Source organism: Hafnia paralvei ATCC 29927 (assembly GCF_001655005.1).
Taxonomy (GTDB): Bacteria; Pseudomonadota; Gammaproteobacteria; order Enterobacterales; family Enterobacteriaceae; genus Hafnia; species Hafnia paralvei.
The window spans coordinates 57,672-102,243 of the sequence record NZ_LXET01000004.1; the positions used below are offsets into that span (position 1 = coordinate 57,672).

At 48.4% G+C, this 44,572-nt stretch carries 33 protein-coding genes (1 of these 33 running past the window's edge); 20 read left to right on the plus strand and 13 right to left on the minus strand.

Annotated elements, in window-relative coordinates:
• From bcsA to M988_RS00740, 7 genes are all read left to right on the plus strand, one after another.
• Nucleotides 1–1,999: the 3' portion of a UDP-forming cellulose synthase catalytic subunit gene (bcsA, locus tag M988_RS00710; RefSeq protein ID WP_064572481.1), read on the plus strand. 569 nt of this gene lie to the left of the window's left edge; only the last 1,999 of its 2,568 coding nucleotides appear in the window; its start codon lies off the left edge, out of view; its stop codon occupies nt 1,997–1,999.
• A 112-nt stretch (nt 2,000–2,111) separates the two neighbouring features.
• A complete protein-coding gene (gene bcsB / locus M988_RS00715) occupies nt 2,112–4,406 on the plus strand; it encodes a cellulose biosynthesis cyclic di-GMP-binding regulatory protein BcsB (RefSeq protein WP_064572502.1) in 2,295 nt (764 codons plus the stop codon).
• A 2-nt stretch (nt 4,407–4,408) separates the two neighbouring features.
• Nucleotides 4,409–5,614: a cellulose synthase complex periplasmic endoglucanase BcsZ gene (bcsZ, locus tag M988_RS00720; RefSeq protein WP_064572483.1), complete on the plus strand. Its 1,206-nt coding sequence runs from the start codon at nt 4,409–4,411 to the stop codon at nt 5,612–5,614.
• Nucleotides 5,587–9,093 (plus strand): cellulose synthase complex outer membrane protein BcsC, encoded by a 3,507-nt coding sequence (gene bcsC / locus M988_RS00725; RefSeq protein ID WP_064572484.1) that lies wholly within the window; start codon nt 5,587–5,589, stop codon nt 9,091–9,093. The genes bcsZ and bcsC overlap by 28 nt, the downstream gene beginning before the upstream one ends.
• A gap of 299 nt (nt 9,094–9,392) precedes the next feature.
• The gene (gene hmsP, locus M988_RS00730; protein ID WP_074388420.1) at nt 9,393–11,402 is read left to right on the plus strand and encodes a biofilm formation regulator HmsP; all 2,010 of its coding nucleotides are present in this window, start codon (nt 9,393–9,395) and stop codon (nt 11,400–11,402) included.
• Between the two features lie 291 nt (nt 11,403–11,693).
• Nucleotides 11,694–12,977, plus strand: coding sequence for a dicarboxylate/amino acid:cation symporter (locus M988_RS00735; RefSeq protein WP_004091112.1), 1,284 nt, complete (start codon nt 11,694–11,696; stop codon nt 12,975–12,977).
• Nucleotides 12,978–13,330: 353 nt separating this feature from the next.
• Nucleotides 13,331–14,866 carry a M16 family metallopeptidase gene (locus M988_RS00740; RefSeq protein WP_008815574.1) on the plus strand — a complete coding sequence of 512 codons (1,536 nt, stop codon included), beginning with the start codon at nt 13,331–13,333 and terminating at the stop codon, nt 14,864–14,866.
• Between the two features lie 62 nt (nt 14,867–14,928).
• Here M988_RS00740 and kdgK read toward each other — a convergent pair whose 3' ends face one another.
• Nucleotides 14,929–15,873: a 2-dehydro-3-deoxygluconokinase gene (gene kdgK / locus M988_RS00745; protein ID WP_064572485.1), complete on the minus strand. Its 945-nt coding sequence runs from the start codon at nt 15,871–15,873 to the stop codon at nt 14,929–14,931.
• Between the two features lie 191 nt (nt 15,874–16,064).
• Nucleotides 16,065–16,265 (minus strand): 2-hydroxymuconate tautomerase family protein, encoded by a 201-nt coding sequence (locus M988_RS00750; protein WP_008815572.1) that lies wholly within the window; start codon nt 16,263–16,265, stop codon nt 16,065–16,067.
• A 367-nt stretch (nt 16,266–16,632) separates the two neighbouring features.
• Between M988_RS00750 and pdeH the strand changes: the two genes are divergently transcribed.
• The 4 genes from pdeH (at nt 16,633) to M988_RS00770 (ending at nt 20,492) form a co-directional block, all read left to right on the plus strand.
• The gene (gene pdeH, locus M988_RS00755) at nt 16,633–17,415 is read left to right on the plus strand and encodes a cyclic-guanylate-specific phosphodiesterase (protein WP_039189190.1); all 783 of its coding nucleotides are present in this window, start codon (nt 16,633–16,635) and stop codon (nt 17,413–17,415) included.
• 102 nt (nt 17,416–17,517) lie between these two features.
• On the plus strand, nt 17,518–19,569 hold the full coding sequence (locus M988_RS00760) for an AsmA family protein (protein ID WP_064572486.1): 2,052 nt from the start codon (nt 17,518–17,520) through the stop codon (nt 19,567–19,569).
• Between the two features lie 113 nt (nt 19,570–19,682).
• On the plus strand, nt 19,683–20,177 hold the full coding sequence (locus M988_RS00765; RefSeq protein WP_020303553.1) for a hypothetical protein: 495 nt from the start codon (nt 19,683–19,685) through the stop codon (nt 20,175–20,177).
• A 66-nt stretch (nt 20,178–20,243) separates the two neighbouring features.
• A complete protein-coding gene (locus tag M988_RS00770) occupies nt 20,244–20,492 on the plus strand; it encodes a GlsB/YeaQ/YmgE family stress response membrane protein (protein ID WP_008815568.1) in 249 nt (82 codons plus the stop codon).
• Between the two features lie 42 nt (nt 20,493–20,534).
• Here the strand turns inward: M988_RS00770 and M988_RS00775 are convergent, their stop codons facing one another.
• The 3 genes from M988_RS00775 to M988_RS00785 form a co-directional block, all read right to left on the minus strand.
• A complete protein-coding gene (locus M988_RS00775) occupies nt 20,535–21,185 on the minus strand; it encodes a DUF421 domain-containing protein (RefSeq protein ID WP_064572488.1) in 651 nt (216 codons plus the stop codon).
• Between the two features lie 117 nt (nt 21,186–21,302).
• Complete coding sequence (locus M988_RS00780) at nt 21,303–22,070, minus strand: CDP-diacylglycerol diphosphatase (RefSeq protein ID WP_423749971.1); 768 nt, start codon at nt 22,068–22,070, stop codon at nt 21,303–21,305.
• A gap of 40 nt (nt 22,071–22,110) precedes the next feature.
• A complete protein-coding gene (locus M988_RS00785; RefSeq protein ID WP_039189197.1) occupies nt 22,111–23,280 on the minus strand; it encodes an MFS transporter in 1,170 nt (389 codons plus the stop codon).
• Nucleotides 23,281–23,434: 154 nt separating this feature from the next.
• Here M988_RS00785 and M988_RS00790 point away from each other — a divergent pair, with 154 nt between their 5' ends.
• Nucleotides 23,435–24,328, plus strand: coding sequence for a LysR family transcriptional regulator (locus tag M988_RS00790; RefSeq protein WP_008815564.1), 894 nt, complete (start codon nt 23,435–23,437; stop codon nt 24,326–24,328).
• A 54-nt stretch (nt 24,329–24,382) separates the two neighbouring features.
• On the opposite strand, the gene yhjD is transcribed toward M988_RS00790, so the two are convergent.
• Nucleotides 24,383–25,366: an inner membrane protein YhjD gene (gene yhjD / locus M988_RS00795; protein ID WP_008815563.1), complete on the minus strand. Its 984-nt coding sequence runs from the start codon at nt 25,364–25,366 to the stop codon at nt 24,383–24,385.
• A 461-nt stretch (nt 25,367–25,827) separates the two neighbouring features.
• Here yhjD and M988_RS00800 point away from each other — a divergent pair, with 461 nt between their 5' ends.
• Nucleotides 25,828–26,739, plus strand: coding sequence for a LysR family transcriptional regulator (locus M988_RS00800; RefSeq protein ID WP_039189203.1), 912 nt, complete (start codon nt 25,828–25,830; stop codon nt 26,737–26,739).
• Between the two features lie 676 nt (nt 26,740–27,415).
• Nucleotides 27,416–28,045, plus strand: coding sequence for a response regulator transcription factor (locus M988_RS00805; protein ID WP_008815561.1), 630 nt, complete (start codon nt 27,416–27,418; stop codon nt 28,043–28,045).
• 85 nt (nt 28,046–28,130) lie between these two features.
• On the opposite strand, the gene M988_RS00810 is transcribed toward M988_RS00805, so the two are convergent.
• The 3 genes from M988_RS00810 to hdeA all read right to left on the minus strand — a co-directional run bounded on the left by M988_RS00810 (nt 28,131) and on the right by hdeA (nt 30,427).
• Entirely contained in the window at nt 28,131–28,454 is a 324-nt protein-coding gene (locus tag M988_RS00810; protein WP_008815560.1) for an HdeA/HdeB family chaperone, read from the minus strand.
• 180 nt (nt 28,455–28,634) lie between these two features.
• Entirely contained in the window at nt 28,635–29,885 is a 1,251-nt protein-coding gene (locus M988_RS00815) for an ammonium transporter (RefSeq protein ID WP_039189207.1), read from the minus strand.
• A 224-nt stretch (nt 29,886–30,109) separates the two neighbouring features.
• A complete protein-coding gene (hdeA, locus tag M988_RS00820; protein WP_008815558.1) occupies nt 30,110–30,427 on the minus strand; it encodes an acid-activated periplasmic chaperone HdeA in 318 nt (105 codons plus the stop codon).
• A gap of 312 nt (nt 30,428–30,739) precedes the next feature.
• Here hdeA and gad point away from each other — a divergent pair, with 312 nt between their 5' ends.
• From gad to M988_RS00845, 5 genes are all read left to right on the plus strand, one after another.
• On the plus strand, nt 30,740–32,140 hold the full coding sequence (gene gad / locus M988_RS00825) for a glutamate decarboxylase (protein ID WP_064572492.1): 1,401 nt from the start codon (nt 30,740–30,742) through the stop codon (nt 32,138–32,140).
• A 113-nt stretch (nt 32,141–32,253) separates the two neighbouring features.
• Entirely contained in the window at nt 32,254–33,843 is a 1,590-nt protein-coding gene (gadC, locus tag M988_RS00830) for a glutamine/gamma-aminobutyrate antiporter GadC (RefSeq protein WP_039189216.1), read from the plus strand.
• A 207-nt stretch (nt 33,844–34,050) separates the two neighbouring features.
• Nucleotides 34,051–34,989 (plus strand): glutaminase A, encoded by a 939-nt coding sequence (glsA, locus tag M988_RS00835; RefSeq protein ID WP_061059430.1) that lies wholly within the window; start codon nt 34,051–34,053, stop codon nt 34,987–34,989.
• Nucleotides 34,989–36,296: an APC family permease gene (locus M988_RS00840; protein WP_039189222.1), complete on the plus strand. Its 1,308-nt coding sequence runs from the start codon at nt 34,989–34,991 to the stop codon at nt 36,294–36,296. The genes glsA and M988_RS00840 overlap by 1 nt, the downstream gene beginning before the upstream one ends.
• Nucleotide 36,297: 1 nt before the next feature.
• On the plus strand, nt 36,298–36,948 hold the full coding sequence (locus M988_RS00845) for a MarC family protein (RefSeq protein ID WP_064572494.1): 651 nt from the start codon (nt 36,298–36,300) through the stop codon (nt 36,946–36,948).
• Nucleotides 36,949–37,012: 64 nt separating this feature from the next.
• Here the strand turns inward: M988_RS00845 and gorA are convergent, their stop codons facing one another.
• Together gorA and M988_RS00855 are read right to left on the minus strand one after the other, a co-directional pair.
• Entirely contained in the window at nt 37,013–38,365 is a 1,353-nt protein-coding gene (gorA, locus tag M988_RS00850; protein ID WP_008815552.1) for a glutathione-disulfide reductase, read from the minus strand.
• 308 nt (nt 38,366–38,673) lie between these two features.
• Nucleotides 38,674–39,540 (minus strand): LysR family transcriptional regulator, encoded by an 867-nt coding sequence (locus tag M988_RS00855; RefSeq protein WP_064572496.1) that lies wholly within the window; start codon nt 39,538–39,540, stop codon nt 38,674–38,676.
• A gap of 214 nt (nt 39,541–39,754) precedes the next feature.
• Between M988_RS00855 and M988_RS00860 the strand changes: the two genes are divergently transcribed.
• Nucleotides 39,755–40,927, plus strand: coding sequence for a cephalosporin-hydrolyzing class C beta-lactamase ACC-1b (locus M988_RS00860; protein ID WP_063857697.1), 1,173 nt, complete (start codon nt 39,755–39,757; stop codon nt 40,925–40,927).
• A gap of 65 nt (nt 40,928–40,992) precedes the next feature.
• On the opposite strand, the gene gdhA is transcribed toward M988_RS00860, so the two are convergent.
• Both gdhA and dtpB read right to left on the minus strand, forming a co-directional pair.
• On the minus strand, nt 40,993–42,336 hold the full coding sequence (gdhA, locus tag M988_RS00865) for an NADP-specific glutamate dehydrogenase (protein ID WP_064572497.1): 1,344 nt from the start codon (nt 42,334–42,336) through the stop codon (nt 40,993–40,995).
• 183 nt (nt 42,337–42,519) lie between these two features.
• On the minus strand, nt 42,520–43,998 hold the full coding sequence (dtpB, locus tag M988_RS00870; RefSeq protein ID WP_004091080.1) for a dipeptide/tripeptide permease DtpB: 1,479 nt from the start codon (nt 43,996–43,998) through the stop codon (nt 42,520–42,522).
• Nucleotides 43,999–44,572: the final 574 nt, after the last annotated feature.

The window sequence follows — 44,572 nt, forward strand, 5'->3', positions numbered from 1 at the left end:
AGGCCGTTTTTCGTCGCTGATGATGATTGTTTTGTCGCTAACGGTCTCTTGCCGTTATATCTGGTGGCGCTATACCTCAACGCTTAACTGGGATGATCCGGTTAGTTTAATCTGTGGATTGCTGCTGCTTGCTGCTGAAACCTATGCGTGGGTCGTTTTAGTTCTGGGGTACTTCCAAACCATTTGGCCGCTGAATCGTCAGCCAGCGCCTATGCCGGAAGACATTAAGTCATGGCCGACCATTGATATTATGGTGCCGACTTATAACGAAGATATGAGCGTGGTGAAGCCCACCATTTACGCAGCTCTCGGTATTGATTGGCCAAAAGAAAAACTGAATATCTGGCTGTTAGACGATGGTGGACGTGAAGAGTTTCGGGAGTTTGCTGAGCAGGTTGGGGTGAAATATGTCGCCCGTACGACCCATGAGCATGCCAAGGCCGGTAACATTAATAACGCGTTGAAACAGGCGACTGGTGAGTTTGTCGCGATTTTTGACTGTGATCATGTCCCCACTCGCTCATTTCTACAGCTAACTTTGGGGTGGTTCTTCAAAGATAAAAAGCTAGGCATGATGCAGACACCGCATCATTTTTTCTCCCCTGATCCTTTTGAACGTAACTTGGGTCGTTTCCGTCGGACGCCAAACGAAGGCACCTTATTTTACGGGTTGCTACAGGATGGTAACGACATGTGGGACGCCACTTTCTTCTGTGGTTCGTGTGCCGTATTGCGTCGTAGCGCGTTGGACGAAGTCGGCGGTATCGCCGTTGAAACCGTTACCGAAGATGCTCACACTTCTTTACGTCTACACCGTCGTGGGTGGACATCAGCGTATATCCGCATCCCACAGGCTGCGGGGTTAGCCACCGAAAGTCTTTCGGCCCATATTGGCCAGCGTATTCGATGGGCTCGCGGTATGGTGCAGATTTTCCGTTTGGATAATCCATTGCTTGGCAAAGGTCTGAAGCTGGCACAGCGTATCTGTTACGCCAATGCGATGTTGCACTTTCTGTCCGGCATCCCACGGCTCATTTTCCTCACCGCGCCTCTGGCGTTTTTGCTGATGCACGCCTATATCATTTTTGCTCCCGCGCTGGCGATTGCGTTGTATGTGATCCCACATATCGTTCACTCCAGTCTGACTAACTCCAAAATTCAGGGCAAATATCGCCATTCATTTTGGAGTGAAATCTATGAAACCGTGTTGGCATGGTACATCGCTCGGCCGACCACGGTGGCGCTGCTTAACCCGCATAAAGGGAAGTTCAACGTTACGGCGAAAGGTGGATTGGTTGAACATCAGCACGTTGATTGGGTTATTACCCGTCCGTACCTGATTTTGGTATTGCTCAATTTTGCCGGTTTGATTTTGGGGATTTGGCGGATGTCGTTTGGTCCACAAGATGAAATCTGGACGGTAGCAATGAGTATGGCGTGGGTGTTCTACAACATGATCATTCTGGGGGGCGCTGTGGCTGTGTCGGTTGAAACGAAACAGGTTCGCCAATCTCACCGCGTAGAAATTGCTATGCCCGCGGCAATTGCACGCAAAGACGGCCATATCTTCCCTTGCACGCTACGCGATTATTCCGACGGAGGCGTGGGCGTCGAACTGCGAGAAGGCAGCGTGCTCAATGATGGGGAAAACATCACGCTGATGCTGAAACGTGGTCAACAGGAGTATTCGTTCCCCGCGAAGGTGACACGCGTCTTCGGTCAGAAAGCGGGCTTGCGCATGGACAACATGAGTGTGGCCCAGCATATCGAATTTATTCAGTGTACGTTTGCGCGCGCCGACACTTGGGCGCTATGGCAGGACAGCTTTGCCCAAGACAAACCGGTAGAGAGTTTGCTGGATATTTTGAAACTTGGCTTCCGTGGATATCAAAGCCTTGCTGATTACGCTCCCCCTATTTTGCGCAGTGTGTTTATTGGATTCACTACGCTGGTTACGTGGACGGTGTCGTTTATCCCACGTGGGGTGAGCAAGGCTTAGCAGGAAGGAACAATAAACGCCCCGGCACCGCAAAACGATGTTTGGAATTGATAGACCCAAAACAATCGAAGAACGGTGGTTCAGACATTGGCTCAACATTGATGATAATGCGATGAATAAAAAAATATTTTGGCTAACAGCAGTGGCATTAGGTATTAGCACATTAGTGCATGCTGAGCCCGTGTCTCCTGTTATAGGAACGGAAAACACGGATGCTAACGTGGCAACGAGTGAAACGGCTGCAACGCAACCTCAGGTTGTCGCGGTTCCGACTCGTGACGTGAATTTAACCTTTGCCAAGATTGCGCCAGCGCCTGGTAGCATGCACTTGCGCGGTGTCGATCCTACCGGCCAGTTTGAGTTTGGCGTACGCAGCGATGAAGTTGTTTCGAATGCGATGCTCAATCTTGAATTTACACCGTCACCGGCGCTGTTACCCGTCGAGTCACAGGTTAAGGTTTTTCTTAACGATCAACTGATGGGTGTTTTACCGATATCTAAAGAGCAACTAGGTAAGAAAAACAGTGCTCAGGTACCGATCGATCCACGCTATATAACTGACTTTAACCGAGTACGCCTTGAGTTTGTGGGTAATCATCGGGAGATCTGTGGAAACCCAGCCAGTAACGCTGTGTGGCTGGATGTGAGTAACGCGAGTTCGGTTGATTTAACCTATCAGGGGCTGCCGCTTAAAAACGATCTTTCTTATTTCCCTGAGCCATTCTTCGACGCGCGCGACTACAGCGCTCTGACGTTGCCAATCGTGTTTGCAGGTCAACCTGATCTGGCGGAACAACGAGCCGCGGGCGTATTAGCCTCTTGGTTTGGTTCGAAGGCACAGTGGCGCGGACAAAATTTCCCTGTTTTGTTTAATCAGTTGCCAGAAAAACACGCCGTCGTGTTTGCTACCAATGATAAACGCCCAGATTTCCTGCGCGACTATCCTGCGGTGGATGGCCCTGTCGTGGAGATGATCAGCCACCCAGATAATCCTTATGTGAAACTGCTGCTCGTGTTGGGTCGTGATGATAAAGACCTGATGACGGCGGTACGCGGTATTGCACAGGGGAATATCCTGTTCCGAGGCGCTAGCGTTGAGGTTGAAGGGGTGAAAACCCTCGCACCACGCATACCATACGATGCGCCAAACTGGGTGCGTACCGATCGCCCAATGACCTTCTCTGAACTGCAAACTTATGCAGAGCAATTGCAATCCAGTGGCCTTGAGCCGTCACCGATTAGCGTCACTCTTAATCTACCACCAGACCTATTCCTGATCCGCAGTACCGGCATTGATATGCGGATGAAGTATCGCTATACGTCGCCGCTGACCGCCGACGGGTCTCGCATGGGTATTTATCTGAATAACCAGTTTATTGAGGCCTATAACTTGGTGCCTGAGAAGGAGAAAGGCGCTCTGCTAATGCGCTTGCCTCTGTTCCAAGGTCTTATTGATAAAAATACCGATGTCTCTATTCCGGCACTGAAGCTGGGGGCGAGTAATCAGTTACGTTTTGATTTCGATTATGCGAATCCGATTTCCGGTGGTTCACTCAATAACTGTGTAACGTCACAGCCGATACCTAATACCGTTGCGATTGACGGTAATTCGACCATCGACTTCTCTGGCTATCGTCACTTTATGGCGATGCCGGATCTGCGTTCGTTTGTTAACGCTGGATTCCCATTTAGCCGTCTGGCTGATTTGTCCGAGACTGAAGTGGTTGTGGGTAAACAACCCACGCCGTCACAGGTAACGGCCATGCTGAATGCTCTGGGGAGCATTGGTGCCCAGACGGGTTTCCCTGCGCTGAATGTATCGTTAACCGACGATTGGGCGCAGGTCAAAGATAAAGATAGCGATGTGTTGCTAATTGGAACGATCCCTGAGGCGTTGAAAAACGACGATAAAATCGATCTTCTGGTGGATGCGACCCAAAGCTGGATCAAGATGCCGATGCGTAAACCAAATCTGGATACCATCATGCCAGAGGCGTCTTCGATGAAACCTGATTCGCGCACTACGATTCGCTCCGATGGCGCAATGGCTGCGGTGATTGGATTCCAATCGCCATACCATGATCAGCGCAGCGTAGTTGCGCTGCTCGCAGATAGCCCACGTGGCTACGGCTTACTCAATGAGGCCATGATTGATAGCGGCAAGAAAGCGGCAATGTCAGGCTCGGTGGTGGTTATCCGCGAATCAGGTGTAAATAGTATGCGCGTGGGTGATATCTACTACGTAGGCCATCTGCCATGGTGGGAACGTTTGTGGCATATGTTTGCTACCCATCCGATTCTGGTTGCCGTGATGTCTGCGGTGAGCGTTGTGCTGATAGCGATTGTGCTGTGGCGTTTGCTACGCATTTTACGCCGTCGCCGCTTGTCCCCGGATGAGCGAGACTAATCATGTTTGGGTGGATAAAAGCCCGAATTCTATCAGCCTCTCCTCTGGCGGGGAGAGGCGCTGAATCAGGCGGGTGGCAGATCGGTGCCATTGGTGGACTGTTACTGCTATCCAGTCTTGCAACTCATGCCGTTGCAGCCTGCGATTGGCCGGAATGGCAGCAGTTCAAACAGAATTACATCAGCGAGCAAGGGCGAGTGATTGACCCCAGCAGCCCGAAGAAAATCACGACCTCGGAAGGACAAAGCTATGGACTCTTCTTTGCGTTAGTGGCCAACGATAGGGCTGCGTTCGACAATATCCTGCAGTGGACACAGAACAATCTGGCGCAGGGCGATCTCAGTGCAAGACTTCCTGCTTGGCTATGGGGAAGGAAAGATAAGAATCAAGAAGGCAAAGAAGAGTGGGGCGTTTTGGATACCAACTCAGCGTCTGATTCTGATTTATGGATTGCCTATTCGCTGATGGAAGCGGGGCGGCTATGGAAGGTGCGTAGCTATCAATCGCTCGGTGTCTTATTGCTTCAGCGCATCGCACGTGAAGAAGTGGTTCATTTGCCGGGATTCGGCGTCATGTTACTGCCCGGTCGTGTTGGCTTCGCGCATCCTCCGGTGTGGACCATAAACCCGAGCTATTTGCCCCCACAGTTGATGGCGCGTATGGCTCATTTTCATGGCCCATGGGCGGCGCTGCATAATAATAACCAACGTCTGCTGCTGGCAAGCTCACCGAAGGGTTTTGTTCCCGATTGGATTGATTGGCGTAAAGGTAAGGGCTGGGAAGCAACGCCGGATAAGCCAAATGTTAGCGGGTATGACGCGATTCGTGTTTATCTCTGGGCAGGCATGATGGCCGATGAAGATCCCAACAAAGCCGTATTAATTAAACAGTGGCAACCCATGGCCACCATAACCGCTGAGCTAGGTTATCCGCCAGAAAGAGTTAATGTGGCGACCGGTAAAGCGACCGGATATGGCAATTCGGGATTCTCGGCGGCGTTATTGCCGTTTCTCGCTGGCTCACAGGCACAAGCCGTTCAGCGACAGCGGGTAAAAGATAATCCACTCAGTGACGACGCCTATTACAGCTATGTACTAACGCTATTTGGCCAAGGATGGGACCAACAACGTTATCGTTTTAATTTAAAAGGTGAGCTATTACCTCATTGGGACAGCAGCACATGCGTAAGTATCGCAACTTCTCATTAAGCGGGTTGAGTCTCTCGATCGGCCTATCTCTCGCGTCTATGACCGGTGTTTCTGTGGCCGCAGATACCGTCGTTTCTCCACAACAATGGTTGCTGGAGCAAATCCGTGTGGGTGAGGCCAGCCATCGCGATGATTTGGTGAAGCAGTCGCTGTATCGCTTGGAGTTGATTGACCCGAACAATCCTGATGTTATCGCTGCGCGTATGCGCCTAGCGTTGCGTCAGGGAGATCAGCAGCTTGCGCAACAGCAGTTGGATAAATTAAAGACGCTGGCACCGAATTCTGAGGCTTACAAACAAGCCAAGATGAATATGGCACTAACCACACCGGAAGGCCGTCAGCAGCTACAGCAGGCACGTTTATTAGCTACCGCGGGGCATGTTCCGGAGGCTATTAAGGCTTATCAGAAATTGTTCGATGGTACGCCTCCCTCGGTGGATTTAGCGGTGGAGTATCTGCGGGTGGTGGCGCGCCAGCCAGGGCAAGAAGCCAACGTGATTAATCAGCTCGAAACGTTGCGCAAAAGTAATCCCGGTAACGGTGAATTGCAACGAACGTTGGCCAGCATGCTGTTAGGCACCAATCAAACGCAGAAAGCGTATGCGGTGCTGGAGAAAATGGCCGCTAACGACAGTACGCGCGGCGATGCTGCGGATTTGTGGATGGGAAGCATTAATCAGCAGCCTGTGAGCGCACAAAGCGTAGCCGCGTTGCAGCGTTATCTGACGGTGTTTGGGCAAGATCCATCTGCTGCCGATGCACGTAAAAAACTGGCTGACCAACAGAAATTGCTAACGGATCCCGCGTATGTTGCTCGTTCCCGTGGTTTGGCGATGGTGGATTCTGGCAAAGGGGGCGTTGCCATCCCTGACTTGCAGAAAGCGCTGGTGGCGAAACCTAATGATGCGGATGTATTAGGCGCTTTAGGTCAAGCCTATGCACGACAGGATAATCGACCGAAGGCATTGGAGTATTTCCAACGCGCGCTAAAAGCGGATTCTACGGGTTATGACCGTGATAAATGGCTCAGCTTAATCAAGAGTAACCAGTATTGGCTGGCGATTCAGTCCGGCGATAAAGCGTTAAAGGCCAACCAGCTCGATAGTGCTCAGCAAAAATATCAGCAGGCCCGCGGTATCGATAATACGGATAGCTACGCGCCATTAGGGTTGGGCGATGTTGCCGTTGCTCGCAAAGATGACGCCAGCGCGGAACGCTATTATCAGCAAGCACTTCGTCTGGATTCAACCAACAGCAGCGCGGTTCGTGGGTTAGTGGGTATTTACCAACGACAGTCGCCAGAGAAGGCGCTCGCTTATCTGGATAGCCTATCGCGTGGGCAGCGAAATGCGATGCAGGGCGCGATAAATAGTATCCAAAGCGATGTGTTGCAGCAGCAGGCACAGGCGCTGGAACAACAGCAACAGTGGGCGGGGGCGGCCAGCAAGCTACAGCAGGCTTTGAAACTGTCGCCCAACGATGTGTGGTTAACCTATCGCTTGGCTAAAGATCTGCATGCGGCTGGCCGCACAGATGATGCTGACCGCGCTTTTAGCACCCTGGCGCAGCAGCTACCGGGCGATCCGCAGCAGGTTTATGCTCATGCGCTGTATCTTTCCAGTACCGATCGCGATCGTGCCGCGTTAGCTTTGGTGGACTCTTTGCCGAAAAGCAAATGGGATGCGGATATACACGAGCTTTCAGATCGTTTGCACTTTGGCGAGACGTTACAGAAAGCCCAAGATCTACGCGATGCGGGGCATGAAGACGAAGCGATTACTTACCTACGTCAGCAGCCGGCGAATACACAGGTGGATCTCACCCTTGCGGATTGGGCCATGGAGCGTGAAGATTACACCGTCGCCTTGGCGGGCTATCGAGATGTGCTTTTGCGTGAGCCCAACAATGCATCTGCTCATCTGGGAGAGATTGAAGCCTTTATTGCGCAAGGAGAGTTAGAACAAGCTCGCTCTCAGTTGCAGGCATTACAGCAGGAGAAACCGGCTGACGCACCGAGTATGAATACCGAACGCCGCGTGGCTGACGCGTGGGCATCGGTGGGAGATATGTCCAAGGCACAGGAAATTTTTGATCGCATTACACCGCAGGCGGCTAAATCGTCAGGTCAGGCCGGTGCGTTAGTGATGCGTGATGCGGCGCGGTTTGAGCAAAAACAGGGTCATCCCGATAAAGCTCTCGATTATTATCGCGATGCCATGGTGACTTCGGGTATTGCGCCAAGCAAACCACAGGACAACGATACCTTCACGCGTCTAACGCGTAATGATGAGAAAGATGATTGGCTCAAACGCGGCGTGCGCTCTGATGCCGCCGATCTTTATCGTCAACAGGATGTGAACGTTACGCTGGATCACGATTACGCTCGCTCAAGTGGCACAGGGGGTTATTCAGACCTCACCGCTAATACCACCATGTTGCAGATGGACGCACCGTTATATGACGGGCGCATGTTCCTCCGCACGGACATCGTGGATATGCAGGCCGGTTCGTTTAAAGGTGGCACCTATAAAGAGAAATTTGGCACCTGCTATGTGAACGGTTGTAAACCAGGCAATAGCCAAAACTCTACAGGCGCGAGCTTGGCTGCGGGCTGGAAAAAAGCCAATTGGGAAGGGGACTTCGGCACGACCCCGATGGGGTTTGATGTGGTCGATTGGGCCGGTGGACTCAGTTATAGCAGCGATTGGAATCATATTGGTTGGACGGTGAACGCGCATCGTCGCCCGATTTCTAGCTCATTATTGGCATTTGGCGGGCAGAAGGACGATCAGACAGGAACCACATGGGGAGGCGTGCGTCGTACTGGGGTCGGGATCAGTGGTAGCTATGATCGCGGCGAAGCAAACGGGGTTTGGGCCGATCTGAGTGCGGATCAGTTGACGGGGAAAAACGTCGAGGACAACAGCAGTATTCGCTGGATGGCGGGTTATTACTACAAGCTGATCAACGAAAATAACCGCCGTTTCACCGTCGGGCTCAGCAACATGATTTGGCATTATGACAAAGATTTGAGCGGCTATACGCTGGGGCAAGGTGGTTACTATAGTCCACAGCAATATGTTTCCTTTGGTGTGCCGGTGAATTACCGTCAGCGTACGGAGAATTGGTCGTGGGAGCTTGGTGGTTCAGTATCTTGGTCACATTCAAAAACGAGCACGACCGATCGTTATCCGATTAAGAACCTGCTCCCTGAGCCGGATAAAAAGAATAACAAGTATACGGATAAATATGATACGGATAGCGGCAGTAGCAGTAGCGGGGTAGGTTATACGCTGCGGGCGATTATCGAACGCCGAGTGACCTCTAACTGGTTTATTGGCGCCGGTGTAGATATTCAGCAGGCGAAAGATTACACCCCAAGCCATGGTCTAATCTATATCCGATACTCGGCCGCCGGTTGGCAGGGAGATATGGATCTGCCACCAACGCCGCTTACGCCTTATGCTGATTTCAAATAATTAACTCAGCAGAAGGCTCTCAATGAGCCATTTGCGCATAAAAAGACCCGCTGTATTCTAATATGGCGGGTCTTTTTATTTTTTGGCTGTTCAGAAATTGGCTGAATTTGCGGTTAAAAATGGTGTAAAACACATCGGTTTAACACGATTACGCTTAAATCAGTGTAATTGTTTGTTAAAGAGTTCGGCTTTAGGGTTAAAAACCGATGTGATCAAGTATACTCTGGCGGGGAAATGGGCAGTTTTATTACTAGCCAACCAAACATGTCGCAATTTTTTAATGTTATCGGAGAGACAGTTTGCGAGTCAGTCGTTCCTTAACGATCAAACAAATGGCAATGGTGTCTATTGTGGCACTTATTACGATTTGTATTTTTGTCGTGATTCAGTTGTTCCACTTTGTGGACCAACGCAAGGAGGACTACGTCCAGCAACTGGAGAATTTGGCGCATTCGGTTCGTGAGCCTCTATCGGAGGCGATGCTGAATATGGACGCAGTGAGAGCACAGAAAATTCTCGATAGCCTCGTCCCTATCGGTATTCTCAGCCGTGCCGACGTCATGCTACCTAATGAGCTTCAAGCGCTTAAAGGGCGTTTTCCTCAGGCACGGGCAGTTCCTGAAACCGTCATGCAGATCTTTGATCTGCCCGTTCAGGTTTCTATGCCGCTCTACGGAACTGAACGAAATATTGCCGCACGCCAGCCATCGTCTTATCTGGTGCTACAGGCCGATTCATTCCGTATTTACCAATTTATTCTCTCGACGCTGTCAACCATGGTGTCGACGTATCTTCTGCTGGCCCTGATTTTAACGGTCGCGATTAGTTGGTGTATGAACCGACTGCTGGTGTATCCACTGAGGGCGCTGGCGCAAGAGTTGCGCAGCATGCCGTTGGATGCGCCTAATTTTCATCAGCTAACGCCACCTCCGCTACACGGTGATGATGAGCTGGGATTGCTGGTGCGCAACTATAACCGCAACCAGCAGGCCTTGGAAAAAGCGCATCAGGCGATGAGCCGCATGTCGACGCGCAATCCAGTGACGAATTTGCCGAACATGACGCTGTTCGTTCCTTTATTAGAGCAACATTTACTGGTTTGTCGGAAAGAAAACTCAGGCATTGTTGTGATTAATATTTGTACTCTGCAAGAGGCCATGGGCGTTCTTGATGCCGCTCAGCGTGACATGCTGTTGAATTCGCTAATTTGTCGGCTGAAAGCCTGTGTCAGTGACTCTGATATGTTGGCTCAGATTAATCAGGATCGCTTTGTGGTCTTGGTGCGCAACGTTGAGATGCCACATTCGCTGACGTTATTTGCTAAAAACGTGATGGATATTATCACCCAGCCGCTCGACTTAGGCGCAATTGCGATCAGGCCAACCGCCTGTATTGGAATTTCGCTTTATCAGCCAGATCCTAAGCAGCCGATTGATGCCAAGAGGGACGCAGAACAGCTGCTGAGCCAGGCAAGTTCGGCAATGAATGTCGCGGCGCGTGAAGGAAAAAATCAAATTTTATTCTTTGAACCGACGCTGGCTCAAAAGGCCAAAGATCGGCTAACCAAAGAGACGGAGATTATGTCTGCCCTGACCCAAGGGGACTTTTCTCTCTACCTTCAACCGCAGATCGACCTTCGCACAGGACGTTTAGCTGGGGCAGAAGCACTAATCCGCTGGAACCGCCAAGACGGCGAACTGATGCTGCCTTCTGAGTTTATTCCTCTTGCCGAAGAGGTCGGTGGTATAGAAGCCTTAGGCGAGTGGGTGATCACCGAGTCGATGGAAATCTTATCGACATGGCAGAAACAGAATATCGGTGTGCCTATTTCTCTGAATGTTTCTGGTGTTCAAATTGCCAATCTTGGCTACGTTGAGCTACTCGAGAGAATGCTGCTTGAGTATCAACTTGATCCGCATATGCTTCATCTTGAAGTGACGGAAACCGCTTATATCAGCAACATAACTCAGGCTGCCGAAATGCTAGCACGGCTGCGAAAAATCGGTATTAAGATTGCGTTGGACGATTTTGGTATGGGCTACGCGGGCTTAAACTATTTGCAGCATTTGCCTGTGGATATTATCAAAATTGATAAAAACTTCGTCGATCAGATCCCTCATGATGATGCTCTTGTGCGAATTGTCGCGTCCATTGCGGAGGTTCTCGCTTTAGACGTCGTGGCGGAAGGCGTGGAATCACATACTCAATGTGAGTGGCTGCTTAAGCACGGGATCTACTATGCGCAGGGCTATTGGTTCTCACCGGCGTTGCCACAAGATGAGTTTGAACGAAAATATTTCCTAATCTGATTATTCTCTTTTCGAAACAAATGATTATGGCCAGACTTCTGGCCATTCTCCCAATAAATCCCCTCTTTTTGTATTGATAACCCTTTTTTCATTGCGGGTTTGATGCGTTTCAGCTCATAAAAATGATAAAATTTGGTTACTAATTACAACATTGCATTTCCATATTGTTACGCCGGTGTTATTTTGCGTCCAACGCAGTACAGAGTCATATAAAGGAAGGTTGTACTAGGTGTAACCCTCCTTTGGTGCGTTGTATCTGATGCGTGCGTACCCGATAAGGAAGTGAATAATATGAAAAAAAATATCTTTAAAAGCCTTTATTTCCAGGTGTTATTAGCTATTTCACTGGGGATATTACTGGGCCATTTCTACCCTGACCTCGGCGCACAGATGAAACCTCTGGGCGACGGATTTGTTAAACTCATCAAAATGATTATTGCGCCAGTTATCTTCTGTACGGTGGTAACTGGCATTGCAGGTATGGAGAGCATGAAGGCGGTTGGCCGTACTGGCGCAATTGCTCTGCTCTATTTTGAAGTTGTCAGCACCATCGCGTTAATTATCGGTCTGGTCATTGTGAACATCGTTCAGCCAGGTGCTGGGATGAACGTCGATCCTGCCGCGTTAGATGCTAAGGCCGTGGCGGTGTATGCCGATCAGGCTGCGCAGCAGGGGCTGGTGGCGTTCATTATGGATATTATCCCCGGCAGCGTTATTGGCGCTTTTGCTAGCGGTAATATTCTTCAGGTCCTGTTATTCGCCGTGATGTTTGGTTTTGCACTGCATCATTTAGGTGAAAAGGGTCAGATGATGTTCAACTTCATCGATAGCTTCTCCAAAGTTATCTTTGGCATCATCAATATGATTATGAAGTTGGCTCCGATAGGTGCATTTGGTGCCATGGCCTTCACCATTGGTAAATACGGCGTTGGGACACTGGTACAACTGGGGCAGTTGATTGTCTGCTTCTATATTACCTGTGTGCTGTTCGTGGTGTTTGTGCTCGGCTCCATTGCGAAAGCGACCGGATTCAGCATCTTCCGCTTTATTGCCTATATCAAAGAAGAACTGCTGATTGTACTGGGTACATCGTCATCTGAGTCTGCGCTGCCGCGTATGCTGGATAAGATGGAGAAAGTCGGGTGTAAAAAATCGGTAGTCGGTTTAGTCATACCGACCGGATATTCGTTTAATCTGGATGGTACGTCGATTTATCTCACGATGGCGGCGGTGTTTATTGCGCAGGCTACTAACTCCCATATGGATATCTGGCATCAAATCACACTTCTAGTGGTGTTACTGCTCTCTTCCAAAGGGGCTGCCGGTGTAACCGGAAGCGGATTCATCGTTCTGGCGGCGACAATTTCTGCGGTAGGTCATCTGCCAGTGGCGGGTTTGGCACTGATTTTAGGTATTGACCGCTTTATGTCCGAAGCTCGTGCGCTGACCAACCTGATTGGAAATGGCGTGGCAACTATCGTCGTAGCTAAACGCGTTCGTCAACTGGATGAAAACCAAATGAGAGCGGTTTTAGGTAAAAAAGACCGCAGCGCAACGCAAACTCAGACGCTATAACCCTCCTACTTCTCGGTTTTTGTTACCGAACATGACGGATTGCCCCCATTCGCTTGATGCGAGCGGGGGCATCTTTATAATGTGCCCATTCATTTCTACAACCGCTGACTCTTCATGCGTGAGTTACAGATACGTTGGCAATAGATGTTTGCCATCTTCCTGAGACTCTCGTTATCTTGGTTTGGCGTTGTTTAGAATTTTTTTTTCTCTCTGTCAGGAGACATAAGCCTACTCTCGTGGTCTAAAAATCGATGTTTGACTCATCACACTGAGTTAGCCGTTGTTATGGGCCAGATAGGTCATCTTCCTCAGGGGAATTCGTACATTATTGTCAGTATTTAGTAGGGGTTCACATGCAAGGCACCAAAATTCGGCTTATGGTTGGTGGATTGTTGCTGGCAGCGGCCAGCAGCACTGTGCATTCTGAAGCACTACAGCCCGATCCTGCGTGGCAGGAAGGAAAACTAGATAATGGTTTTTCATGGCAGTTGCTCGCCACGCCACAGCGCCCATCCGATCGGATTGAATTGCGTATGATTGTGAGCACTGGCTCACTTGTAGAATCAAGCCAGCAGGTGGGGTTTGCCCATTTGCTGCCACGCTTAGCATTAACACACAGCGATAATTTCACCGCCAGCCAATTACAATCGTTCTGGCAGCAAAGTATTGACCCTCAGCGCCCATTGCCTCCGGCGGTGAGCTCTTATGATTACACCGCTTACAATCTTAGCTTGCCTAATAACCGTCCTGAACTGCTGAAGGATGCTTTGCAATGGTTAGCCAATACGGCAGGTAAGCTACAGATCGATAATAATACGGTGATTAGCGCGCTGCAGTCGCCGGAGAATCTCGTGGCGACATTGCCTTCTGATGTTAATGATCCTTGGTGGCGGTTGCGTCTCAAGGGGTCAACGCTGTTAGGACATGAGCCTGGTCAAGGACCGAACCGACCGGTTGATACTCAACTGCTGAAATCGTTTTATCAGCAGTGGTATACGCCCGATGCTATGACCCTGTATGTGGTGGGGAATGTAGACTCCCGCTCGTTGAGCGAGCAGATCAATAAGGCTTTTGCTGAGTTAAAAGGTAAGCGTGAAACGCCTGCGACTCTGCCAACGCTCGCACCGTTGCCAAACACCCCCATTAATCTGATCGCTGATAATGCACAGCAAGACACGTTGTCGATCACATGGGATGTTCCTTGGCAACCGATCCGCGATTCTCAGGTTCTACAGCGCTACTGGAAAAGCGATTTCGCGCGTGAGGCTCTGTTTAGCCATCTGCAGCAGGTTTTAGCTAACAGCGATCTGAAAGGTTCGGTAAACCTGATGTTTGATTGCCAAGTGCAATATCAGCGTTCGCAATGTGCTATCCATCTGGCAACCACTCAGGCGAATTTGAATAAGGCTCTGAGCTTTATTGCGACCGAAATGTCCGCGGTACATGACGACGGTATTACTCAGCAAGAATTCGATACCATCGTTGCGCAGAAGAAAGATCAGCTCACGAAGCTTTTTGCCACCTATGCGCGCACCGATACTGATATTCTGATGAGTCAGCGTTTACGCTCTCAGCAAAGCGGCGTCGTGGATATTTCTCCTGAGACCTACCAGAAGCTGCGTCAGGATTTCTTGGCGACGCTCACGCTGGACGATCTAAACCAAGAACTGCATAACCAACTTTCCCGTGAGCCAACGTTAATCTTGCGCCAACCGCGCGGAGAGCCGGAAGAAAACGTGAAAGCGTTGCGTGATGTGTATAGCAGCATCATGGGATTGAATATGGAAGATGCGGCTGCGGCGGCTGATGCGATTCCAGAAGATACCTCTTCTGCACCAGCGTCACAGACGGATCCGGCTGCGAAAGAAGAACCGACTTCAGCCCAGTAGTCTCTATATTCACGCTAGTCTCTGAAAAGGGACTAGCGTGAAACTTGTTAGTGGCGGGTATTTTAGCGAGGCATCGCGTCTTGCGGGATAATGGCTCCACGGTACTGAATGACGGTGCTGGCGGTTTGATGTCCACGCTGTGCAGCGGCGGCAGGTTCACCACCGAGCAGACGCACAGAGAGATAGCCGGCGCTGAATGAGTCACCCGCGGCGGTGGTATCGATAACCTTATCTTTTGGCAGTTTGACGGCGGGCACATCGACGGTTTGGCCTGCGGCTGAAACGATGCAGGAATCTGCTCCGCGCTTAATCACCACCTCGCTCACGCCAAGCGCATGAGTACGTGCGATCACTTCATCAACGGGCTTTGCGCCCCACAGCAAATCTTCGTCATCCAACGTTAAAAAGGCGATATCAGTACAGGATAGCATCGCTGTATAGGCTGATTGCGTCTGTTCAACGCTTTGCCATAAACGTGGACGGTAGTTGTTATCGAAAATCACTTTTCCACCGTTGGCACGGCAGCGTTTTAATAGTGTTAGTAAGCGCTCACGACTGTTGTCGTTCAGAATAGCCAAGCTAATACCGCTCAGATATAGGTAGTCGAATTGTGCTAGCTGGTCACAGATCGCTTCGGCGCTATCGCTATCCAGCCAATAGCGGGCAGCGGCATCGTTGCGCCAATAATAGAAAGTACGTTCGCCACTGGCGTCGGTTTCAATAAAATACAGGCCTGGCAGTTTGTTCTCTAGGCGCTGAGTGAGCTCGGTTTTGACTCCCTCATGTTGCCACGCATTCAACATTTCATCGCTGAATGTATCGGTACCCAGCGCAGTGACATAATGTACCGCAAGTTTGGATTCTGGCACCTGACGGGAAAGGTAAACGGAGGTATTCAGTGTGTCGCCACCAAATCCGCGGGAAAGATCCGCGCCTTTTTGCGACAGTTCAATCATACATTCACCGATAACGGCAATTTTTGCACTTGAGTGTGAAGCAGTGGTCATGAAGAAAAGCCTGTTTTATTGAGGATAATAAAGACGCAATAGCCTTAGTTTCCCCGTTGGAAAACCTATCGTCAATATAAATAAAACAGTGTTCTATTTTTATATGATATGGATCTAAAAATAGTGAGAGAGCTTCTGAATACCTCCCCCGAATGCAGGTAGGCAACGCTGGATTCGGGGGGGTAGATAAACTATTTTTTCTTGCGCAGTTCCGTCACGCTTTTACCGCCGATCCCCCAATTGTCGGTTTCAACCTCTTCGATGATCACGACGGTCGTCGCCGGATTTTTCCCCATAGTGTCCACCAGTAACTGAGTGACGCCCGCGATCAGGGCTTCTTTTTGCTCGGCGGTGGCGCCTTCACGAGTGATTTTGATATTAACGAAAGGCATATTGATACTCCATCTGTCGAAAGGTGAGTCGATTAATTCCCATACAATGAACACGCTGCATATCGGTTCTATCCCCAAAATAATTGGCGTTGCATCAAGTCGGCAAGCGAGTGACAAATTCGTCGGGAACGAATTTGTCTAGCCAACCCAGGTGCAATTTCCAGTAAGACGGGTGTATAGCGATAGAACCCTAGTTAGGGTAGCTCATTTGCTAAACTCCGTGATACCCGCCATTATTTAATCGGCAGTGACTAAGCTAACAGGAAACTCGGTTAAAGATTTGAGGCCTCCTGCCGATAATTGCCTTTGTTAATTGTCCGTTTGGACGAAGAGTGATTCTCACAAGGTGTATGCGGATGGTGGACACATGAAAATTGGCAAGATGATGGCCACGGGGTGGATGGTGCCCCCGTTGCCCCCACTGGAGCTCAATCAAGAAAAGAGCTACTGGAGTCAGTGCCAGAGAATGTATACTTTCCAACCCATTTATTGCACCAGCGGCGTACTTCTGGCAATAGAATTACTTACTGCCGTGCATCATCCTGAAAACCCCGATTGCCGTTTATCCCCAGAAGACTATTTTGAACATATTTCTGAGAGCTTGCGTCAGGACGTGGTGCTGGAGCAACTTAGATTAATCTACCAATGGCACGGTTTTATTCAGCAGTGCGATCTGCTTGTTTCCGTTAACGTCGATGGCCAAACGTTGCAATCTTTACAGTTGCAGCCTGAAGCGCGTGAACTGTTGGATCACATGCCATATTTGCGGTTTGAAATGGTAGAGCACGCTTATGCCGCGCTGACGATGCCTATTCAATCGTTAGAAGACGTACACCGTTTATGGCTAGATGATTTTGGTAGCGGGTTGGCTAATTTCTCCTCGTTGATGGAGTGCCGCTATGAGTTTGTAAAGCTCGATCGCGCCCTATTTTCGTTTTTACGTGAAAGTCATGAGGGGATCCGATTATTTTATGCATTAGTAGCGCTGATGAGTCGCTATGCCAAAGGTGTGATTGTTGAGGGCGTCGAAACTTCTCAAGAATGGACACTGGTTAAACGCTCAGAGGCTTGCGCAGCACAGGGTTATTACCTTTCCCGTCCCAATCCATTTGATTTTTTGCATCAACTTCCTATGCGCTTTAGCGAATAGCTCATCTTCCGCTTTAGCCTGTAAACAGGCGTATTTCTAAAAATTAACCTATTGTTATGTGTGGGAAACGACACTTTTAGGTTAAATATTTAGGACATGCCAATGACCAGAACAAAAAAAACTCTGAGTTGGTTAGCAGGGATCGTTGCTTTGGTGATCGTCGGGATCGTTATCTTTGTGATCACCTTTGACTGGAATCGACTCAAGCCAACTATCAATCAGAAAGTCTCAACTGAGCTTAACCGTCCCTTTGCTATCCGTGGCAATCTGGGGGTTGATTGGTCGCGGCCTGCAGATGAAACCGGCTGGCGCTCTTGGGTGCCTTGGCCTCATGTTCATGCTGAAGATATTGTTTTAGGTAACCCCGCTGATATTCCTGCAGTATCTATGGTATCGCTCGAGAGAGTTGATGCCAGCCTCTCTCCGCTGGCTCTGCTGGGTAAGCAGATTTATATCCCTCGAATTAAACTCAAACAGCCAGATGCATCGTTGCGCAGGTTGGCAAATGGCAAGAATAACTGGACCTTTGAGCTTGCGAACGCCTCTAATGAGGGTCAGCCTAAAGATCAAAAATCGGCTTGGTCTTTCAAGATCGACGACATTGTCTTTGATCAGGGGAAGATCGCTTATGACGACGCAATGATCGGTGCAAAATTCAAAGCGACCATCGATCCGTTGGGCAAACCTCTGCCATTTAGTGAAGTGGTGGGCGATAGCAGCTCTGCGAAAAAAGTGGCGAGTAAGAAAGCACCGGATTATGTCTTTGGCTGGAAAGTGGATGGCACATATAACGATGAGTCACTTTCGGGCAGCGGGAAGATTGGCGGAATGCTGGCGTTACGCGATCCTGATGGATTATTCCCATTACAGGCTGATGTTCGTTCGGGAAAAACGCGTGTAGCGGTCGCTGGTACGCTGAGCGATCCACTCAATTTAGGCGCGCTGGATCTACGCCTGCAATTTTCAGGACAGAGCCTGAGCCAGTTGCATAAACTCACCGGCATCGTGTTACCGGATACGCCGCCTTACTCCACTGATGGACACCTTAGCGCAGAGCTTAAACGTGCAAAAGGCGCGATTTATCGTTATCAAAACTTCAACGGTAAAATTGGCGACAGCGATATTCACGGTAGCCTAACCTACCAGATGAGCAAACCTCGCCCTTCTCTGAGCGGGGAATTGGTTTCTAACCAGCTCCGCTTTGCTGATTTGGCTCCGCTTATCGGCGCTGATTCTAATCAAGAAAAAGCGAGCCGAGGCCAAAAAGCAACTCAGCCATCCGATAAAGTTCTGCCTAGGGATAAATTTGATACCAAGCAATGGTCTACGATGGATGCAAACGTCAAATTTACAGCCAAGCGCATTGAGCACGGAGAGTCGCTGCCGCTTAGCGATCTCTATACTCATCTCTCTTTAAATAACGGTACGTTACTCATGGATCCGTTACGCTTTGGCGTAGCCGGTGGCAACCTGAATTCAACGATTCGCCTTGAAGGAAAACGTACGCCGATGCGCGGTACGGCAGACCTTCACGCCCGTGGTTTCCAACTACAAAAGCTGCTGCCGAATGTTGAATCGATGCGTCGTAGCTTAGGACAACTGAACGGTGATGCCAAAATAAGTGGGACGGGGAACTCAGTGGCTGATTTGCTTGGTACTAGCAACGGTGATGTGCGCTTACTGGTTAATGACGGTGTAATAAGTCGAAACCTGATGGAGATAGCCGGCCTTAACGTGGGTAACTATCTGGTGGGCAAATTATTTGGCGATGATGAGGTCAAGATTAACTGTGCGGCGGCGGACATTGGCATCAAAAATGGTTTAGCCGCTACGCGATTGTTCGTCTTTGATACCGAAAATGCGGTGATAAATATTTCGGGTAACGTCAATTTAGCGACTGAACGGATGGATTTATCGATTGATCCTGAAAGTAAGGGAATGCGTGTTCTCACTTTACGCTCCCCGCTGTATGTGAAGGGAACCTTTAAGCATCCTGACGTCGGGGTTAAAGCAGGTCCTCTCATTGCGCGTGGTGTAGCAGCCGTTGCTTTGGGCGCTGTTGTTGCGCCTGCAGCAGCGTTGCTAGCGTTGATATCGCCAAGTGAAGTGGATTCTAATCAGTGTGGTGGCATGCTGAAAGGGATGAAAAAATAGTCAAACAGTCCATCTAAAATGGCAAGCCTAGAAATATGGTCTATGCTTTTTGGGTGTAACAACATGATTGTGTTGTTCATTTTTAATGCACACAGAAAACAAGGAAATGGATGATGAACGTATGGAATAAGGTCCTGTTAGCTTCGCTTTTTGGATTGGTTGTCGCAGGCTGTGATGATTCCACGAAGGTAGATGCCAACCTTGATAAAGCGAAAGATAACGCGGAACAAATCAAAGATGCTGCGGATAATAAAGCCGATCAGATCACCGATGCTGCAAAGCAGCAGGCTGATAAGCTGAAGAAAGAGGCTGACGCTCAGGCTGAGCAGCTGAAGGACAAAGCGAAAGCAATTAAAAGCGAAGCAGAAAAACGAGCGGATGCTATTACGGATGACGCGAAAGCTAAAGCCAATTCGCTAGAAAAGCAGGCTAAGCAGCAAAGCGATCAGATCGTTGAACAGGCGAAGAACATTAAAGACAGCGCTATTAGCGGTGCGAACGATCTGTCAGCCGATGCTCAGACGAAAACTCAGGCGATAAAAGACAGTATGAAGCAAAACCCGCCAGCACAAAGCGGTTCTGCTCCTGCAACAAATGGCAATCAATAACGTTAGACACACTATAATTTAGGTGTGGGTTATATCATTTTTAATCAGTAAATTTAGGGGGAATATATGGGAATCCTTTCGTGGATTATTTTTGGGCTTATTGCCGGTATTTTGGCTAAATGGATCATGCCGGGGAAAGACGGCGGTGGTTTTATTGTTACCGTCATTCTTGGTGTGGTCGGTGCCGTTGTTGGTGGTTATATAAGCACTTTCTTTGGCTATGGCAAAGTTGACGGTTTTAACTTTGGCAGCTTTATGGTTGCTGTTATTGGCGCGTTGGTGGTGCTGTTTATCTACCGTAAAATCCGTAGCTAATGATGCTCTCGGGGCGGGCTTCCGCCCCGATGCTTTAATAGGTTAACGAACGATCTCACCATCGCGCAAAATGAACATCAGCTTCCCATCCCAAAACTCAGCGATGAATACATCTTCAGCTTTAATTCCGCAACGTTCTAACTCCTGTTGCATCCATGCTTCATCTTTTTCTATCTGATTTAGTTCATAAGAGCGTAGACGTCCATCTTTCATCAGAATGATTGATGGCATCTGAGCGCCTTCGCACACAACGGTAAGCTGTCCGCTAGGCTCAATTTGGGCGTAGTTAATCTCTTGGAACGAATGAATACCTTGGGCGTGTAACTGAGAGGATACGTTTAAAATATCGATTTTGTTTTTCTTGGCCAGAATGTTCTCCATCAGAAAACGCCCTTTTTTTATAATAGGGATTGGATCGCCGATGGTGACTGAGCGGAAAAAATAGACGTGCTTACTGATGGCATTCAGTAGTGAAATTAAGCATACCCCAATGAGCAATACGATAATATATTGATAGAGAGGGATCGCATCGCTGTAGATCACGCCGCCAATAATTCCACCTAATACGAAGTTGCCAATAAAGTCGACCGGCGTCATTTGCGATAGCTGAGTTTTACCTGAGAAATTTAAGTGTGTAATGACGATGGCGAATCCCAAAATAAATTTCACTAAAACGTATCCGTAGTACTCCATACTCCCTCCCAAAGCGATCAAAAACGATAAGATTATCTTTGTGTTTCTTAATAATAAAAACAGAAGCTCGCTTTTTATACAAGAGAGCATCGCATGTGGGCCTAAACTTTATAAGGTTTATCGGCGTGAGGTATAAAGGCTGATGCAGCGGTGATCCTGAATTTCTTCAATTGATGCCAGATTCATTTTCCACCATTCGCGCTGGGTGGCTAATAACACAAAACTTCCATCATCCACAGGCAGCAAAGCCAATCCAAATGCACCCATATCTTCGCGTGCTGCGGGTAAGCCGTTGGCGAGTAGAATAAATGGGCTACTATGTGATAGCTCACTTTTTTCTAATTTACGTGCCCAATAGCGGTGGCTGTTGATGCCATTTTTTATTTGCTGCCATTGATTAGAGAGTGACGGTATCAACCTGTTTATTTGCTGGCGTACTTGGGGTTTGGTGCAAGACATATGGATATGTAGTTGATTTTGGCTACGACCATATTCAGAGTTTACGGTCAACGACAACACATTATCAGGCACCGGACTGCCATAGCGCTTTGATAACCACGGACGCTGTTGCCAAGCGGCAGCAAAATAGTTGGGTTGCTGCGGTTTGAGCAGCAAAGGAGATTCAATTCCGGTAATTTTTGCCGTCGGCATTAATAGATATTGCAATGGTCCGTTGCGATCTTTAAAGATCACAAATCTCTGAGCGAGATTAACCTCGGCACAAGGGCTCGGATTTTGGCGCTGTTGCTGATGCGGTACGCATTGCTGGCTGACTATTTTCCACAATGCATCAGAGTGTGTGGGTCGTAAGTAAAAGAAAGCAGTAATGATGAGTAGCACAACGACGATCGCTATGGCGAAACATGTTCTGCGCTGAAATCTCATCATTACCCCGTTATATTATTAAACCTTAAGGGTGCTTACCTTACTGAGCACAGGCGCGTTTGTCTAATGCGCCGCTCCAGCGTGTCATCCCAAAGGCTAGCAGTACAACGATAGCACCAATCCAAGGGGTTACCATCAAACCGTAGTTCTCAACGACCATTCCACCGACCCATGCACCTCCAGCAATGCCGAGATTAAAAGCGGCAATATTCAGGCCGGAAGCAACGTCTACAGCATGTGGTGCGTAGCGTTCTGCCTGCTGCACCACGTAAACCTGTAGCCCAGGGACGTTACCAAAGGCGACGGCACCCCAGAACAACACGGTAATGAGTGCCAGTATTGGGCTATGGGCGGTAAAGCTGAATACGGCCAGTACAGCAGCGAGCAGTAAGAAGATAATCTGCAACGCTTTGATTGGCCCCATACGATCAGCTAAACGTCCCCCCCAGAGATTACCTGCCGCAACGGATACGCCATAAATCAGCATAACCCAGGTAACGGCACCAGCGCTGAACCCACTGACCTGCTGTAAAATCGGAGCTAAGAAGGTAAAGGCAACGAAATTACCGCCATAACCCAGAGCCGTTTTAGCATATACCATCAGCAAACGCGGCTGTTTTAAAATAGTGAGCTGACGTGCGATAGACGCAGGGGGGGTATGTTTCAAGCCATTCGGTACAAAAATCAGGCTACCGATCAGTGCGACAATACCCAGTAACGATACGGCTAAGAAGGTTTCATGCCAGCCGAAATGTTGACCGATGAACGTGCCTAAAGGTACGCCGGTCACCAGAGCAACAGTCAAACCTGTGAACATGATAGCGATAGCGCTGGCCGCTTTTTCTTTCGGTACCAGACTCGTCGCGAGCGTTGAGCCGATAGAGAAAAAGACGCCATGGGCTAAGCCCGTCAAGACGCGAGCGGTCATCAGAGAGGTATAGCCGGGGGCTTTCCACGCTAATAGGTTGCCGAGGGTAAACAGCACCATCAGACCAATTAGCAGCGTCTTACGTGGCATACGACCGGTTAGTGCAGTGAGCACAGGGGCACCGATAGCTACGCCGAGCGCATATAAACTTACCAGTAGGCCGGCTGACGGCAGAGAAACCTGCAAGTCAGCGGCTATGGTCGGGATCAGCCCCACGATAACAAACTCTGTGGTACCGATGGCAAAGGCGCTGATGGTCAGCGCAAACAGAGCTAATGGCATAACTGCAAACTCCTCTTCTTTTCGTTTTTCAAACCGCAGGTTGCTGCGTGTTGAAATATCTTCGATATGAATAATTGATGGCGCTGAGTTTGCACGGATTATTTTTGCTGAAAAATAGGGTTATACTCACAAGATAATTGATTGATGAGCAATAATGAAAACTACAACCGAAGAGCTTGTGGCGTTTGTCGCCGTCGTAGATGCAGGGAGCCTGACAGGCGCAGCAGAGCAGTTAGGACAAACGCCGAGCGGGATTAGCCGAGCACTGGGGCGTTTAGAGCAAAAGCTGGAAACTACGCTATTGAACCGCACTACGCGGCGTATTGATTTAACCGAAGAAGGGCGCATCTTTCTTGACCGCGCTCGCGCTATTCTTGAGGCGATTGAAGAAGCCGAAGAGCAGTTGGCGCTCCAGCGTCATCGTCCCGCTGGACGTTTGCGTATAAACGCGGCATCACCGTTTATGTTGCACGTGGTGGTGCCCTTGATTGATGAGTTTACCGCTCGGTTTCCAGAAATCGTTCTAGAGCTGAATACCAGCGATCAGATTATTGACCTTCTGGAGCAGCGTACTGATGTGGCGATTCGTATTGGTACTCTGCAAGATTCGAGCCTGCATGCGCGTCCAATTGGGCGCTCAAGGTTAAAGGTTTTGGCGTCTCCGAGCTATCTTCAAAAACACGGAACGCCACAGCAGGTCACTGATTTGAGTGGGCATCGTCTGTTAGGCTTCACGCAGCCTCAGTCATTAAATCAGTGGCCGCTTAAACAGAGTCAGTGTGCTAGTTTTGCGGTTACGCCCGATATTGCAGCCTCTAGCGGCGAGACATTGCGTCATTTAGCGATAAGCGGAAGGGGGATTGTGTGCCTTTCTGATTTTATGACGCACCAGGATATCGCCGAAGGGCGTTTGGTGCCGATTCTTACCGAGCATACGTTGGAAACTTATCAATCTATTCACGCGGTGTATTATCGAAACAGTCAACTTTCGGCGCGAATTCGTTGTTTCCTCGATTTTCTGGCTGAGAGATATCCGCTGCATCGCTGAGAAATGTCCTGTTCCCCCCGTTATTCATTGGCGGGAACAGGCAGTATTAGCAGGTTAATCTTGCGGTGCTTTACGCTCTACGGTTTTATCGCCCGCATAGTCAGCGGTGGCAATCCATGCGGCGCAAAATAGCGTGAGCCTAGCGAAGAAGTAGAAGAAAGCCATCAGACCAATGACCGAGCCAAAGGCTGCGCCGGAAGGTGAGCGCGCAAGGCTTGGCAGAGTCCATGTCATCACAAATTTAATCACTTCAAAGCCAATCGCGGCGATAAGCGTACCGCGTAATAATGCCTTTTTCTTTGGCTTGTGGCGCGGCAGTACTAAGAAAATCCACAGGAATAATAGATAGTTAGCCATGATTGAAATCGAGAGCGCGATGGCCGTCATTACTGGGCGTAGCCATTCAATGCCATCAAGGCCGAGTGCTTTAACGATGGAAGCCTGCGCTGCGCCCGCGATTGAGGTGAAAGAGAGCGAAACGATCAATGCGATGACTAAGCCGGTCAGCGAGATAAAATCTCGCAAATAGCGAAAATAAAACTTCTCTTGATCCTGAGGATTACGTTCCCATACATCGCGTGACTGGGCGCGAATCGCTTCACGCAGATTCCCCATCCAACTAATGCCTGAATACAGGGCAATGGCTAAACCCGTTAGTCCCACGGTAGTACGCTGCTGAATCGCGGTATTTACGGTATTTTTAAGTGTGTTGGCTAAGTTTGGATCGCTAATGCTGCTGACGATTTTATTAATAAGTTCGGTGAGCAAATCTGGATTTGATGCCAATACGAAACCCACGGCTGCAAAAGAAACCATCAAAATGGGGATTAGGGATAGAAAGGAGAAGTAGGTGATGGCAGCACCAAACTGACTTCCGAGTCGATCATTAAAACGGTCAACCGCACGAATAATATGCGCAACGCTAGGAATGGCTTTGAACCAGGTTACGAAGCAGTTGGCTTTATGAATGGTTTTGGTCACCTGTTTGGTGACGCTGGCTGTACTACTTTTGGCATCTATGTCATTCGGCATAAGCATTTTTCACCGGCATGCACCAAGAAACGATGTCATTTTAGGCGGTTAATTTCTCACGTCAGGGTAAAGGATTAAGCTAGATCCTAGCAGAGTAGAGCAGCAAGGCAAAATATCAGGCAAATATGGGAGGTGTTGTTACACGAACACATGCGTTAAACACGGCACAACATTATGGCGTGTATATCGTCATTACTCGTAATTTACTCTTATATAGAATATTCTGCTAAATTAAGCTCAACTTTGTACATCACATCTAATCCAGAGCGTATTTCTGAAAAAAAAGAATGAAATACTCCCGTTGTGCAAAAAAATAAGCCTTAAATCTGAGCAGCTATATTCTATTTAATGAGGCTGACGCGGTGTTTTATGTCATAATCACGGCGGTAAAATATATCCGCAATTCTCTTGGCTGCACGTGTCGATTTTTGGTCGAATGTTTTTAGCTAACAAGGCAAGGTAAAGGCATGCTCGATATTGATGTGAGCGTTATCCGAATTTTTTTAACGGTGATGGATACGCGAAGTGTCACCTTAGCGGCTGAACTGCTGAATAGTTCAACGGCCTCTGTCAGCCGTGCTCTTAAGAAAATGCGTGATAGCTTTAATGACCCTCTGTTTATTCGTACTAAAAAAGGGTTAGAACCGACGGCTCTCGCTTATAATATTACCCCTAATTTAGCTCAAGCGCTTAATAGCATTCAGAGCGCGGTGAGTGTATCGACCTCATTGCATCATGGTGATAATCGCCAAACGAGATTGAAACTCAGCTTGTCACCGATGTTAGAGTATTATTTAACCAGCATATTGCAGCAACAGGGATATCCCTTTGATAGCGTTGCCTTGACGAATGAAACCCATGACGGCGACCTAACAAAAGACATCACTAGACTGCGTACTCGGAAAATAGATATTAGCTTCACCCCACAAAAATATGCTGACTGGATGATTACTAACGTTCCATTGTTTGACGTCTTCCCCGTGGTAATGTGTCGTAAGGGGCATCCGCGTATTAAAGCTGGTTTTAATCTTAAGCAGCTAGAAAATGAAGAGTATCTTAGCCCAACGATGTGGCCCTCCTTGTTTGAAGATAACATCGTGTTAAACCCGCACAACAAGGCACCGATATACTCAAGTACGTCGGTACTGAATTTAATGATGATGGCGGCAACGACTGATTATATTCTTGTTTGTGGTAGGATTTTTGCTCATCAATTTGAAAAACTTGTAGATGTGCAGATCTTGGATTTCCCACATGCAAAACCCATGGGAACCATTTATGCCCATTACCACAAGAGTCGAGCTGCTGATGCGAATATCATTGAGCTAATAAAGCAAATAAGGGTAGGGGAGCAGGCGCAGTTAGAAAATGAGAATTGACTGATTGCCAAAATAAATATCTCGTTTTTACATCGTTTGTATATAAGAAGGATAGCGAATGATTATCCTTTTTTATTTGGATAGATAACTATTGGCGTTGAAATTTTAGATAATGAATGTGTCATTTTGAACATTTAATGCTATTTATTGTGATCTGTCTAACATTGTCTAAATTGTGTGATGAAAATCACTAGACAAGATAAAAAGTAGACAATTGTTACATACAAAAAATAAACGGATGAAAATTAAGAATTTTGTTAGTTTTTAATGGCATGTGACTGCTTTTACTTGCCTACATATCAGATACAAAAGAACTACATTTCACTTTATGCAAAAGGGATTTCCGCCCTGAGTTATTGTTAATCGTGTTATTTCTACCTAACTTGTACTCATATATACCCAACAATAAAACTTTCTTGGGTATAGGTCCTCCAAACTCGGCGCACTTTATTTTTATTCGTTCACGTTACGTCGTTATAAATATAACGTGTAGATAGTGAGTATCTGACCTTTATTAGCAAAAAATAGGGTTGTCCTCTTAATAATGCCACTGTCATTACGAATAATGGGCTTTATGTTGCAGCGAAACCGCGTCGGCTGGGAGTTATCACACGGATGTACTACTAGGCAAGGTATCCCGCAGTGGTGCTGCCGATGATATTTAAGGTAATAAAACATGAATTCATTATCCACATCATCATCTGAGCTTGAAGTCATTAATCTAGACAACGCGGTAATTGGTATTTTATCTGACGATCCTATGTTCGCTACGGGTTTGAAAAGCATATTGAAAAAGATTGCGCCTCTGGGGCAGGGCGCAGTCGTTGATTCTGATAGAACTAAATTTATCATGGTAGACTTAGACAGTTTGAATCAGTCTATTTTCCATCTGGTACGCAGCCTGTCTGGCCTGCGTGCATATGACCTGTATCGTATTGTCTTTTGGACCTCTAATCAGGCTGAGCATACGCTGAACTTTGTGCGCCTGATTGATAATGCCAGCTTTATAAATAAAAAAGCGCCTCTTGAATCTGTGGAACAGGCCGTGAAGCAAGTCTTGAGCGGGGGGCGTTTTGTGACTCAAGAAGTGCAACATACGTTTCAAACATCTAATGGTCCAGGTCGAGTGACCGAAGAGACATTCACGATTTTGGATGACATGATGAGCGGAATGCGAGTGAAGTGTATTGCGGCTAAGCTGAATACAGCGGATAAATCGATTTACAGCAAATTGCGCCAATTCCGCGAGCGTCTCTCTTTGTTGCGCAAAAGCGATTTCCTTAGCTTTATCCACGATATTTCGTGATATTGAGATAGCCCTGATAACAAAAAGGCCGAAGATTTCTCTTCGGCCTTTTTGTTATCAGGAACAGTGCTCCCGCTGTTTGGGATTACTCGACTTTTTTCACTGCATTTTCCAGCGTTTCTTTCAGCGACTCGACTTTGGTCGATGGTGACTTCTTACACAGCTCTACCGCTTTAGGGGTCGCGAGGGTTTCTGTTTCGTGCCAGTCCACATAATCTCCGCCGCTGAAATCAGTATCTTTATTAAGTATCCAAAATACGATAGGGCTATAGGATTTAGAATTCATGTTGAGGAATTCTTGGCATGTCATATTGGTCGGTGTGACATCTTGTGCTGCTTTGGCAACGTTTGCCATCAGCAAACCGCTGGAGATGAGGCCAACTAGCAGAGGTACTGAGTATTTATTCATGGCTATCAGATCCTATTATCTGTCCCCATTATACTTCAAGCTATAGGTACGGTAGCGACGTTAGTTCAGTCACTAACTTGTCGCCGACATGTAGCCTGAATTATTTAGGGTAATATTAAATATGTTTAATTATCAGTGAATAAGTGATTCGCCGAGCTGTATTTTTTCTATGTGGCTGGTTTATTTGTCAGCCGGATAAGCATTTTCGCCGAGCTGTTCTTCATCAATTCCTGCAATCTGATATTCACGTTTAACCCTAACTGGTGTGAATCTATCGATAGACCAGAGTATTCCGTAGGTCACGATGAACGACCAGACGCTCGCGAATACGACCACAACGACCTGTTTGAAGAAAAAGTTTACGTTCCCGTCTAGCAGGCCGGATGCGCCAGCAGGATTCCACAGCTGAGTCGCAAACACGCCCAGCAGAATGGAACCCACAACGCCGCCCATTCCGTGCACGCCAAACACATCTAATGCATCATCCAAATATTTACGCATAAGCCCTACCATAAAGTAGCACACCAGACTCGCTATGATGCCGATCAGCGCCGCAGCTTGGAGCGATACATAGCCAGCGGCGGGAGTAATAGTCGCAAGCCCAGCGATAGAGCCAGTTAAAAAGCCTACAAAGTTAGGCTTCTTGGTATGGCAATATTCAATAATAAGCCAAGTAACGGCAGCGGTAGCCGCGGCGATATCGGTGGCAAAAAAAGCTGACACCGTCACGGTGTTCACCTGTAGTTCGGAGCCCGCGTTAAACCCGTACCAGCCAAACCACAATAGCCCTGCTCCAAGTGCGATGAACGGCACACTGTGGCTTCCTCCGCTGCTGATGGCACGTTTACCCACATAGAGCGCTGCTGCTAAGGCTGCGAATCCTGCGGTTGCATGCACCACGATACCGCCCGCGAAGTCGAGTACGCCCCAGCGCGCAAAGAGACCGTTCGGGCTCCAGACCATGTGAACAAATGGGCAGTAGACGAAGAGCAGCCATAAAGTGAGGAAAATAAGGTAAGCGCGGAAGGTGACTCGATTGGCAAATGCACCGGTGATAAGCGCCGGTGTGATAATGGCAAACATCATCTGATAACCAATATGAACAATCAGAGGGATACCACCTGAATTGCCAGTATACATTGTGCTTGGATGTACGTTATTCAAAAAGGCGTAGTAGGAGGGATCACCTATGATGCCGTTGATGGTGGGGCCAAAGCAGAGCGAATATCCGACAACAAACCACAGTATTGCAGTCCATCCCATCGATACAAAGCTTTGGAACATAATCGTGAGCACATCTTTGCGAGAAACGAGCCCTCCATAGAAAAATGCTAATCCTGGCGTCATCAACATCACTAAGCTGGTACATAACAGCATAAACGCTGTATTACCAACATCGATCTGATGAAACGCAATGGCAATATGACTCATAGATAGTGTCCTGACATTAATGATAATAAATCATGGAGTTAATTTTCTTTCTTTTAGTAAACTGTATTTATCATCATTAGTTTTACAGCGCATGGCGAATAAAATAAATCATACAATAACCTGAGAGGAAATTGTGTTGTTTTTTGTCATGTGATTTAGCAAGCCTGAGAAGAATCATCACAATGAAATGTATTATAAAGGTTCACAGGCTTGCTAGAGTAATGTCACATGTCTTTTTTTACTTTTTTCCATTCAGACTTAACTTTTTGAGCGAAAGACTCTTTCGGATTTTGTTTACATGCTTCGATGACCAGTGGAATGACTTTTTCAGTTCCATCGACATCAAGTACCGCATCTTCTGGTTTGTCTTTTTTGTTTAGCGCTTCTGCAAAGCCAATGGCGGTGGGTTTGAAACTTTCATCTAGCGCCAAGAAATCTTCGCATGTCCATGATTTAACAGGCTTCTTGTTTTCTGCTGCGTGTCCTATAGCAGAAAAGCCCATTAGGCATACCATGCTGATTAATAATGTTTTTTTATTCATGCTTAATATCTCCAAATTAATATCGTTGAATGCTGCTATTTCAATATAACGTTGTTCTGTCATGTCGCAAATTTTTTTATAGCGTATTGAGACCAGAAAAAGTAGTAATCAGGTAAATGACATTTCCTGACTTTTCATGCAAGAAAATTGTTCTATATTAATTTCAGTTTTATCTTATGAAAATAAAGTGAATTTTCATTTTGTGGTCTTGTATTGGTATCTTTGTGATATTTAATCCTTGCGGCTAACTTGCGCCAATTTTATTGGTGGCCTAGCTTTAACAGAAAGACAAATACCTTTTAGGAGTTAAGAATGGCTAAGAAAGAAGTAGCGGATTTTCGCTCAGAGCTATTAGATTCCCGCTTTGGTTCAGAAGCGATTCGTAATATTTCTGAGGGAAAAATTTTCCCTAAAGACGAAATGCGTGAGGATGTTGCATTTCAAATCATTAGCGATGAACTGTTTCTTGATGGGAATGCCCGTCAGAACTTGGCCACGTTTTGCCAAACGTGGGATGACGATAATGTTCATAAGTTAATGGACTTATCGATCAATAAAAACTGGATCGACAAAGAGGAATACCCACAGTCTGCAGCCATCGATCTACGCTGCGTGAACATGATGGCAGACCTGTGGAATGCGCCGGTACCCGCAAATGGCCAAGCGGTCGGTACCAACACTATCGGTTCTTCCGAGGCCTGTATGTTGGGCGGTATGGCGATGAAATGGCGCTGGCGTAAACGTATGGAGGCTGCGGGTAAACCAACGAACAAGCCGAATTTGGTTTGTGGCCCTGTTCAGATTTGCTGGCATAAATTTGCACGCTACTGGGATGTCGAGCTGCGTGAAATTCCTATGCAGCCGGGTCAGTTGTTTATGGATCCAAAACGTATGGTTGAAGCCTGTGATGAGAACACCATCGGCGTCGTACCGACGTTTGGCGTGACCTATACCGGCAACTATGAATTCCCTCAGCCGCTACATGACGCGTTGGATAAACTTCAGGCGGAGACAGGTCTTGATATTGATATGCATATCGATGCCGCCAGCGGTGGCTTTTTGGCGCCTTTCGTTGCACCGGATATCGTGTGGGATTTCCGTTTGCCTCGGGTTAAATCCATCAGCGCCTCGGGTCATAAGTTTGGTCTTGCTCCCCTTGGCTGTGGCTGGGTGATCTGGCGTGATGAGGCCGCGTTACCAGAAGAACTGGTGTTTAAAGTGGATTATTTAGGCGGACAAATTGGCACGTTCGCAATTAATTTCTCTCGTCCAGCAGGTCAGGTTATTGCGCAATATTATGAGTTTTTGCGTTTGGGGCGAGAGGGTTACACCAAGGTGCAAAGCGCCTCTTATCAAGTCGCTGGTTACTTAGCCGATGCTATCGCCAAATTAGGGCCATATGAATTTATCTGCTCTGGCGGTCCTGAAGAGGGGATTCCTGCGGTATGTTTCCGTGTGAAAGAGGGCGAGAATCCGGGTTATACCCTGCTCGATCTCTCTGAACGTTTACGACTACGGGGTTGGCAGGTACCTGCGTTTACACTGAGCGGTGAGATGTCCGACGTTGTAGTGATGCGCATTATGTGCCGCCGTGGTTTTGAGATGGACTTTGCCGAATTGCTGCTTGAGGACTTTAAAGCTTCGCTGAAATACCTCAGTGAGCACCCATCTCTGCAGGGCATTGCGACTCAGAATAGCTTTAATCACACATAAGAATAGCGATTTAACTTTCTTCTGAACTTCAATGTCTAGACCAGTGAAGCTGTAGCTTCTGCTTTCAGCTTCACTGGCGACAGATGTATTAACTCGCATAGGGTGGGCGTTTTATGTCCGATAATAATATTTCTAGCACGGCCAAGCCTTCTGCTTCAGCGAAAAAGCTGGGTATTGCAACGCTGGCAATTATGAATATTGTTGCCGTAGTTAGCCTCAGGGGTTTGCCCGCTGAAGCTGAATATGGCTTGAGTTCTATTTTTTACTACCTGTTTGCTGCCGTATTTTTCTTGATCCCTGTGTCATTAGTTGCTGCTGAATTGGCGACCGGTTGGCCAGAAAAAGGTGGGGTTTTTCGTTGGGTCGGCGAGGCATTTGGCCCACGTTGGGCGTTCCTTGCTATGTTTATGCTATGGATCGAGGTTACCGTTTGGTTCCCTACCGCACTGACGTTTTCTGCAGTTTCACTCGCTTTTATTGGCCCAGATCAAAAATGGGATGAGGCCCTGTCGGCAGATAAATTCTTTGTACTAGGAATAGTATTATTTGTTTATTGGCTTGCGACCTTTATCGCGTTCAAAGGAGTGGGTACCTTTGCCAAGGTATCAAAATGGGGCGGTATTATTGGCACCATTATCCCAGCGGTTATTCTGATCGTTTTAGGTTTCTCTTATTTGATTTTTGGCGGTGCGCCACAGATTAAATTGTCATGGGGCGAAGTTATTCCTGACTTCACCAATTTCGATAACATTGTACTCGCAGCCAGTATCTTCTTGTTCTATGCAGGGATGGAGATGAATGCGATACATGTTAAAGACGTTGAGAATCCTAAGAGAAACTATCCTATTGCCATCATGTTAGCTGCGTTAGGTACTGTGCTGATTTTTGTATTGGGCACATTAGCTATCGCGTTTGTTATTCCTCAGTCTGACATTAGCCTAACGCAGAGCCTGTTGGTGGCCTACGACACGATGTTTAAGTGGGCGGGCATCGAATGGTTAGGTCCGGTGGTAGCCTTTGCATTAGCCATCGGCGTGTTGGCTGGCGTGGTCACTTGGGTTGCGGGCCCATCTTCCGGTTTGCTCATCGTGGCAAAAGCCGGTTATCTGCCGCGTTGGTGGCAACACACCAACAAAAACGGCATGGCGACCCACATTTTGCTGCTTCAGGCATTGCTTGTTTCGCTGTTGGCTATTCTGTTTGTCGTTCTGCCTTCTGTGCAGGCCGCTTATCAGATTATGAGCCAGTTGACCGTAATTCTTTATTTAATCATGTATATGCTGATGTTTAGCTCAGCAATTTATCTGCGCTATAGCCAACCTAATCGTCCACGTCCATATCGTATTCCCGGCGGGGATATCGGGATGTGGATCATCGGTGGTGCTGGTTTGGTAGGCTCTATACTGGCCTTTGTATTCAGCTTTATTCCGCCAAGCCAAATTTCCGTCGGTAGCCCAACGGAGTATGTCGGGATCCTGATTGCGCTGACCATATTCTTCGCGGTGCTGCCTTTCCTGATTTACTTAATCCGTAAACCACATTGGCGTGATGAAAACAGCGACTTTGCCCCATTCACTTGGCAGGTTGAGAGTGGACATCCGGGGATCCAAAATGTGTCGTCGGCGCACACCGGCGACGTCGTTACCGCACCGGTCAAAACGACGGAACCCGCCATTCTGCCAGCGGTGACACCAAAGCCGTAATCACATACCTAAAGGGTAAGGGGAGAGTTCGCTTAATGCTGTTCGTTTAAGAGATCGAGATACACGGGGCTAGCACACCGCGGGGCGCTCAGGCAGCTAAAGCTGCTCCGACACCCATCTGTGTACTTCCCCTAAAATCACGCTTAAGTGACCAGAATTGGCGTTCGCTTCCCCTTACTGCAAAGATTTATTCTTGGAGTCAGTATTATGACTATTGATCCTAGCCGCTTACAGCAAGCGGTGGCGAATGCCTATTCCCAATATTCAACGTTAGCAGGCGGAGAAAACGCCAGCTACATTCCCTATCTGGCCAGTGTGCCGAGCCAGCTGTCTGCGCTGGCTATTGTCACCGTGGATGGAGAGGTTTTTTCCCAAGGCGATGCAGATTTTCGCTTTGCATTAGAGTCGATTTCTAAAGTTTGCTCATTGGCGCTAGCACTTGAAGACGTCGGCCCGAGTGAAGTTCAGGACAAGATTGGTGCAGATCCAACAGGGTTGCCGTTTAATTCCGTGATTGCACTTGAGTTACACAATGGTAAGCCATTGTCTCCACTCGTTAATGCGGGTGCGATGTCTACGGTGAGTCTGGTTAATGCTAGCGATCGTGAAAACCGTTGGGCACGTATTCTCGATATTCAGCAAAAACTGGCGGGCGCACCGATTGCGCTTTCCGATGAAGTTAATCACTCGGAACAAACCACTAATTTCCACAACCGTGCTATTGCATGGCTGCTCTATTCTGCTGGCGCGATGTACTGCGATCCGATGGAAGCTTGCGACGTGTATACCCGCCAGTGCTCAACGCTGTTTAACACGGTGGAACTTGCCACGATGGGAGCAACGTTCGCGGCGGGAGGGATTAATCCTCGCACTAAAAAGCAGGTGCTGACGGCTTCCAATACGCCTTTTATTTTGGCGGAGATGACCATGGAAGGAATGTACGGTAGCTCCGGTGATTGGGCATATACCGTAGGGTTGCCGGGTAAAAGCGGCGTTGGTGGTGGAATACTGGCTGTTGTACCAGGAGTGATGGGGATAGCGGCATTTTCCCCTCCGCTAGATCCTACAGGCAACAGCGTACGTGGACAAAAAATGGTGGCTTCAGTTGCCCAAGAATTGGGATATAACCTCTATCGAGGCTGTTGATGATGGGAGAGCCGCCTGTTTCTGCCAGCAAAAATAAATCTCTGAGTATCTTCAACGTTGCGGCGCTGGGTATTGGTGCGATGGTGGGGGCTGGAATTTTTGCATTGCTTGGTCAGGCGGCTCTATTAGTCCATTCAGCCACTTGGCTTTCATTTGCTGCTGGTGGCGTGATTGCACTATTTTCCGGCTATGCTTACTCCTGCCTCGGTGCGTTTTATCCTAGTCGGGGTGGGATTATCGATTTTTTTCGGCATGGTTTGCCGTCGACAACGTTAGCAAACATGCTCTCCCTTCTATACTTAGTCACACTGGCGTTGACCATTGCGATGGTTGCTCGCGCGTTCGGTGCCTATGCGCTTCAGCTTTTCCATGAACACTCCACATCGAACGGGTTACAGGAAGCTTATGCTGGTGGCATTATTCTGGTGTTAGCGCTGGTCAATATGGCAAGCAGCAATGCGGTAGGGCGTACCGAGCTGGTCTTAGTGGCAATAAAACTCGGAATTTTACTCGTACTGATTGCGGCGGGTCTGATGACGATCAAACCGCAGCTATTGCAGATCCACCAAGCACCTAGCACAAATGAATTCCTGTCGAGCGTGGGCATGACGTTCTTCGCCTATGCGGGGTTTGGCATGATGGCGAATGCCTCGGATAAAGTCGCCAACCCACGGCGAACTATGCCGAGAGCTTTTATGATCGCCATTTGCCTGACGATCGTGCTGTATATCCTGCTGTCACTGGTTCTGCTTGGCAACGTGTCCGCCGCAGATTTAGCGAAATACGCCGATACCGCAGTGGCTCAGGCTGCATATCCCATTTTGGGAAGGCTAGGGTTTACCGTGGTGTCTATCGGTGCGCTATTGGCGACCGCTTCAGCGATTAACGCCACGCTGTTTTCCGCATTCAATATTATGTACAGCATGGGTGATAACAAAACGTTGCCCGCGCTGTTTAAGCAGACACTTTGGCATCAAGCCACCTACGGCAATGTATTGGCGGTACTCGCAGTATTAATTCTGGCTATCGCACTGAATTTAAACTCTTTGGCTAACGTAGCTAGCGCGACATTTCTTATCTGCTATCTGGCAGTGTTTGTGGTGGCATGGCGGTTGCGACACAAAATAAATGCTTCTCCGGTACTGGTTCTACTCGGGATGATCCTGATGCTGTTGGTCTTTATTGGCTTTATGTCTAGCCTGCTGATTCAAGGAGCAAAGGAAGTGGCGATCGTTGTGGGTGCATTGTTGGGCTGTTGGTTATTAGCGCTTAATGCCAAGCGCCAGCAACGTTTATCGGGGCGATAAGATGGAATCGTGGCTGGTTCAATTTCTCCTACTGTATGTCACTTTTTTGGCCATGTTTAGCCCTCCAGCGACGATGACCGCGGCGGCAATCCTTTTAGGCGGTATTCCCAATACGGCATTACGACGCGTGGCATGGCGCGTTGCTTGGGAATATGTTTTTGTGATGATGATTGTCATTTGGTTAGGCAATTACATGCTTACGGCGCTGGGACTCAGTACCCACGCATTAACGGCAACGGGTGGGGCAGCACTGTTATTTCAAGGGTGGCCCTTGATGACGCGCGGGACTAAAGCCGAGCAAAGCAATGCGCTGCTCAATAGCGAAAGTCCGAGAAACGTCAATGATTTGGCCGTTGTACCGTTGTTGTTTCCGTTGTCTATTGGCGGAGGCACCATCGCGGTCGGTATTTCTTCTGCAGCGCATAGCAGTACGCTTGATGGTCTGTTGATGTTATCTGCGGTGATTTTGGCGATGGCCCCGACGATTGCTGTTACGTTTTTGGCTTCAGGCCCTCTTCATGGACGCCTTTCAACCGGTGCAATGGACACGCTGGCACGTATCTCAGGGATTATACTGGTGACGCTTTCGCTACAGCTTTTGGTTTCTGGTATTACCGGATTAGTGATTACGGCGATACATACGTTGAGTTAGTTAAACGGATGAAAAAGGGCTTTGAGGTGAGAATCAAAGCCCAAGTGAACAGCTTTACGTGCGCTTAGCGCATGGTCACAAACTCTTCCGAACCGGTAGGATGGATCGCGACGGTGTTGTCGAAGTCTTTTTTGGTTGCGCCCATTTTCAGTGCGACCGCAAAGCCTTGCAGCATTTCATCCATACCATAGCCGATACCGTGAATGCCGACGATTTTTTCATCTTTACCCACGCAAACCAACTTCATACGGCACGGCTGGCGATGCTGAGTCACTGCGGTGTACATTGCGGTAAACGCAGATTTATACACTTTCACGTTCTCTTCGCCGTGCTGCTCTTTAGCCTGTTCTTCGGTTAAGCCCACGGTGCCAATTGGCGGGTGGCTAAAGACGACGGTTGGGATATTGCTGTAATCCAGATGCTCGTCTGGCTTATTGTTAAATAGGCGTTCAGACAGGCGACGCCCCGCAGCTACTGCGACAGGTGTCAGTTCGACTGCGCCGGTATTATCACCAACAGCATAAATGCCTTTTACGTTGGTATTTTGATATTTATCGACGGTGATGTAGCCTTTTTCGTTGGTTTTAACGCCAGCGGCTGCCAGATTGATATTGTCATTGGCAGGCTCACGACCAATTGCCCAGATTAGGCAATCAACTTCAAATTCTTTACCGTTTTCCAGCGCCAGAGTCAGGCTGCCGTCGCTATTTTTGGTCACAGATTTTGGCACAGACTGAGTGTGAAGCTGTGGACCTTCAGCATTCATCACTTCAACCAGCGTTTCAACGATCATTGGGTCGAAGGTGCGCAGCGGTGCATGCTTACGTACGAACAGGTGGGTTTCAGCACCCAGACCGTTAAGAACACCAGCGATCTCTACGGCGATATAACCAGCACCGACTACCGCAACGCGTTTTGGCAGTGCATCCAGTTCGAAGAAACCATCAGAGTTGATACCGTACTCTGCGCCCGGAATATTTGGGCGAGAAGGGCGACCACCGGTTGCAATCAGAATATGATCGGCGGTGATAGTTTCACCGTTCACTTCAATGGTATGAGCGTCGATAAATTTAGCAAAACCGTGGATGACATCCACCTTGTTGTTGCCTAAGCCGCGCTCGTAGGATTGATGGATGCGGTCGATGTAAGCGGTACGGCTTTCGATCAGTTTACCCCAATCGAACTTATTGACAGTGGTATCAAAACCGTAGTCTGGGCCATACAGGTGAATCGCTTCGGCGATCTGTGCCGCATGCCACATGACTTTTTTCGGCACACAACCCACGTTTACGCAGGTGCCGCCCAGATACTTGGCTTCAACCAAGGCACATTTTTGGCCATACATGGCCGCACGGTTGATGGAGGCAATACCACCGCTGCCACCGCCAATTGCGAGATAGTCATAATGTTTAATCATCAGGGTGTCCCATGAGTTGTGTATATCCATCATACTTCAAGCGGCTTCTTTGTTGGCTGCGCTCGCTATCTATCTCCCTAGAGTAAGCTCATCGGGTATGCGCACTGGCCGTCTTAATGCTGCTTGAATGACTTTGGCTATATACCGACAGCGTTTGAGGCCACTTAATTCACGTAACGCCAATCACTGCGGATGAGAAAATTGCCTTAGAGTGTAACGCTACTCACGCCATTGCCGCAAAGGTTGCATCTATGGTTGTGATAGGCTGCGGTTTTCTCGGTGCCAATTGGCAATAATAGTATCCAGGCTTAGTCCTTAGCCTGTACCAGCAGCCACTGATGGAACAGCTGCATGGCGGGCGTCATCGGCTTGGATTTCAACCAGGTAAGCCAATAGCTACCGATTTCGACCTCAATATCAAAGGGGCTGACCAGCAAACCGTTTTGCAGTTCGTGCTCGAACATTCTGGCTGGAGCCAGTGCCACACCTGCATTCTGAATCGCAGCCTCCACCATGAGCCGCGACGAGTCGAATATCGGTCCGTTAACTCTGATGGGCTCAATCCCAGCGGCGAGAAACCAGCTATTCCACTCCTCGGCGCGATAAGAGCGCATCAGTATTTCTTTCGCTAAATTCTCTGGATGCTGCAAGCGCTGCGCTACGCTTGGTGTACACAGTACGCTGAGCGGCGCGCTAAATAGCTCGGCATTATGGGTCGTTGGCCACATTCCTGTACCAAAGCGTATGGCAAAATCCAAACCTTCGCCGGCTAAATTGACCAAGTTATTATTGGTTAACAGTCTAAGCTCTACAAAAGGGTGCTCGGTGTAGAAGCTTTGTAGGCGGGGCATTAGCCAGCCAACGGCAAAGGTACCCACAGCGGCAACGGTCAGAACCTCATGAAAATGTCCGCCTTCAAATTGTTTGAGCACCGTTTCAATCTGGCTAAAGGCATCACTAAGCACCGGCAAAAGCACGTGGGCTTCATCGGTGAGTTCTAATCCGCGTGGTAGACGTTTGAATAACTGGGTTCCCAGCCTAGCCTCCAACATGCGTACCTGCTGGCTGACCGCAGCCTGTGTGACGCTGAGTTCAAGCCCTGCTCGTGTGAAGCTAAGATGTCGTGCAGAAGCTTCAAAAGCGCGAAGAGCATTGAGTGGCAGATGAGAACGCATAGGTCGCCTTAAGAAAGGTAGGCATAAGATTTTCTTTACCCTAAGGGAATTTTATCTCGCTTGTCAATCAGGCGACGATAGCGGATATTCCTGCCGCCACGGTGAGCTTGGCGCGATGACGCCGATCGTTCACTGGTTTATATAAATATTTTTCTTTTGCATGCGGATTGGCGTGCAAGGTTCCACATATATCCGATTAAAAGGTCACTTATTCATGCGTAAAAAAATGCAGAACACATTGAAGCTGTTATCCGTGATTACCTGTCTGGCAGCAACTGCCCAAGGTGCTCTGGCTGCTAATATCGATGAGAGCAAAATTAAAGACACCGTTGATGACCTGATCCAGCCGCTGATGCAGAAGAATAATATTCCCGGTATGTCGGTCGCAGTGACCGTCAACGGTAAAAACTACATTTATAACTATGGGTTAGCGGCAAAACAGCCTCAGCAGCCGGTTACGGAAAATACGTTATTTGAAGTGGGTTCGCTGAGTAAAACGTTTGCTGCCACCTTGGCGTCCTATGCGCAGGTGAGCGGTAAGCTGTCCTTGGATCAAAGCGTTAGCCATTACGTTCCAGAGTTGCGTGGCAGCAGCTTTGACCACGTTAGCGTACTCAATGTGGGCACGCATACCTCAGGCCTACAGCTATTTATGCCGGAAGATATTAAAAATACCACACAGCTGATGGCTTATCTAAAAGCATGGAAACCTGCCGATGCGGCTGGAACCCATCGCGTTTATTCCAATATCGGTACTGGTTTGCTAGGGATGATTGCGGCGAAAAGTCTGGGTATGAGCTATGAAGATGCGATTGAGAAAACCCTCCTTCCTCAGTTAGGCATGCATCACAGCTACTTGAAGGTTCCGGCTGACCAGATGGAAAACTATGCGTGGGGCTACAACAAGAAAGATGAGCCAGTGCACGTGAATATGGAGATTTTGGGTAACGAAGCTTATGGTATCAAAACCACTTCCAGCGACTTGTTACGCTACGTGCAAGCCAATATGGGGCAGTTAAAGCTTGATGCTAATGCCAAGATGCAACAGGCTCTGACAGCCACCCACACCGGCTATTTCAAATCGGGTGAGATTACTCAGGATCTGATGTGGGAGCAGCTGCCATATCCGGTTTCTCTGCCGAATTTGCTCACCGGTAACGATATGGCGATGACGAAAAGCGTGGCTACGCCGATTGTTCCGCCGTTACCGCCACAGGAAAATGTGTGGATTAATAAGACCGGATCAACTAACGGCTTCGGTGCCTATATTGCGTTTGTTCCTGCTAAGAAGATGGGGATCGTGATGCTGGCTAACAAAAACTACTCAATCGATCAGCGAGTGACGGTGGCGTATAAAATCCTGAGCTCGTTGGAAGGGAATAAGTAGAAAAGAATAGATATCGCCTCTCGTTTGGAGAGGCGATATGTTGAGTCACCGATTTCTCAGGGGTATTACAGCACGCCCTGTGCCAGCATGGCATCAGCGACTTTAACAAATCCAGCGATGTTTGCACCGCGAACGTAGTGGGTTTGCTTATCTTCTCCGCCATATTCCACGCAGGCTTGGTGGATATCCAGCATGATGTGGTGTAGGCGTAAATCCACTTTCTCGGCTTTCCAGCCCATACGAGCGGCGTTCTGCGCCATTTCTAGCCCCGATGTTGCGACACCACCAGCGTTCGCTGCTTTACCAGGCGCAAATAATACACCTGCTTCAAGGAACAGATCGGTGGCTTCAATCGTGGTAGGCATATTTGCGCCTTCGGCGACGGCTTTGACGCCATTGGCGATCAGGATACGTGCTGCGGGCGCATCCAGCTCGTTTTGAGTGGCGCAAGGCAGGGCAATATCAACGCTAACCCCCCAAGGTTGCTGGCCTTCAAGATAGGTTAGGCCAAATTCTTTAGCGTAATAGGCAATACGACCATCCTGCTGGGATTTGATCTGGCACAGGCGTGCCAGTTTCTCGGTGGTAAATCCGGCTTCATCCACCACGGTGCCGTTGGAGTCAGAAGCAGTAATCACGCGAGCACCGAGCGCCATGGCTTTTTCAATCGCGTACTGTGCCACATTGCCCGAGCCGGAAACGGCGACGCGCATGCCTTCAAAGCCTAAACCGTGGCGCTTGAGCATGGCATCGGTAAAGTAAACTAAGCCGTAACCCGTGGCTTCTGGGCGGATCAAACTACCGCCAAACGACAGACCTTTACCGGTGAAAACGCACGCGGTGTTATTTGATAGTTTTTTCATCATACCGGCCATGAAACCAACTTCACGTCCGCCGACGCCGATATCACCGGCCGGAACGTCGGTATCTGCGCCCAGATGTCGATAAAGCTCGGTCATCAATGCCTGACAGAAACGCATGATTTCGCCGTCGCTTTTGCCTTTAGGATTGAAGTCGCTGCCGCCTTTGCCACCGCCCATAGGCAGCGTAGTCAGCGCGTTTTTGAAGGTTTGTTCAAAACCTAGGAATTTAAGAATTGAAAGGTTAACGGAAGGATGGAAGCGCATTCCTCCTTTAAATGGCCCAATAGCCGAGCTGAACTGTACGCGCCACGCGCGGTTAACCTGTACCTGACCACGATCGTCTACCCAAGTGACACGAAACTGAATCACGCGCTCAGGTTCGATTAAGCGTTCAAGCAGGGCTGCATCGCGGTAATGAGGGTTTTGCTCCAGAAACGGCCACAGAGTGGTCATCACTTCTCGCACGGCTTGCAGGAATTCTGGTTGGTTAGGATCGCGCTGCTGCACGGTTGTGAGGAAGTGTTCTAGAGAGCGAGGTTGCTCCATAGTGTGATTCTCCTTTATGGAAGTGATTTTTTATGCGTTTTTTATGTTTATAAATGCAGATTTTGCACTGTGTTTGCATTTTGACTATATCACCGGTAACCGAGGCTTAATCAAGTGATTTATGATCATGCAGTAAATAAAAACGCCTCCGATTGGAGGCGTTAGGAGAGGTGGAGCAGTGAGTTATGCGTTTTGCGCTTCGGGTTTGGTATTCATCATGCGGTTTAGCCAAGGCACCATGGCGGCCATAATGATGGCAATGATAAAGGTAGCGATACCGATTTTACTGAAGACGCCCGTGTAGATCGGCAGGGTTTGCAGTGGATCGCTAATGCCTTCCGGTACGGCAGTAAAGGTTGCTACGTAGCCGCCCAGTAGGAACGCTGCTGCTTGAGTTAAGAACCACATGCCAAGAATAAAGCCCATCAGATACTGAGGGACTAGAGCGGCAACCATTGCCAGTCCTAAGGCACTAATCATCAGCTCACCCAGACTCTGGAACAGATAAACCAGCACAATAAACCATGGTGAGGTTAGCCCCTGAGCATCAGCAAACCACAGGCCAGCAGCGGCAGCAGTAAGGAATCCGAGTGAACACAAGAACATGCCAAGGGTGAATTTGGCTGGCATCGTAAGGTCTTTGCCTTTGGCGCCGAAACGGGTGTAAAGCGAAGCCAGAATTGGGCTGGCAACAACGACCCAGAACGGATTCAATGCTTGGAAGCTGACGGGGTTAATTGCAAATCCCAGAATTTCATGATGTACGTTATTGATTGCAAAGAAGTTCAGTGATGTTGGCATCTGAGCATACAGAATATAGAACAGCACCGCTTCAATCATCAGAACGAAGGCGACATACATACGGTTGCGGTCGCTTCTGTTTTGCTTAAATGCTTCGCGGAAGAAGAAGAAAATCACGATGATTGATAGCACAATCAACACGATGTTGGCGACTTTAACGTTGTGCATCAGCCAAGCACATACGTAAACCATCACAACGGTGCCGATCAGCACCAGCAGCAGGTTTTTCAGGTTCATAGGTTTGCTGTCTGGTTCTGAACCGATATCACGCACCATACCGCGGCAGCAGAAATAAACCAATAGAGCGACGACTAAACCTATACCGCACAGGTTATATGTCACTGCATAGCCATATTTATCAGCAATGATTGGAGCTAATGACAGAGACAGCAAGGAACCAATATTGATCGACATATAGAACAGCGTAAATGCGCCGTCTAAACGAGGATCTTTAGGGGGATAGCATTTTGAGAGCAGGCTGGCCGGGTTAGCCTTGAACAGCCCGTTACCTACCGCGATGGTGCCTAGGGCGATAAAAATCAAGTCAGGTTTATGCAGAGACAGACCGGTCATAAAATAGCCGAGTGCCAAGACGATAGCACCGAGCACCATGGTGCGTTTGGTTCCCAGCAGATGGTCACCGACGTAGCCACCGATAGAGATCAGCCCGTACACCAAAGCGGCGAATGCCCCGAAAGTGATAAATGCCTGTTCCTGTGAAAAACCTAGCTGTTTGACGAAGAAAACAGCCAGAATGCCTTGCACACCGTAGTAGCCAAAGCGTTCCCATAGCTCAACAAAGAAAATCATGAAAAACGGTTTAGGTTGTTGCAATAAACCGACTGGGGCGGGCTTATTCATATTAGTTCGCCTTCGAATATTGAATTAATTAAGTGTAGGCGTACGCGAAGCGCGTTGCCGAAGATACATCCTTGCTGAAATAGAATTCCGATTTTATATGTTTTGATGCCGTGTTAATGCCGATTTTTAGTGATGATGTAGGTTATTGTATGGACAGGTTGTGATCTTAGTGGTTGATCACACTATTTAAAAGTTGATTGGTGGTTTTTTTATAGGGAATTAAAGGGGGAATATTTCTATACCGAGGGGCCGTTTTCGCTCGCCGATCGTTTATGGAATTGCTGTGTAATATTCCGCCCGCCTGTCCATACTGAGCTTCATTGATACATCCGTGAAGGCGTACAGGCAGAGACCACCAGCGCGTGGTCTCTGCACTCGCGCGCTTTTATCCGAGATGCCATCTCCGCTCCGGTTTGGTATCGCCCATCCAGGGCGCCCCAAACTCCGCCGGTACATCCCTGTACCGGCGGCTCTCCCTACGAATACTTAAACTAAAAACCGACCACGCTTTTTGTTTTGACGTTGACCTTTTCCGGCAGATTACCGGACAGCCGAGTAAATCATGAAGGTTAGG

Excerpts from the sequence above, each read along its gene's own strand:
- bcsB (WP_064572502.1), top strand. The coding sequence starts at position 2,112 with ATGAATAAAAAAATATTTTGGCTAACAGCAGTGGCATTAGGTATTAGC.
- bcsZ (WP_064572483.1), top strand. The coding sequence starts at position 4,409 with ATGTTTGGGTGGATAAAAGCCCGAATTCTATCAGCCTCTCCTCTGGCG.
- bcsC (WP_064572484.1), top strand. The coding sequence starts at position 5,587 with ATGCGTAAGTATCGCAACTTCTCATTAAGCGGGTTGAGTCTCTCGATC.
- M988_RS00735 (WP_004091112.1), top strand. The coding sequence starts at position 11,694 with ATGAAAAAAAATATCTTTAAAAGCCTTTATTTCCAGGTGTTATTAGCT.
- M988_RS00740 (WP_008815574.1), top strand. The coding sequence starts at position 13,331 with ATGCAAGGCACCAAAATTCGGCTTATGGTTGGTGGATTGTTGCTGGCA.
- kdgK (WP_064572485.1), bottom strand. The coding sequence starts at position 15,873 with ATGACCACTGCTTCACACTCAAGTGCAAAAATTGCCGTTATCGGTGAA.
- M988_RS00750 (WP_008815572.1), bottom strand. The coding sequence starts at position 16,265 with ATGCCTTTCGTTAATATCAAAATCACTCGTGAAGGCGCCACCGCCGAG.
- pdeH (WP_039189190.1), top strand. The coding sequence starts at position 16,633 with ATGAAAATTGGCAAGATGATGGCCACGGGGTGGATGGTGCCCCCGTTG.
- M988_RS00760 (WP_064572486.1), top strand. The coding sequence starts at position 17,518 with ATGACCAGAACAAAAAAAACTCTGAGTTGGTTAGCAGGGATCGTTGCT.
- M988_RS00765 (WP_020303553.1), top strand. The coding sequence starts at position 19,683 with ATGAACGTATGGAATAAGGTCCTGTTAGCTTCGCTTTTTGGATTGGTT.
- M988_RS00770 (WP_008815568.1), top strand. The coding sequence starts at position 20,244 with ATGGGAATCCTTTCGTGGATTATTTTTGGGCTTATTGCCGGTATTTTG.
- M988_RS00775 (WP_064572488.1), bottom strand. The coding sequence starts at position 21,185 with ATGGAGTACTACGGATACGTTTTAGTGAAATTTATTTTGGGATTCGCC.
- M988_RS00780 (WP_423749971.1), bottom strand. The coding sequence starts at position 22,070 with ATGAGATTTCAGCGCAGAACATGTTTCGCCATAGCGATCGTCGTTGTG.
- M988_RS00785 (WP_039189197.1), bottom strand. The coding sequence starts at position 23,280 with ATGCCATTAGCTCTGTTTGCGCTGACCATCAGCGCCTTTGCCATCGGT.
- M988_RS00790 (WP_008815564.1), top strand. The coding sequence starts at position 23,435 with ATGAAAACTACAACCGAAGAGCTTGTGGCGTTTGTCGCCGTCGTAGAT.
- yhjD (WP_008815563.1), bottom strand. The coding sequence starts at position 25,366 with ATGCTTATGCCGAATGACATAGATGCCAAAAGTAGTACAGCCAGCGTC.
- M988_RS00800 (WP_039189203.1), top strand. The coding sequence starts at position 25,828 with ATGCTCGATATTGATGTGAGCGTTATCCGAATTTTTTTAACGGTGATG.
- M988_RS00805 (WP_008815561.1), top strand. The coding sequence starts at position 27,416 with ATGAATTCATTATCCACATCATCATCTGAGCTTGAAGTCATTAATCTA.
- M988_RS00810 (WP_008815560.1), bottom strand. The coding sequence starts at position 28,454 with ATGAATAAATACTCAGTACCTCTGCTAGTTGGCCTCATCTCCAGCGGT.
- M988_RS00815 (WP_039189207.1), bottom strand. The coding sequence starts at position 29,885 with ATGAGTCATATTGCCATTGCGTTTCATCAGATCGATGTTGGTAATACA.
- hdeA (WP_008815558.1), bottom strand. The coding sequence starts at position 30,427 with ATGAATAAAAAAACATTATTAATCAGCATGGTATGCCTAATGGGCTTT.
- gad (WP_064572492.1), top strand. The coding sequence starts at position 30,740 with ATGGCTAAGAAAGAAGTAGCGGATTTTCGCTCAGAGCTATTAGATTCC.
- gadC (WP_039189216.1), top strand. The coding sequence starts at position 32,254 with ATGTCCGATAATAATATTTCTAGCACGGCCAAGCCTTCTGCTTCAGCG.
- glsA (WP_061059430.1), top strand. The coding sequence starts at position 34,051 with ATGACTATTGATCCTAGCCGCTTACAGCAAGCGGTGGCGAATGCCTAT.
- M988_RS00840 (WP_039189222.1), top strand. The coding sequence starts at position 34,989 with ATGATGGGAGAGCCGCCTGTTTCTGCCAGCAAAAATAAATCTCTGAGT.
- M988_RS00845 (WP_064572494.1), top strand. The coding sequence starts at position 36,298 with ATGGAATCGTGGCTGGTTCAATTTCTCCTACTGTATGTCACTTTTTTG.
- gorA (WP_008815552.1), bottom strand. The coding sequence starts at position 38,365 with ATGATTAAACATTATGACTATCTCGCAATTGGCGGTGGCAGCGGTGGT.
- M988_RS00855 (WP_064572496.1), bottom strand. The coding sequence starts at position 39,540 with ATGCGTTCTCATCTGCCACTCAATGCTCTTCGCGCTTTTGAAGCTTCT.
- M988_RS00860 (WP_063857697.1), top strand. The coding sequence starts at position 39,755 with ATGCGTAAAAAAATGCAGAACACATTGAAGCTGTTATCCGTGATTACC.
- gdhA (WP_064572497.1), bottom strand. The coding sequence starts at position 42,336 with ATGGAGCAACCTCGCTCTCTAGAACACTTCCTCACAACCGTGCAGCAG.
- dtpB (WP_004091080.1), bottom strand. The coding sequence starts at position 43,998 with ATGAATAAGCCCGCCCCAGTCGGTTTATTGCAACAACCTAAACCGTTT.